Annotated in this window: 43 protein-coding genes and 2 pseudogenes (2 of these 45 running past the window's edge); 18 read left to right on the top strand and 27 right to left on the bottom strand. The window is 65.2% G+C overall.

The window, feature by feature from the left end:
* Window positions 1-904: the 3' portion of an SMP-30/gluconolactonase/LRE family protein gene (locus BRAGE_RS0137405; RefSeq protein WP_027563580.1), read on the top strand. 188 nt of this gene lie to the left of the window's left edge; the window shows 904 of its 1,092 coding nt (coding positions 189-1,092); the start codon falls outside the window, past its left edge; its stop codon occupies window positions 902-904.
* A 212-nt stretch (window positions 905-1,116) separates the two neighbouring features.
* On the opposite strand, the gene BRAGE_RS0137400 is transcribed toward BRAGE_RS0137405, so the two are convergent.
* Window positions 1,117-3,222: a S9 family peptidase gene (locus BRAGE_RS0137400; RefSeq protein ID WP_027563579.1), complete on the bottom strand. Its 2,106-nt coding sequence runs from the start codon at window positions 3,220-3,222 to the stop codon at window positions 1,117-1,119.
* Window positions 3,223-3,486: 264 nt separating this feature from the next.
* On the opposite strand from BRAGE_RS0137400, the gene BRAGE_RS0137395 reads away from it, so the two are divergent.
* Both BRAGE_RS0137395 and BRAGE_RS50895 read left to right on the top strand, forming a co-directional pair.
* The gene (locus BRAGE_RS0137395; RefSeq protein WP_027563578.1) at window positions 3,487-4,923 is read left to right on the top strand and encodes an MBOAT family O-acyltransferase; all 1,437 of its coding nucleotides are present in this window, start codon (window positions 3,487-3,489) and stop codon (window positions 4,921-4,923) included.
* Window positions 4,923-6,026 (top strand): annotated as a pseudogene (locus tag BRAGE_RS50895) (hypothetical protein). The gene BRAGE_RS0137395 and the pseudogene BRAGE_RS50895 overlap by 1 nt, the downstream one beginning before the upstream one ends.
* Window positions 6,027-6,194: 168 nt before the next feature.
* Here the strand turns inward: BRAGE_RS50895 and BRAGE_RS0137385 are convergent.
* From BRAGE_RS0137385 to BRAGE_RS0137375, 3 genes are all read right to left on the bottom strand, one after another.
* Window positions 6,195-7,382, bottom strand: coding sequence for a pyridoxal-phosphate-dependent aminotransferase family protein (locus BRAGE_RS0137385; RefSeq protein WP_027563577.1), 1,188 nt, complete (start codon window positions 7,380-7,382; stop codon window positions 6,195-6,197).
* A gap of 106 nt (window positions 7,383-7,488) precedes the next feature.
* Window positions 7,489-8,211: a thermonuclease family protein gene (locus tag BRAGE_RS0137380; RefSeq protein ID WP_027563576.1), complete on the bottom strand. Its 723-nt coding sequence runs from the start codon at window positions 8,209-8,211 to the stop codon at window positions 7,489-7,491.
* A gap of 236 nt (window positions 8,212-8,447) precedes the next feature.
* Window positions 8,448-10,175, bottom strand: a complete 1,728-nt coding sequence (locus BRAGE_RS0137375) for a hypothetical protein (RefSeq protein WP_027563575.1) — start codon at window positions 10,173-10,175, stop codon at window positions 8,448-8,450.
* A gap of 427 nt (window positions 10,176-10,602) precedes the next feature.
* Here BRAGE_RS0137375 and BRAGE_RS0137370 point away from each other — a divergent pair, with 427 nt between their 5' ends.
* Entirely contained in the window at window positions 10,603-11,451 is an 849-nt protein-coding gene (locus BRAGE_RS0137370; protein ID WP_027563574.1) for a caspase family protein, read from the top strand.
* A 130-nt stretch (window positions 11,452-11,581) separates the two neighbouring features.
* On the opposite strand, the gene BRAGE_RS0137365 is transcribed toward BRAGE_RS0137370, so the two are convergent.
* From BRAGE_RS0137365 to BRAGE_RS55355, 3 genes are all read right to left on the bottom strand, one after another.
* Window positions 11,582-12,469 (bottom strand): efflux RND transporter periplasmic adaptor subunit, encoded by an 888-nt coding sequence (locus BRAGE_RS0137365; RefSeq protein WP_027563573.1) that lies wholly within the window; start codon window positions 12,467-12,469, stop codon window positions 11,582-11,584.
* A 192-nt stretch (window positions 12,470-12,661) separates the two neighbouring features.
* Complete coding sequence (locus BRAGE_RS0137360; RefSeq protein WP_027563572.1) at window positions 12,662-13,777, bottom strand: lactonase family protein; 1,116 nt, start codon at window positions 13,775-13,777, stop codon at window positions 12,662-12,664.
* A gap of 126 nt (window positions 13,778-13,903) precedes the next feature.
* Window positions 13,904-14,041, bottom strand: coding sequence for a hypothetical protein (locus BRAGE_RS55355; protein ID WP_156950903.1), 138 nt, complete (start codon window positions 14,039-14,041; stop codon window positions 13,904-13,906).
* Window positions 14,042-14,173: 132 nt separating this feature from the next.
* Here BRAGE_RS55355 and BRAGE_RS55350 point away from each other — a divergent pair, with 132 nt between their 5' ends.
* Window positions 14,174-14,350: a hypothetical protein gene (locus tag BRAGE_RS55350; RefSeq protein ID WP_156950902.1), complete on the top strand. Its 177-nt coding sequence runs from the start codon at window positions 14,174-14,176 to the stop codon at window positions 14,348-14,350.
* A 96-nt stretch (window positions 14,351-14,446) separates the two neighbouring features.
* Window positions 14,447-14,569 carry a hypothetical protein gene (locus BRAGE_RS57680; RefSeq protein WP_283808074.1) on the top strand — a complete coding sequence of 41 codons (123 nt, stop codon included), beginning with the start codon at window positions 14,447-14,449 and terminating at the stop codon, window positions 14,567-14,569.
* A gap of 61 nt (window positions 14,570-14,630) precedes the next feature.
* On the opposite strand, the gene BRAGE_RS0137340 is transcribed toward BRAGE_RS57680, so the two are convergent.
* The 3 genes from BRAGE_RS0137340 to BRAGE_RS0137330 all read right to left on the bottom strand — a co-directional run bounded on the left by BRAGE_RS0137340 (window position 14,631) and on the right by BRAGE_RS0137330 (window position 18,758).
* A complete protein-coding gene (locus BRAGE_RS0137340; RefSeq protein ID WP_027563571.1) occupies window positions 14,631-14,990 on the bottom strand; it encodes a hypothetical protein in 360 nt (119 codons plus the stop codon).
* A 173-nt stretch (window positions 14,991-15,163) separates the two neighbouring features.
* Complete coding sequence (locus BRAGE_RS0137335) at window positions 15,164-17,827, bottom strand: bifunctional diguanylate cyclase/phosphodiesterase (RefSeq protein ID WP_027563570.1); 2,664 nt, start codon at window positions 17,825-17,827, stop codon at window positions 15,164-15,166.
* A 235-nt stretch (window positions 17,828-18,062) separates the two neighbouring features.
* Entirely contained in the window at window positions 18,063-18,758 is a 696-nt protein-coding gene (locus BRAGE_RS0137330) for a hypothetical protein (protein ID WP_027563569.1), read from the bottom strand.
* A gap of 170 nt (window positions 18,759-18,928) precedes the next feature.
* Between BRAGE_RS0137330 and BRAGE_RS0137325 the strand changes: the two genes are divergently transcribed.
* Both BRAGE_RS0137325 and BRAGE_RS0137320 read left to right on the top strand, forming a co-directional pair.
* Window positions 18,929-19,948 carry a LysM peptidoglycan-binding domain-containing protein gene (locus tag BRAGE_RS0137325; protein ID WP_027563568.1) on the top strand — a complete coding sequence of 340 codons (1,020 nt, stop codon included), beginning with the start codon at window positions 18,929-18,931 and terminating at the stop codon, window positions 19,946-19,948.
* A 151-nt stretch (window positions 19,949-20,099) separates the two neighbouring features.
* Window positions 20,100-21,356: a Spy/CpxP family protein refolding chaperone gene (locus BRAGE_RS0137320; protein ID WP_051378267.1), complete on the top strand. Its 1,257-nt coding sequence runs from the start codon at window positions 20,100-20,102 to the stop codon at window positions 21,354-21,356.
* A 286-nt stretch (window positions 21,357-21,642) separates the two neighbouring features.
* Here BRAGE_RS0137320 and BRAGE_RS51960 read toward each other — a convergent pair whose 3' ends face one another.
* The 4 genes from BRAGE_RS51960 to BRAGE_RS0137295 all read right to left on the bottom strand — a co-directional run bounded on the left by BRAGE_RS51960 (window position 21,643) and on the right by BRAGE_RS0137295 (window position 30,377).
* Window positions 21,643-24,393 (bottom strand): beta strand repeat-containing protein, encoded by a 2,751-nt coding sequence (locus BRAGE_RS51960; RefSeq protein ID WP_051378265.1) that lies wholly within the window; start codon window positions 24,391-24,393, stop codon window positions 21,643-21,645.
* A gap of 126 nt (window positions 24,394-24,519) precedes the next feature.
* Window positions 24,520-25,386, bottom strand: a complete 867-nt coding sequence (locus tag BRAGE_RS0137305) for a hypothetical protein (RefSeq protein WP_027563565.1) — start codon at window positions 25,384-25,386, stop codon at window positions 24,520-24,522.
* A gap of 226 nt (window positions 25,387-25,612) precedes the next feature.
* Window positions 25,613-28,060, bottom strand: coding sequence for an adenylate/guanylate cyclase domain-containing protein (locus BRAGE_RS0137300; protein WP_027563564.1), 2,448 nt, complete (start codon window positions 28,058-28,060; stop codon window positions 25,613-25,615).
* A 256-nt stretch (window positions 28,061-28,316) separates the two neighbouring features.
* Entirely contained in the window at window positions 28,317-30,377 is a 2,061-nt protein-coding gene (locus BRAGE_RS0137295) for an AsmA family protein (protein ID WP_027563563.1), read from the bottom strand.
* Window positions 30,378-30,612: 235 nt separating this feature from the next.
* On the opposite strand from BRAGE_RS0137295, the gene BRAGE_RS0137290 reads away from it, so the two are divergent.
* Window positions 30,613-31,287: a Crp/Fnr family transcriptional regulator gene (locus BRAGE_RS0137290; protein WP_027563562.1), complete on the top strand. Its 675-nt coding sequence runs from the start codon at window positions 30,613-30,615 to the stop codon at window positions 31,285-31,287.
* A gap of 31 nt (window positions 31,288-31,318) precedes the next feature.
* Here the strand turns inward: BRAGE_RS0137290 and BRAGE_RS0137285 are convergent, their stop codons facing one another.
* The 4 genes from BRAGE_RS0137285 to BRAGE_RS0137270 form a co-directional block, all read right to left on the bottom strand.
* Window positions 31,319-34,468, bottom strand: coding sequence for an efflux RND transporter permease subunit (locus BRAGE_RS0137285; protein WP_027563561.1), 3,150 nt, complete (start codon window positions 34,466-34,468; stop codon window positions 31,319-31,321).
* On the bottom strand, window positions 34,468-35,397 hold the full coding sequence (locus BRAGE_RS0137280; RefSeq protein WP_027563560.1) for an efflux RND transporter periplasmic adaptor subunit: 930 nt from the start codon (window positions 35,395-35,397) through the stop codon (window positions 34,468-34,470). The genes BRAGE_RS0137285 and BRAGE_RS0137280 overlap by 1 nt, the downstream gene beginning before the upstream one ends.
* A 158-nt stretch (window positions 35,398-35,555) precedes the next feature.
* Window positions 35,556-36,230, bottom strand: coding sequence for an OmpA family protein (locus tag BRAGE_RS0137275; protein ID WP_027563559.1), 675 nt, complete (start codon window positions 36,228-36,230; stop codon window positions 35,556-35,558).
* A gap of 146 nt (window positions 36,231-36,376) precedes the next feature.
* Complete coding sequence (locus BRAGE_RS0137270) at window positions 36,377-37,918, bottom strand: caspase family protein (RefSeq protein ID WP_027563558.1); 1,542 nt, start codon at window positions 37,916-37,918, stop codon at window positions 36,377-36,379.
* A gap of 382 nt (window positions 37,919-38,300) precedes the next feature.
* On the opposite strand from BRAGE_RS0137270, the gene BRAGE_RS0137260 reads away from it, so the two are divergent.
* Window positions 38,301-39,107, top strand: a complete 807-nt coding sequence (locus BRAGE_RS0137260; protein ID WP_027563557.1) for an N-acyl homoserine lactonase family protein — start codon at window positions 38,301-38,303, stop codon at window positions 39,105-39,107.
* Between the two features lie 108 nt (window positions 39,108-39,215).
* On the opposite strand, the pseudogene BRAGE_RS57810 reads toward BRAGE_RS0137260, so the two are convergent.
* The 3 genes and pseudogenes from BRAGE_RS57810 to BRAGE_RS0137250 form a co-directional block, all read right to left on the bottom strand.
* A pseudogene (locus tag BRAGE_RS57810) lies at window positions 39,216-39,293 on the bottom strand (MarR family winged helix-turn-helix transcriptional regulator); the annotation flags it as partial.
* Between the two features lie 84 nt (window positions 39,294-39,377).
* Complete coding sequence (locus tag BRAGE_RS50885; protein WP_035731952.1) at window positions 39,378-40,097, bottom strand: class I SAM-dependent methyltransferase; 720 nt, start codon at window positions 40,095-40,097, stop codon at window positions 39,378-39,380.
* 85 nt (window positions 40,098-40,182) lie between these two features.
* Window positions 40,183-40,725 carry a MarR family winged helix-turn-helix transcriptional regulator gene (locus tag BRAGE_RS0137250; protein WP_027563555.1) on the bottom strand — a complete coding sequence of 181 codons (543 nt, stop codon included), beginning with the start codon at window positions 40,723-40,725 and terminating at the stop codon, window positions 40,183-40,185.
* Between the two features lie 110 nt (window positions 40,726-40,835).
* On the opposite strand from BRAGE_RS0137250, the gene BRAGE_RS0137245 reads away from it, so the two are divergent.
* The 5 genes from BRAGE_RS0137245 to fahA all read left to right on the top strand — a co-directional run bounded on the left by BRAGE_RS0137245 (window position 40,836) and on the right by fahA (window position 46,443).
* Entirely contained in the window at window positions 40,836-42,455 is a 1,620-nt protein-coding gene (locus tag BRAGE_RS0137245; RefSeq protein WP_027563554.1) for an FAD-dependent oxidoreductase, read from the top strand.
* Window positions 42,456-42,463: 8 nt separating this feature from the next.
* The gene (locus BRAGE_RS0137240) at window positions 42,464-42,691 is read left to right on the top strand and encodes a DUF2783 domain-containing protein (protein WP_027563553.1); all 228 of its coding nucleotides are present in this window, start codon (window positions 42,464-42,466) and stop codon (window positions 42,689-42,691) included.
* A 35-nt stretch (window positions 42,692-42,726) separates the two neighbouring features.
* Window positions 42,727-43,683 (top strand): MBL fold metallo-hydrolase, encoded by a 957-nt coding sequence (locus BRAGE_RS0137235; RefSeq protein ID WP_027563552.1) that lies wholly within the window; start codon window positions 42,727-42,729, stop codon window positions 43,681-43,683.
* Window positions 43,684-43,685: 2 nt separating this feature from the next.
* Window positions 43,686-45,032 (top strand): homogentisate 1,2-dioxygenase, encoded by a 1,347-nt coding sequence (hmgA, locus tag BRAGE_RS0137230; RefSeq protein ID WP_027563551.1) that lies wholly within the window; start codon window positions 43,686-43,688, stop codon window positions 45,030-45,032.
* Window positions 45,033-45,171: 139 nt separating this feature from the next.
* Entirely contained in the window at window positions 45,172-46,443 is a 1,272-nt protein-coding gene (gene fahA, locus BRAGE_RS0137225) for a fumarylacetoacetase (RefSeq protein WP_027563550.1), read from the top strand.
* 121 nt (window positions 46,444-46,564) lie between these two features.
* Here the strand turns inward: fahA and BRAGE_RS0137220 are convergent, their stop codons facing one another.
* Both BRAGE_RS0137220 and BRAGE_RS0137215 read right to left on the bottom strand, forming a co-directional pair.
* The gene (locus tag BRAGE_RS0137220; RefSeq protein WP_027563549.1) at window positions 46,565-46,876 is read right to left on the bottom strand and encodes a DUF1272 domain-containing protein; all 312 of its coding nucleotides are present in this window, start codon (window positions 46,874-46,876) and stop codon (window positions 46,565-46,567) included.
* Between the two features lie 72 nt (window positions 46,877-46,948).
* Window positions 46,949-47,428, bottom strand: a complete 480-nt coding sequence (locus tag BRAGE_RS0137215; protein ID WP_027563548.1) for an Lrp/AsnC family transcriptional regulator — start codon at window positions 47,426-47,428, stop codon at window positions 46,949-46,951.
* Between the two features lie 122 nt (window positions 47,429-47,550).
* Between BRAGE_RS0137215 and hppD the strand changes: the two genes are divergently transcribed.
* Complete coding sequence (hppD, locus tag BRAGE_RS0137210) at window positions 47,551-48,669, top strand: 4-hydroxyphenylpyruvate dioxygenase (RefSeq protein ID WP_027563547.1); 1,119 nt, start codon at window positions 47,551-47,553, stop codon at window positions 48,667-48,669.
* A gap of 190 nt (window positions 48,670-48,859) precedes the next feature.
* Here hppD and BRAGE_RS0137205 read toward each other — a convergent pair whose 3' ends face one another.
* The 4 genes from BRAGE_RS0137205 to BRAGE_RS0137190 all read right to left on the bottom strand — a co-directional run bounded on the left by BRAGE_RS0137205 (window position 48,860) and on the right by BRAGE_RS0137190 (window position 53,900).
* A complete protein-coding gene (locus BRAGE_RS0137205) occupies window positions 48,860-49,966 on the bottom strand; it encodes a CaiB/BaiF CoA transferase family protein (RefSeq protein WP_027563546.1) in 1,107 nt (368 codons plus the stop codon).
* Between the two features lie 207 nt (window positions 49,967-50,173).
* The gene (locus BRAGE_RS0137200; protein WP_027563545.1) at window positions 50,174-50,974 is read right to left on the bottom strand and encodes an FAD binding domain-containing protein; all 801 of its coding nucleotides are present in this window, start codon (window positions 50,972-50,974) and stop codon (window positions 50,174-50,176) included.
* A gap of 13 nt (window positions 50,975-50,987) precedes the next feature.
* Entirely contained in the window at window positions 50,988-53,330 is a 2,343-nt protein-coding gene (locus BRAGE_RS0137195; RefSeq protein ID WP_027563544.1) for a xanthine dehydrogenase family protein molybdopterin-binding subunit, read from the bottom strand.
* An 84-nt stretch (window positions 53,331-53,414) separates the two neighbouring features.
* The gene (locus tag BRAGE_RS0137190) at window positions 53,415-53,900 is read right to left on the bottom strand and encodes a (2Fe-2S)-binding protein (RefSeq protein WP_027563543.1); all 486 of its coding nucleotides are present in this window, start codon (window positions 53,898-53,900) and stop codon (window positions 53,415-53,417) included.
* 341 nt (window positions 53,901-54,241) lie between these two features.
* Here BRAGE_RS0137190 and BRAGE_RS0137185 point away from each other — a divergent pair, with 341 nt between their 5' ends.
* Window positions 54,242-56,281, top strand: coding sequence for a methyl-accepting chemotaxis protein (locus BRAGE_RS0137185; protein ID WP_027563542.1), 2,040 nt, complete (start codon window positions 54,242-54,244; stop codon window positions 56,279-56,281).
* Window positions 56,282-56,487: 206 nt separating this feature from the next.
* Window positions 56,488-57,671, top strand: partial view of a methyl-accepting chemotaxis protein gene (locus BRAGE_RS0137180; protein ID WP_027563541.1) — the 5' portion only. Its footprint extends 850 nt past the window's final position; only the first 1,184 of its 2,034 coding nucleotides appear in the window; the start codon lies at window positions 56,488-56,490; its stop codon lies off the right edge, out of view.

Genomic DNA, 57,671 nt, shown 5'->3' with positions numbered 1-57,671 from the left:
CGCGACCGGCATGCGCTGGGCCGAAGGCCCCGCCTATTTCCCTGAGGGCGGCTATCTCCTGTTCTCGGACATTCCCAACAACCGGATCATGAAGTTCGACGAGAAGACCGGTCAGACCAGCGTGTTCCGCGCCAACGCCAATTACGCCAACGGCAATGCGCGCGACCGCCAGGGCCGCCTCGTCACCTGCGAGCACTCCGTCACCCGCCGCATCACCCGCACCGAGAAGGACGGCAAGATCACCGTGCTCGCGGACAAGTTCGAGGGCAAGCGGCTGAACGCGCCGAACGATATCGTGGTGAAGTCGGACGAGAGCATCTGGTTCACCGATCCCCTGTTCGGCATCAACGGCGAGTGGGAAGGCAAGAAGGAGAAGGCCGAGCAGGCCACCACCAACGTCTACCGCATCGCCAAGGACGGCAAGCTCAGCGCCGTCCTCACCGACCTCGTCAACCCGAACGGCCTTGCCTTCTCGCCGGACGAGAAGAAGCTCTACATCGTCGAGTGGAAGGGCACGCCCAACCGCAGCATCTGGAGCTACAATGTCGGCGACGATGGCTCGCTGAGCGGCAAGACCAAGCTGATCGACGCCGCCGACCAGGGCTCGCTCGACGGCTTCCGCGTCGATCGCGACGGCAATCTCTGGTGCGGCTGGGGCTCCAACGGCGCGCTGCAATCCGAGCCGACCGATGTCGGCGGCCGCAAGGTGTTTCAGCTCAAGGGCAAGCCGGAGGATCTCGACGGCGTGATGGTGTTCAGCCCCGAAGGCAAGCCGCTCGCCTTCATCAAGCTGCCCGAGCGCTGCGCCAATCTCTGCTTCGGCGGCCCGAAGAACAACCGGCTCTACATGGCGAGCAGCCATTCGGTCTATGCGCTGTATGTCGAGGCGCACGGGGCGGTGTGAGAGTGTTGGTGGGGCGGTAGCTCGCCCCACATCCCCACTGTCGTCCCTGCGAACGCAGGGACCCATAACCCCAGGGAGCAGTTTGGCGAAGATTAACAGTGAACACTTCTTCGCCGGTACTGCTCTCGCACCCTCCCGATACATCACGCGGTATGGGTCCCTGCGCCCGTGCGCAATTGCGCACTAGGCAGGGACGACGGCTGTGGGTGTCGCTACACCCCGGCCTCCGCCATCCCGGCCGCCCACAGCGCGAACGCATACACGATCGCCACCTCATCGAGCCGGTCGAACCGTCCCGATGCGCCGCCATGGCCGGCGCCCATGTTGGTGCGCAAGAGCACCGGGCCACCACCGCGCATGGTGGCGCGCAGGCGCGCGATCCATTTGGCGGGCTCCCAATAGGTCACGCGCGGATCGGTCAATCCGCCCATCGCCAAAATCGCCGGATACTCCTTCGCTGCGATATTGTCGTAAGGCGAGTACGACAGGATGGTGCGAAAATCCTTCTCGCTCTCGATCGGGTTGCCCCATTCCGGCCATTCCGGCGGCGTCAGCGGCAGCGTGTCGTCGAGCATGGTGTTGAGCACATCCACGAACGGCACCTCGGCGACGATGCCGGCGAACAATTCGCCTGCGCGGTTCGCGACCGCGCCCATCAGCATGCCGCCGGCCGAGCCGCCATGGCCGACGATGCGTTTTGCGCTGGTGTATTTCGCATCGATCAGCGCGCGGGCGCTTGCGGCGAAATCATCGAACGAGTTCGTTTTCTTCTCGCGCTTGCCGTCGAGATACCAGCCCCAGCCCTTGTCCGCACCGCCGCGGATATGGGCGATGGCGTAGACGAAGCCGCGGTCGACCAGCGACAGGCGGTTGGCGCTGAACGAGGCCGGCATCGCCATGCCGTAGGAGCCATAGCCGTAGAGCAGCAGCGGCGCCGAGCCGTCGAGCTGGAGCCCGCGGCGATAGAGGATCGAGACCGGCACCTCTGCACCATCCTGCGCCTTCGCCATGATGCGGGTGGTGACATAGTCGGCGACGTCGTGGCCCGACGGAATCTCCTGGCGCTTGCGCAAGGTCCGCGTGCGCTTGACCATGTCGTAGTCATAGACTTCCGACGGCGTCGTCATCGACGAATAGGAGAAGCGTAAGTTCGTCGTCTCGAATTCGTAGGAGCCCATCGTGTCGAGCGAGTAGGCGGCCTCGTCGAAGGCGATGGCGTGCTCTTCCCCGCCGGCGAGATCGCGGATCACGATCGACGGCAGTGCATTGGCGCGCTCCAGCCGCACCAGATGTCCGGCATAGAGATCGAGGTCGATGATGTAGATGCCGGGACGATACGGGATCAGGTCGCGCCAGTTCTTGCGCTCGGGCGAAGAAAGCGGCGCCGTGACGATCTTGAAGTCGATGGCGTCGTCGGCATTGGTGAGGATGAACAGCTCGTCGCCGCGATCGGCCAGCGAATATTGCACGCCGTCCTCGCGCGCCGCGACAAGGCGCGGCGGCGCCTCGGGGTTGGCGAGATCGATCAGCCGCTGTTCCGAGGTCTCGTGGTCGCCGCCGGCGATCACGCAGAAGCGGCCGCTGGTGCTCTCGTGCAGATGGGTGAACCAGCCGGCATCCTGCTCCTCATAGACCAGCGTGTCGTCGGCCTGTTTCGTGCCGAGCCTGTGCCGCCACACCTGCATCGGCCGGTGATTGTCGTCGAGCTTCACATAGAAGAAGCTCTTGGCATCCTTGCTCCAAACGACGCCGCCATCGGTCTCCTCGACGAGATCGTCGAGATCCTTCCCCGTCGCCCAGTTGCGCACGCGGATCGAAAAATATTCCGAGCCCTTGGTGTCCGCGCTCCAGGCCTGAAGCTTGTGATCGTTCGAGTGCCGGCTGCCGCCGAACTTGAAATATTTGTGGTCTTTTGCGAGCGCGTCGCCGTCGAGCACGATATGCTCGTTGCCGCCATCGCGCGGCATGCGGCCGAACAGCTCGTGCTGCCCGCCCTCGCGGAACCTGCGGAAATAGGCGAAAGGACCATCCGGCGACGGCACGCTGGAATCGTCCTCCTTGATCCGGGAGCGCATCTCGCGCACCAGCGTCTTCTGCAAGGACGAGGTATGCCCGAGCAGGCTCTCGGTGTAGCCGTTCTCCTCGTCCAGATATTTGCGGATATCAGCATCGAGCACCGCGGGATCGCGCAGCACCTCCTGCCACTTCTCATCCTTCAGCCAGGCATAGTCGTCGGTCACGGTGATCCCGTGCCGGGTGAAGGAATGCGCCCGGCGCGGGGCGACGGGGGGCTTTGAAGGTGTCTTGGCGTGGGTCACTCGATCCTCATTGCGTCTCATCGGAACCCATCTCGTCATGCGCGGGCTTGACCCGCGCATCCATCAAAGACGATTTCTTGAGCGATGGATTGCCGGGTCAAGCCCGGCAATGACGGCCGTAGAAAGCGGCGGGTCGCCCATAATATGGCGACAAGCCCGCGAATTGCCAGCATGGCCGTTCCAGCCACTGCGCCAAGTCGCCGGGTTGTTGATCAGCCCCTTCTATGCTTTTACGGGCCATATCCCCGCCGCCGGTCCAGCCTGATGCTGTTCAACTCCTATCCGTTCATCCTGCTGTTCCTCCCCGCTGTGCTCGCCGGCTATTTCTGGCTGGGGCGGCGCAGCAATCTGGCGCCCGTGATCTGGCTGGCGCTGGCCTCGCTGACTTTCTACGCCATCGGCAACTGGCAGTTCGTGGCCCTGCTGCTGCTCTCGATCGCCTTCAACTACGGCGTCGGCCATCTCCTCATCGTGGCGAAGCTCGCCCCCGGACAACGAAAGGCGGCGCTCGCGTTTGGCGTCGCCGGCGATCTCCTCGTGCTCGGCATCTTCAAATATGCCGGGTTTGCTACCGAAAACATCAACGCGCTGCTCGGCACGCACATCGCCGTCCACATCCTGCTGCCGGTCGGCATCTCCTTCTACACCTTCACGCAGATTGCGTTCCTCGTGGATGCCTGGCGCGGCCAGGTCGCGGCCTATGCACTGCCGCATTACGCGCTGTTCGTGACTTATTTCCCGCATCTGATCGCGGGGCCGATCCTCCACCACAAGGACATGATCCCGCAATTCGCGCGCAAGGAAACCAAGCATCCGGACGCGCATCTGATCCTGTGCGGAATCATCATCTTCGCGATCGGCCTGTTCAAGAAGACCTGCCTTGCCGACGGCATCCAGCCGCTGGTTGCGCTCGCCTTCGAGGCGCGCTCGCCGAGCTTCGACCAGGCCTGGCTTGGTGCGCTTGCCTACACGTTCCAGCTCTATTTCGATTTCTCCGGCTATTCCGACATGGCGATCGGCATATCGCTGATGTTCGGCATCTTCCTGCCCGTGAATTTCAACTCGCCCTACAAGGCCGCCAGCATCGTCGATTTCTGGCGCCGCTGGCATATGACGCTGTCGCAGTTCCTGCGCGACTATCTCTACATCCCGCTCGGCGGTAACAGGCGCGGCCGCGTGCTGCGCTATGTCAACCTGCTGATCACGATGCTGCTTGGCGGCCTCTGGCATGGCGCCGCCTGGACCTTTGTGGTGTGGGGCACGCTGCACGGCGCTTATCTTTGCGTCAATCACGCTTTCAACGCGCTGGTGCCTGATGTTCCGGCGTTGCTTGCGCGCCCCGTCCGCATCGCGGGCGCTGCGCTGACCTTTCTTGCCGTCGTCATCGCCTGGGTGTTCTTCCGCGCCGAGAGCGTCGCCTGGGCGCTGCGGATCCTGCACGCGATGGCCGATCCCTCGAACATCGTCCTCGGCCGCGAGGAGATCGCGGCGCTGGTGATGATTGCGATCTACGCGGCGCTGGTGTGGCTGGCGCCGAACACGCAAGAGGTCATGGGATACGATCACGGCAACCGCCGCGTCGGCGAGGCGTTGCGGGCCGGGCGCATGCGTCCGCTGGCCCTCTATGCGGCCTCCCTGGTGCTCGCGTTCGGCATTCTGGGCATTCAGAGCCACAGCGAATTCATCTATTTCCGGTTCTGATGCAGGGCACCCCCACACATCTGAGGCGTTTTCTGCTCGCGAGCATCGTGTGCATGCTGGGCGCGGCAGTGCTGACCTATGTCGTCGATCCCCTGCAGCTGTTCCGCGCCTCGCGTCTCGCCTTCTATTCCGACGACACGCGGGTGCAGAATGCCGGGCTGATCCGCAGCCAGTCGTTCGACACCGCCTTCATGGGCACCTCGCTGGCGATCCATTTCCGCCAGAGCGACATCGACCGCGCGCTCGGTGTCCATTCGATCAAGCTGGCGATGACCGGCTCCAACTCGCGCCAGCAGGCTTTCGTCCTGGAGCAGGCGATCGAGGCCGGCGCAAGGCGCGTGATCTGGGAGATGGACGACTTTATTTTCGTCGATGCCGCGGACATCGCGGCCGATCCTTATCTCTCCGTCGATCTCTATCGCAGGTCGGCCAAGGGCATTGCGTCCTATCTGTTCAGCGCGGCCATGGCGAAGGAATCCCTATTCGGGTTGCTGCGCTCGGTCCCGCCGCTGCGAGAGCCGCTCAGCCGGGCCGCGCCGTATCTCCCGGTCAAGTTCGCACTGGCGAATGTTGACGACATCTACGCCCTGCCGCGGGATTTCGACCTCGCGCGCGATTACAATGCGAACAAGACGCTCGCCTCCTTCGCTTATATCACCGCGCCTTCGCGCCGTCGCTTTCTCGGCGAAGGCTATGGCTAGGAGGCCATGGTGCGGCATTTCGAGCAGGACGCCGTCGGTCTGATCACGCGCCATCGCGACGTGACGTTCGACATCTATTTCCCGCCCTATTCGATCCTGCAATTCGTCGCGATGCGCGATGCTTCGCCGGAGACACTGAACATCGTCATGGATCTGACGGCAGTCATTGCGCGGCGCCTGACGCGGCTTCCCAATGTGCGCCTGCACGATTTCCGCGCGATCAAGGCGGTAACGCACGATTTCGCCAATTACGGCGATGTCATACACCATTCGCCTGTGGTGGACGCGATGGTGCTGAAATGGCTAGCGAGCGGGGAGTATCGCGTCGATCCGAAGAAGCCGACGGCATCGCTGGATGAGCTGAAGGCGCAGGTCGAGGCGTATCGCGTGGAGCAGCCCTAGCCAAACATTCCGCTGTCGTCCCGGACAAGCGAAGCGCAGATCCGGTACCCATAACCCAGGGAGAGGTTTGGCGAAGACTAGCGGTGAAAAGGCCTTCGGTACTGCGATCTCGCCCAATCGAGAGATCACGCGGTATGGGTCCCTGCCTTCGCAGGGACGACAGCGCCGTTACACCGCCACCTCTTCACCGAGATACGACACCGCCGCTTCCAGCCCGCCCTTGCCGTGCGGGATCTTCAGTGCGTTCAGGGCGACCTCGACCACTCCGAGCGTGCCGAGCAGCATCGGCGCATTCACATGGCCCATATGGGCGATGCGGAAGGCTTGTCCCGAGAGATCGCCGATGCCGGTGCCGAGCACGACGCCGCATTTGTCCTTGCAATAGCGCTGCAGCACTGCGGGATCATGGCCGTTGCTCATGGTCACCGTGGTCACGGTGTTGGAGCGCTCGTTCGCCTCCGCGACATTGAAGCCGAGCACCTGGCCTTCGGCCCAGACGGCGACGGCGCGGCGTGCGGCTTCGCCGAGCAGGCTGTGGCGGCGGAAGGCGTTCTCCAGTCCTTCCTCGTGCAGCATGTCGATCGCCTGGCGCAGCGCGAACAACAGATGCACCGGCGCGGTGCCGGCATATTTGCGATAATTCTCGGTGCCCTCGCGCTCGCTCCAGCTCCAATAGGGCGTCGACATGTTCGCCTTCTTGTGCACCTCGAGCGCGCGCGTATTGGCGGCGACGAAGCCGAGGCCGGGCGGCGTCATCAGGCCCTTCTGCGAGCCGGACATCGCGACGTCCACGCCCCATTTGTCCATCTCGAACGACATGCAGCCGAGCGAGGCGACAGTATCGACCATGTAGAGGGCGGGATGGCCGGACGCCTTGATGGCCTTGCCGATCGCCTCGATGTCGTTCTGCACGCCCGAGGCCGTATCGACCTGGACCACGACGACGGCCTTGATCGTGTGCTCCTTGTCGCGGCGCAGGCGCTCCTCGACCTCGTGCGGCCGCACCGCACGGCGCCAGTCGCCCTTGAGCACCTCGACCTCGGCGCCCATCAGCGCTGCCGCATTGCCCCAGCCGATCGCGAAGCGTCCGCTTTCCAGCACCAGCACTTTGTCGCCGCGCGACAGCACGTTGCTCAGCGCCGCTTCCCAGGCGCCGTGACCGTTGGCGATGTAGATGTAGGACTTGCCCTTGGTCGCAAACAGTTTCGAGATGTCACCGAGCAGGCTCTCGGTCAGATCCAGCATCTGTTTGGAGTAGATGTCGATCGCCGGACGGTGCATCGCCCGCAGCACCTCGTCGGGCATCGTGGTGGGCCCGGGGATGGCCAGAAATTCCCGGCCCGCGCGAACGGTCATTGCTATCTTCCTTGTGTCGTGAAGACTGTCTGGTGGGTCGCTGATCTGTTCTTTCTACGCGGCGGGACGGCCCGAGAAAAGCACGGAAAACGCAGGTCTGGGGCTCTTATCTCTTAGTCTCCCGGCAACCGGCGGCCTCCGCCTCCTCGACCGAACAGAACCAGCGGGTACCCTTGCTGATCTTCATCTTGATCTGCGCGTACCAGCGGCTGGTCGGCTGGTGATAGATGCACTCGCCTGATGAGTTGACGTTGCCCTTGATGGTGCAGTCCGGCGAGGGCGCGATGGGGCCCGAGGCGGACGCGAGCAGCACTGCATGCGCGCCCTCCGGCGGCTTGGTCGCGCCCAGGATCGGAGTCTTCTTGTTGCGCACGCGCCAGTCCCAGGGCGCGATGAAGGCGCCCTGCCACATCCCGGCTTTTGCCTCACGCGCGGCAGCCTCATCCGGCTCGTAGTCATGGGAGATGCGGGTGTAGGCCAGCGCCCAGCCGCTATGCACCAGCCATTTCTGGATGTCCTCGCCGCCGACCTCGCAGCGCGCCACAGTGCGGCCGCGCCGGTCGATCGATCGGGTATGGCAGACCCAGGTCTTGCCTTCGGCATATTTGGCCAGCTCGTCGCGGGCCGCGACGCCGCAGGTCCAGCGCTCGGCCTTGGTGTTGAGGCAGAGCTGGTCGACCGCGGGCGCGTCGATTCCGCCGAGCCGGATCCGCGTGTTGCCGATCACGACGGCGTCGCCGGCGCGGACTTTTGCCGTGCCGCTGATGTCGGCGGCTTCGGCCAGCGACGGGACGAGGAAACACAGCGCAATCAGGAATTTTCGCAACATGCCGGTCCGCGTGTGATGAAAATGGCGATAGAGGCGCGCAATTGTGGTCGGCTTTTGGCCGGTGGGCCAGCTTATGCCTGGCGATTGAGCTTTCAACTTCCTGTCATTTGAAAGGTCCCGTAGGGCGGGCAAAGCGAAGCGTGCCCACGATGTCTTGCGTGGCGAGAGATCGTGGGCACGGCGCTCCGCGCCTTTGCCCACCCTACGAGACCTGTGTCCGAGGCACGAGACCGGACTCACCCCCGCGCCATCGCCCGCTTCGCCACCGCCAGCCCCATCAACACGAACGCCGATGTCACCTCCGGCCCGCCGACCAAAATCCGCGTCGGCGTCTTCATCTTGTTCCACTCGTAGGCGCGGAACGGGCCGCGTCGGCCGCCTTCGCCAAGGCTTGCGACGATCACGTTCAGCGCCGGCACGAAGGCGCGCGGATCGGCGCCGAGATGGCCGAGCGCGATCAGCGCCAGCGCGGCGTCGAACGCGTTCATCTCGGCGGTCATCAGCTCGCCCTTGACGTAGGACAGCACGCGGTGGCGGATGAAATCGAAATCGCCGTCGGGATCGATCGCCGCCTGCGCCGCCAGCGGCAGCGCCAGGAACGCCGCATAGCAGCGGCCGAAATAGGCGCTGTAGAGCTCCGGCAGATAATAGATGTGCGAGCGCGGATTGGCGAAGGCGCCGCTCGCGGCAAGCCGCTTCTGGAAGCCGATGATCCGGTGCACGGTGGCGAGCCGCGCCGGCGTCTCCAAAATCTTCCAGCGCGCGAGGTTGCGAAAGCTCACCTCGAGAATGTCGAGATTGAGCGTCGGATCGAGATCGTTGCCGTAGGGGCGCTCGCCCCTGAGATTGTCGATCCAGGTCGCAACGCCGCCTTCATAGTCGATATTGTCATTGAGCGGCACGGTCACGCGTGGCTCGTTTACGCCCGCGCGCACTTGATAGCCGGCATAGAAATCCAGCAGCGGCTGGTCGATGATCGCATCAAGGCAGCCGGCCTGCGTCGCCGCCGAGATCGAGCACGCCGTGGTGTCGCAATCCGGTACATAGACGCCGAAGCCGAGGTCCTGCTTGATCTGCGCGAAGTAGCGCGAGAAGCGCGGATGCGGCGGAGGGGCCAGCGCGGTGATGACGTTGAACCGCGCGCCGTCGATGCCCTCGACCTCTTCGCGGCTGATGTTGACGCAGAAATCCACCATGTCGGCGATCGCGCGCTCGGCTGCGGTCTTGTCCGAGGGCGTGGCGAGCCCGGTCTCGACATAGCTCAGCAGCGCCTCGATGAAGAACGCATCGTAGTAGGCCGAGCGGTGACGGATCTGCACCGGCTCCCACATCGGCTCGGCGATGCCTTTCCAGGGCGGATTGACCACGGCGCGCGCGTGCGTGCGCGCGATGAAGACGCGGGCGAGATTGAACAGCAGCGAGGAGTTCTTGTAGCCGCGCGCATTCAGGCCCGTCAGCGCCATGATCAGCTCGCGCCCGCGGAAATCGGGATCGCCGATCAGGTTGAAGGCGGCATAGGTCGGCAGGAAACCGTTCTTGCGATACGAGCCGAGCAGATGTTGCGCGCAGTCGCGGATCACGCCGTCGATCTGCGCTGGCTGCGGCATCGTACCAGTGAACGCCGCCGGCGGCGGTTTGGGATGATCGAGCGCGATGCTGTCGACGAGATCGGCGACGGGCTGGCCGACCGCGGCCCAGTCCGGCTCGGCATCGTCGCGGGCGCGGGTCAGCGCCTCGCGCAGCCGGGTCAGCTTCGTCTCCTCACGCAGCTCGGGCAGGCCGGCGCGGCGAAGCAGAATGCGCAATGCGGGATTGCCGAGCGCGGTCTTGTAGAATTTGGCCAGATGCGGATCGCCACTGGTCGTCGCCGCCAACACGGGATCGCAGACGTCATAAAGAGAGGGGCCGTCCTTGCGCGCTGTCAGCGCCCGGCAGGCGGCACCGGCGAAATAATGAAAGCTCATGAAATACCTGGTCGCGGGGGCCTTGGTCAGGAGCGGCAGGCACGCTCCCATCCGCGCGCCACCCCCGTGCCAAGTCTTTGAAAAAGCTACCCGGATTCGCGGGAAATACAAATGTGATGATGATCACAGAAAAATCCGGCACGGAGGCTGCATGATGAGGCTCCGGAAGGCTACGGGGGACGCAAAAAATCCGCATATTGGGCCGGGAGAATTAGTTAGCATACTCAGTGCCTTAGCTCAAATTTAGGGCAATCTATTGCCCCGCAGGCGATATCCGGTTAAGGGTTTGTTTGGTGCGGCGCCGCAAATTGCGCGCAATTCGGGGGCACATCCCCGGCCACTCCCTCAAACCTAAAGCCGCTATCGCGCTACTCAAACTGTGTGCGCGCGCTTGGCTGGTCTTTGGCACTGACAGGAATGAAGCGAGATGAATTTAAGGCAGCTCGACATTTCCCGACGCACGATCGCAGTCGCCGCAGCCCTCATCGGCACGGTATCGCTGGTGATCGGCGCCCATGCTGCCCTCAACATGCGCGCGCTCGATGCCGCCAAGGCGGTTTCGACCGACCAGGTCACCGGCTCGATCGGCCAGACCTCGCGCCTCGCCCTCGTCATCGGCAATGGACATTACCCCGACGCCAGCGCGCCGCTGACGCAGTCGATCAACGACGCCCGCGCGCTGTCCTCGAGCCTGCGCAAGAGCGGCTTTGACGTCGACATGGTGGAAGACGCGACCAAGGACGACATGGTCCGCGCCGTCAACCGCCTGAAGTCGCGGATCAAGCGCGACACCGTCGTCATGCTGTTCTTCGGCGGCTTCGGCGTGCAGGCCGGCCGCGAGAGCTACATGCTGCCGGTCGACGCCGTGATCTGGAAGGAGAGCGACGTCCGCCGCCAGGGCGTGTCGATCGAGGGCGTGCTCGACATGATGAAGCAGCAGGGCGCCAAGGCCAAGCTCGTCGTCGTCGACGCCTCCCGCCGCAACCCCTATGAGCGCCGCTTCCGCTCCTACAGCCATGGTCTTGCGCCGATCAGCGCGCCCGACAATGCGCTGATCCTGTCCTCGGCTTCGCCCGGCAAGGTCGTCGACGACGGCAAGGGCGAGCACAGCGTGCTGGTCGGTGAGTTCCTCAACAACCTCAATGCGCAGGGCAGCGCCGAAAGCGTCTTCAACAAGACCCGCGTCGCCATCTCCCGCGCCTCCGAAGGCGACCAGGTCCCGACCGTGTCGTCCTCGCTGCTCGAGGACGTGCAGTTCAACGAAGCCGGCGGCTAGTTTCTGCTCTCTCGTCTTGTGAAGCGATCGTAGGGTGGGCAAAGGCGCAACGCGCCGTGCCCACCATCTTTCAAAGATCTCGATAGAAGACGTGGGCACGCTTCGCTTTGCCCACCCTACGAAGTCGTCCCTACTTCGCCGCTTCCGCGGCCATCACCGGCCGCACCGGGTCGCCTTCGCGCAGCAGCGCGCCGGCGCGGGCGACGACGATGTCGCCTTCGTTGAGGCCGTCGCGCACCTCGATATTGCCGCCCGACATCAAGCCGATCTCGACGCGCTTGGTCTCGACGCGGTTGCGGCGGATCACCTGCACCACAGTGCCGGCGGACGAATATTGCACGGCGGTGAGCGGCACCGCGACGTTGCAGCTCTGCCCGGTCTTGATCAGCGCGCGCCCGCTCGCGTTGAGCAGCAGCCGCTTCTGCGAGGAGATGCCGATATAGACCATGCCCTGCTGGATGTTCGGCTCGACGGTCGGCCCGATGCGGCGCACCTTGCCGTCGAGATCGCCAGCGCCGGCGATGCGCACCGTCGCCTGCTGGCCAACCGCGAGCTTGCGGATATCGGTGGTCGCGACCAGGCCAACCAGATCGTATTCGCTGCGCGCCACGATCGTGAACAGCGCCTCGCCCTTGGCCGAGGCCAAATTGCCAATCTGCGCCGTCGAGGTCGCGATCACGCCCGCCACGGGCGCGGCGACTTGAAGCGTGCCGCCTTCGGGCAGCGCGAGGCGCGCCAGCACCTGGCCGGCCGTAATGGTGTCGCCGGCTTCCGCCAGCACCTCCGTCACCTTCAGGCCGGGACGCTCGGGCCGCACCGAGGTTTCCTCGCGCGCGATGATGGTGCCGGTGGCCTCGACGATGTCGGAGAAGCAGGATTTTGCCGCCTTCAGCACCGTGACCGCCGGCCCCTTCGGCGCCTCGTCTTCGGCGGCGCGCGCGGCAGGAGCGGACAGCAGCAGCAGTCCGGTGAGCGCAACGAGATGTCTGGAAAAGAAACGCGCAGGCAATGGACGCATCGGTCATTCCGGTTGGGGCCTTGACGGCCTCATCGATAGCAGAAGCAACCGCGGCGGGCCATGGGCCGGCCGGATGAGAATGCCGCAGCGCAGGCGGCGCGATGCCGCCTGTAGGATTAGTCTTTGAAATGACGAAGAGGTTCGCCGTTGCCTCTTACCCTCCCCCTCCAAGGGAGGGTAAGCGAAGCGCCCTCACGGCAGGCTCAAGAACTCCACCCAGTTCGGCTTCTTGCCGGTCGGATAGGACTTCAGTTTCCCCAGCGCGCCGCTGCTTTGGTCGATCGCATAGACCGTCATGCTGTCGGAGAGCTCGCCGACCGCGGCGAGGTAGCGCCCCGTGGGATCGATGTGGAAGCCGCGCGGCTGCTTCTCGGTAGGCACGCTGCCGATCGTGGTCAGCTTGCCGCTGGTCGCATCGACCTTGTAGGCGGCGATCGTGTTGGTGGTGCGCTCGGAGGCGTAGAGGAAGCGGCCGTCGGGCGTGATGTGGATGTCGGCGGCCCACGGTTTGCCGGTGAACCCTTCCGGCAATGCGGTGGTGCGCTGGATCTCGTCCCACGCGCCGCTTTTGGCCTCATAGGTGAAGGCGGCGACGTCGCCGTTCAGCTCGTGGATCATGTAGACGAACTTGCCGTTGGGATGGAACACGAAGTGTCGCGGTCCCGATTTTTCCGGCACCTTGTGGGTCGGCGGATCGTTCGGCGTCAGCATGCCCGCGGTGGCATCGAACGCGAAGCTCAGCACCTGGTCCGAGCCGAGATTGGTCGCGAACACGAAACGGTTGTCGGGCGATGGCAGGAAGGCGTGCGCGTTGAGCCCGGTCGGAATCACCTGCTTCGGCTCGCCGACAACGCCGTTGGCCTGAAGTGGATTGAGCGCGACCTTGTTGCCGCCATAGGAGGCGCTGAACAGGAATTTGCCGCTATGGTCGACGGCGATGTTCGCCATGCTGTCGGCGAGCGGCCCGTTGCCGATGTGGCTGAGCTGGCCCGTCCTGGGGTCGATCGCAAAGCTCACCGCGAGGAACGGCTGCGAGCGTACGCCGGCGATCAGCACGCGGTGGTCGGGCGTGATCGCGAGCGGCGTCGAGGAGCCGGGCTTCTCGACGCCGGTGAAGGCCGCGGTCTGCACCGCCGTCATCTCGCCGTTGTCGGCCAGCTTGAACACGCTGATGTCGTTGCTGTCGGCGTTGCCGACATAGGCGAAGGTCTCGGCCATGCCGGGGCGGACTCCAGAGATGAGGGCGAGCAAAGCAAGTGTGGTGGCGATCGCAGCGCCTGATGCGCCGCGGCGTGTCGGTCTCAACATGGGGCTCCTCCATCAAGCCGGTGCGGCCCGGTCCTTTTGCCCTGGAGGATAGCGGGAGCCGCGCCGCCGCACCAAATCCCAATTAAGATCGATCAATGCCGAAATTGTATCAGTTGTGCGGGGCGGCTAGCGCACCGCCGCCGTCAGGCTGCGGGAGGGCAAATGCGGGCCGGTCGCATAGTCGGGTGCTCCGAGCACGCCCCACACCGCGACCGCAACCAGCGCGCAGGTCAAGATCGTCCAGACCACGAGTCGTTTCCGCATCAGGCCAGATCCATCATCCGTTCGATACCCCCATCGCCGCCAGCGATCGTGCACTGCAAACGGCGACGATCCTATGAACTCATTCACAAGTGAAAACAGCGAACCAATGCCGCGCCCGCGCATTGACCCGTCATGCCCCGCGAAAACGATCTTGAAGGCAAGCCCGACATGGGCGGCAAGCATGGCGGTCAGGCCGGCCAGCCGAAACCGCCGCCGCGCCCGCGCCAGGGCCCGCGCGATGAGGACGTCGTGGCAAAGCGCCACACCGGCCAAACCGATCGCAGCGCCCCGCCGACCAAATCAAAATAGCGCCTCGCCCGCGCCGTACTTTCATTGGGAACAGCGGCCTCGTCTTGCCGTTACCTTGATCCCGCGGGCGGAGGAGAGCGAAAGGGAGGCTGGCACGTGTTTTGGATCTATTGGGACGCCGCCTGGTCGCTGATCATCAGCGGCATCTGGGTCGCCACCATCGTCAGCCATCCCGACGCCGAGTTTGTCGAAATCCAGGCGGCCCGGCAGGTGAAGTGAGCCCGCGCACGTCGCGCAGCCGTTGGGCTGACTGATCCGCATTGCGATCTCAAGGTGAAGCTCAGATCATGCTGCCGGGCATGAAGCAGCGGATCAAGGCGCGGCCGTTGACGTAATAGGGCCAGACCATGGTGCGGCCGGCGCGGTTCGGCTCGGTGATCACGGCATCGTCGGGCACCTCGATCCAGGCGCCCTGGAGCCTCACGCGATAATGTCCGTCGCGCGTGTCCCAGTCGACATCGTCGAGCGCGGTGCCGTCGGCATCGGCGCAGCAGGGGCCGCCGGCCTTGCTGTGCAGGCTCTCGAACCAGCCCTTGAGCGGCGAGTTGGCGTAGCGGCCATCGTCGCGGGCCTGCGCAGGCAGGCCGATCATCGCGATGGCCGCCAGAAGAGGGATCATCCTGAAAGTCACGACCGCCATGTCGCCTCGCTCGATCCGCGCACGCGCGAGCGCGCAGACGCGAAGCCTGCTGCGAGGCGCGTGATGCATGTTGGCTGCCGCCCGCCGGCCAGAGTTCCAGCCGCCTCGGCAGGGCGATAACCGCAAGGCCTGAGGTTTGATCCTATTTTGGCGCGGTGAGCTCGCCGGGGCTACTACGCCGCCACCGCCTGCGCCGACAGCAGCTGTTTCAGCTTCGCGGCCGGTACGGCCGGGCTGAATAGCCAGCCCTGCATCTGGCTGCATCCGAGCTGGCGCAGCACCTCGCGCTGGGCCTCGGTCTCGACGCCTTCGGCCGTCGTCGCCATGTGGCGCGCGGCGGCCATGTGCACCACGGCCTGCACGATCGGCGAGGAATCCTCGGACTGACCGATGTCGCTGATGAAGCTGCGGTCGATCTTGATCTTGTCGAAGGGGAAGCGGTGCAGATAGCTCAACGATGAATAGCCGGTGCCGAAATCGTCGAGCGCGATCCGCACGCCGAGCTCGCGCAGCTGCTGCAGGATGGTGAGCGCCTCCTCGTCGTCGCGGATCAGCACGGTCTCGGTCACCTCGAGCTCGAGCCGGCCGGGTGAGAGGCCCGACTCCGCAAGCGCCGCGGCGACCTTCAGCGCCAGCGTGCTCGATCGGAATTGCACCGGCGAGACGTTGACGGCGACGTGGATATCGCCCGGCCAGCCCGCCGCCTCGGTGCAGGCCTGCCGCAGGACCCATTCGCCGATCTCGCCGATCAGACCGGTGTCTTCCGCGACCGGAATGAAATCCGCGGGCGAGACCATGCCGCGCTCGGGATGGCGCCAGCGCAGCAGCGCCTCGCAGCCGGTGACGACATTGGCCGCGAGGTCGACCAGCGGCTGGTAGTGCACCTCGAACTCGCCGCGGGCGAGCGCCTGGCGCAGATCGAGCTCGAGCTGGCGGCGCTGCCGCGCCTTGGCGTCGTATTCGGGGATGAAGATGCGGAAGGTGCCGCGGCCCTCGGTCTTGGCCGCATACATCGCAAGGTCGGCGCGCTTGAGCAGATCGTCGAGATTGTCGCCATGGTCGGGCGCGATCGCGATGCCGATGCTGGCGTCGGTCGGGATCTCCTGGCCCTTGCAATTCACCGGCGTGCGCAGTGCCGTCAGGATATTGTCCGCCAGCGCGGCCAGCTCCGGCTCATCGCAGGTGCCGGCCTTGATGATGGCGAACTCGTCGCCGCCTAACCGTGCGACGAGATCGTTGCCGCTGACGCAGGCGCGCAGACGGTTCGCCACCTGGCGCAGCAGCTCGTCGCCGACCTCATGTCCCAGCGAATCGTTGACGCCCTTGAACTCGTCGACGTCGATATAGAGGATCGCGAACGGCTTGCCCTGGGCGAGCTCGGCGACGCGGCGCTCCAGATGGCCGCGCATCAGCACGCGGTTGGGCAGGTCGGTCAGCGCGTCGTAATGCGCCATATGTGCGATGCGCTCGTCGGCGCGGATGCGCTCGGTGACGTCGTCATGGGTGGCAAGCCAGCCGCCGGCAGCACCAGGCTGGTTCTTGACCTCGATCAGGCGGCCGTCGGCGGTCTCGACGATGGCGCTCTGCGTGCGGCCGACATTGTCCAGGATGTCGTCGCAATAGGCATCGACGTCGCCGTGGAACGAGCCGGTGTCGTAGCGGTGCTGGATCACGTCGCGGAAATAGGCGCCGGGCTTCACCACGCCAGCGGAAAGGCCGTACATCTCGATGTAGCGGCGATTGCAGACGATCAGCCGCTGGTCCCGATCGAACATCAGGAGGCCCTGCGTCATCGTGTTCATCGCGGTGTCGAGCCGCTGCTTCTCCACCGAGAGGCGGTTGGTCATCTGGCGGAAGATCAGGAACAGCGTGAGCACGAGCAGGCCGATCGACAGCACGGCCACGAACACGAAGAACTTCGTCTGCGTGCGCCAGGTGGCGAGCGTCGCGTCCAGCGACTTGGTCGCGACCACGACCAGCGGCTCGCCGGTCAGGAGGCGCGAGGCGACGATGCGGTCCTTGCCGTCGATCGGGCTTGCGAGCTGCGTGGTGACGAAGGTGCGTTCGAACACCGACCGCTGCTCCGGCGTGCCGTTGCGGAAATTCTCTCCGATCATGGCATCGACATGCGGAATGCGCGCGAGCAGCTGGCCGTTCTGGTGATGCATCGCGATCGAGGATTCCTCGCCAAGCCCGCTCGAGGCGAAGAAGGATTCGAGCTGCTCCGGCGAGATCGCGCGCGAGACCATGCCGAGGAATTCGCCGTGCGGGCCGGAGACGCGCCGCGCGAACACGATGGCGGGACCGTTGCCGAACCGGCCGGGAACGACCTCGATCTCCTCCTGCGACGTCGGATCATTCTTCAGGCGGTCGAAATAGCCGCGGTCGGCGACCGAGATGTCGGCGACCGGCCAGCGCCGCGACGAGTTGATCAGAACGCCCTCGGCATCGAACACGTTGGCGCCGGCGACGTCGGACCAGCCGCTGGCTTTCGCGCGCAGCACCTCGTGCATGGCGAGCGTGCCCATCTCGCTGCGGAAGACGTTGGCGGATTCGATGCCGTGGCTTTCGAGCTCGGCGATGACGCTCTTCTGCAGCACCGCGAAATCGGCGAATTCGCGGTCGAAGTGCCGGGCCAGCAGCCGGACGGAGTTTTCCAGGCTGTCGCGGCCGCTTTCGATCGCATTCTGGCGGAAGCGGTCGACGGTGAGCGCGGTGCCGATGGCCATCGCGACCATCAGCACGAAGCCGCCGCCGATCAGCCACGTCAGCGGCGCTCCCTGCCAACGGCGCAGCAACGCGCGCATCCGCGCGGTCCATCGGATTGATGTGCCCATCCAGCCCTCCCGTGGGATGCAAGATGCAGCAAAACCGACAAGACCCCGTTACCAGTAAGGGTTAGGAAAATATGAATCGGAATGGAATCAGAGGCTTGGGTTCCCTATGCGGGCGCCTACGAGACCGTAGGCTGGGCAAAGGCGCCCTTGCGCCGTGCCCACCATCTCTTCGTGGCGGCAAAAAGCGCGTGGGCACGCTTCGCTTTGCCCACCCTACGAAGCTACCAAGCGGCTCTCACCGCTTGATCTCCCACTCCAGCGCCTCCGCATTGCCCTTGGCGAACATCGCCGGGACATCGAACTTGCCGGTCTTGAGGTCATAGCGGCATTTCCAATCCGCCAATCCCTTCACGGCGACGTTCTTCGGATGCTTGTCCATCGCCCCCGACAGCGAGATCACGAGGTAACGGTTGTTGGGCCAGTCGACGCCGAGCCAGCGATAGGCATCTTCGGTGCCTTTCATCAGATTGGCCGAGATGTGGTAGTCGAGCTTCATGTTCTTCGTATCGGGCCGGCTGTGGAAATAGGCCCAGGCAAGATCGCTGAGCGATTTCCGGGTCGCATTGACGAAGGCGCCGTTCTCGACATGGTAGAGGAACAGATCCTGCGAGCCCGAGCCCGTCTTCTGCATCCGCACCAGCCATTGCGAATCGGCGGTGAAGCGGAAGCCGGCGCCATAGCCCTGCTCCGGCTTCAGCTCCGTCATCTGCTCGCCGCGTCGGGCCCAGACCTGCCATTTGACCTCGAAAAGGTCTTCACTGTCCTTCATGTATTGCTCGAGCTTGGTCGCACCGTCGGGCGAGGTGAAGGCGAGATCGGCGTTGTCGGTGAGGACGAAGCCCGGCGGCGGGCCGGATGCGGCGAGCGCGGGGGAGGCGGCAAGGAACAGGGCAAGCGCCAGCCATGGCGCGGGACGGCAAAATCTGGTCACGGAAGAAATCCCTAAAATAAATGCCGCGCTGCGGCCTTGCGCATTGGACTCCGGCGGGGCGGTGCCGGTTCATCCGAAAGAGGGATCATCCCATCGGCCGACTTGCTGCCGCAGCGAAATCGGCGCAATTTGCTGCCATCGGCTGATTTGCGATCCAAGGTTCTGCATCGATGTTGACCGCTTCCAAGGCCTTCATTGCGTTCTGTCTGCTCGCATTGGTTGGCACCGCGCTGGTGATCGGGCCCACCGAGCTGCGCCGGCTGTTGCCGGGCGGGGAGAAGACCGAGGTCGCCGCCAAACCTGAGGTCAAGGCCGCGAAGCCTGAGGCCAAGGCTGAATCCAAAGCCGAAGCCAGGCCGGATGAGTCCAGGCTTGCCGCCGCGCAGCCTGCACCATCGGCGTCCCCCGAGCCGGTCGTCCCGCCAAAGGCGGCGGCTCCGCTCGCCGAGACGCAGAAGCAGATTGCGGCACTCGGCGAGCTCGCCCCGGCCAATCCGCCGGCGGCCGCGGCCGATGCCGGCCCCCGGTTCGACGTCGCGCGCGTCGACGATCACGGCGAGGCTGCGGTGATCGCGGGGCAGGCCACGCCGGGTGCCAAGGTCGAGCTGCTGCGCGACGGCAAGCCGCTCGACTCCGTGGTGGCCGATGCGGCGGGCCAGTTCGTGATGACCCCGTCCCAGCTCCCCGCCGGCTCCTATGAACTGACCCTGCGCGCGACAGCGTCCAACGGCACCGTCACCCAGTCCGCCCGCACCATGCCGGTGATCATCGCCGAAGCCGCGCCGCCGCCGGCGCGCCCGGCACCTGCCGCGCGGCAGGCCGAGAAGCCCGACGACAAGTCAGACGTCGTGGCCTCCCTGCCGTCAGCTGCGCCGCGCCTCGCCTCCGCGCCAGAGAGGTCGGCGGCCCGTCCGCGGCTGATGGGGACGCCGAAGCCGAAGGTCCTGGCGCGCGCGCCGGCCGCCAATGCGGTCGCATCGGCCTCGCCGGCAGAGGTCTTCAATACCGCGCCGGCCGATGCGGGCGGCAGCCGCGTGATCTCGCGCGGCGACAGCCTGTGGGCGCTCAGCCGCCTCGCTTACGGCGATGGCGCCCGCTATGCGGTGATCTTCAACGCCAACCGCGACAAGATCCACAACCCGAACCTGATCTATCCCGGCCAGACCTTTGTGCTGCCGAAGGCACACTGATGATTTCTGCGACGCTTTGACCGGCGCGGGGTCGGAACCTTTGGTTCCGCTCTGAGTCATCTCTGTACCGCGCACTGCGTGCCTGGCGCTGGAGGAGGGCCAAGAGGTGGTCAACTCAGTGGTCAATTCGGTCGTCATGCGGAGGCCTCGCATGGGACTGGTGCTGGCGGGCGCAGTCCTCGCGACTTTGGCGGTGCTGCTGCCGAGCAAGGCCGAGGCACAGTTCGGACTACGGGGCGGTCCGCTCGGCGTCGCCCGCTTCGCCGTCGGCCACATGATCGGCATGTCACGCCTGCGCCATTCCCGCATGGCGGTGCGGGGCGGCCGATACCGCTCCGCCGCGCTGAGATCGCAGGATCCGCGCGGTGCCGAGCGCGGTCAGCCGCCCAATCCCTACATCGTGCGTGCGGCGCTCACGGCGCAGGCCGCGCTGTCGGGCTGGCGTGGCGGCCGCCGCCCGCAGGGCTGGTGGCGCCATCCCGACGGCAGCTATGGCTGGGCCGGCCCGGTGTTCTGGCCGTTCGCGCAGGACGATCTCGCCAACGCCGTCATCCTCGGCGATATGACCAGCCTCTCGCTCTATGGTTATGGCGACATCTATGCCGCGATCTTCGCGCCCTATGCCGCGACCGAGCTCGCCGCCTATACCGCGCCGCAAGGCCGGCGCGCGCGCAAGGTTCCGTCGGCGCAGAATGTCTGTGATGCCAGCGATCCCGCTGGCTTCCCCATGGATCGCATCGTCACCGCCGTGCAGCCGAACGAAGTGCAGCGCGCAGCACTCGACGATTTCAGTGCCGCCTGGCTAGCCGCCCGCGACAGCATTCGCGCGGCCTGCCCGGCAGAGGTGCCCGCGACCGCGGCGGATCGCCTCGGCCTGATGCGCGAGCGCATCGAGGCGATGATCAAGGCGACCGACGCGGTCGCAGCGCCGCTGGCTAAATTCGAGGGCCTGCTCGACGACGGCCAGAAGAAAAAGCTCGATGCGCTCGGCCAGGAGCGTCGCGCCGCGCTCGCGGCCGGCCAGAAGAAGGATGCGCAGGCGGCAAGCGCCTGCGAGGCCGACAACGATCCGCGCTATGACGTGCAGGCGCAGCGCCAGTACGAGCAGCTCGTGCAGCAGCAATGGCCCGCCGCCGACATCGCCGCGACGCTCAAGCTCGACGACACCGGCCGCGCACGCCTCGACGTGCTTCAGGACACCACGCTGCGCACCATGGAGACGCTGAGCCCGTGCACAGCGAAGACCGCAGCGACCCCGCAAGCCCGCCTCGCCGCGGTGAAGGCGCGGCTCGGCGCCATGCTGGAGGCGGTCAAGACCGTCGGCGATGCGCTCGATGATTTCGAGGCGGATTTGACCGACGAGCAGAAGGCCGCCTTCGAGGCCATCGGCCCGAAGCGGGGCGCGTGAGCGCAGAGGAATCACATTGAGAGCCGTTCCTCCGGCCATCCTTCGAGACGCCCGCTTTAGGCGGGCTCCTCAGGATGAGGACCGAGTGCGCGGCAGCAGCTTCAACCGGCGCGGTGCTGTTTAGCTTCATCCTGAGGAGACCGCTGGAAGCGGTCGTCTCGAAGGACGAGGCGCGCGCTCAGGCCGTCCAGGACGCCATATGCGATCGCCCTCCCCCACAAGGGGGGAGGGACCGGAGAGAGCAATTCTTTTGGCTCGGCTCGTTCGACTTCAACGCATCCCGCTTCTAGCTGAAGAAATGGCCGCCAGAGGCCAGCGAGTAAGCCTGCCACTGATGATCGAGCACGATCGTCTCGTGGCTGCCGTTGCTCTGGCTGATGTCGATGACGAGGTCGTTGGCGCCGCCGCGATGGGCGGTGACGTCGGCCGAGTCCTTGACGAGATCGACCAGCGCCGCCATCGACTTCACCACCGCGCCGGAGCCGGCGCCTTCGCCGTTGTCGAGCACGGCCGCGGCATGCGCACCTGATGAGGCGAAAGTGCCGGCCTCGTAGTCGTAGAACACCAGCGCGTCACCCTTGTTGAAGTTGAGGTCGAATACGGTGTCGGTGGCGCGCTGGCCGGCCGCCTGGTCGGTGCCGTTGAAGCGGAACTGATCGGCGCCGGCGCCGGCGTAGAGCAAATCGTTGCCGCCGCCGCCGTTGAGCACGTCGGAATGCTGGCCACCGATCAGGATGTCGTTGCCGCCCTTGCCGTCGAGGAAGCTGCCGACCGGGCTGAACAGTTTTGCGATCAGCAGATTGTTGCCGTCGTTGCCTTCGACGAGATTGTCGGCGATCGCGGTGATCTTGGTGCCGCCATTGCCGTCGGACGACAGCTGGAAGTTCAGGCCCGAGGCATAGGCATGGGAGTCGAGCTGCAGCGTGATCGTGCCGGACTTGCTTCCGGTGATGGTGAGGACGTTGTCGGCCGACAGCGTCACCTGGCTGGCCTTGCCGATGCCGGCGAGGTCGATGGTGTCGCCGACGCCGAAGCCTTCGATGGTGTTGTCGAGATGGCCGTGGTCCAGCGCCGCCTTGTCGATCTTGAGCGTCTGCGCGCCGTCCTCGAAGGTGATCGCGCCTGTGCCGGCGGCATCGAGCGCCGCGAGCTCCAGCGTTCCGGCATGCAGCGTCGTGCCGCCGGTGTAGCCGTTGCTCTGGCTCAGCACCGTTGTGCCGGTGCCGGCCTGGTCGAAGGCGCCGTTGCCGGAGATCGTCGCATTGAACACGAAGACGTCGGAATGGGTGGACGCGAACACGCCATTGTCGGTGACGGCGCCCGTGAGCGAGCCGCCATCGGCGAGCGCGAGCCTGGCGCCCGCGTCGATGGTGATGCCGGAGGCGAAGCTCTCGGCATCGGTGACGCTCCAGCTGCCGGCCTTGACGTCGAGCAGCTCGAAATTCACCGTATGCGCCAGCGTGCCGGAGCCGTTGCCGAGCAGGTTGAACGTATCGATGCCGTCGCCGCCATCGACCGCCGCGGTGAAGGTCGCGCCGGTGTAGTCGTTCACGATGTCGTCGCCGCCACCGAGCGCGACGCTGCCGTCAATCGTGCCGTGGTTCGTGATGATGTCGGCGAAGGTGTCGGTGATGGAGATCGCCTCGCCATTGCCGCCGTGGATCAGGCCCCAATTCTCGACCGTCGTCGGCGCGAAGGCGTTGCCGAGGTTGGAATCGTCGACCGTAATCGCCCGCTCGACGCTCGAGATCGTGCCGTAATTGACGATGCTTCCGCCGCCGATCGTGATCGCCTCGGCCAGGATGCCATCGCTGTGGCCCGTCGTGGTGATCGAGCCGTAATTCGTCAGCGCGATCAGGCCGTCGACGTCGATGCCGTCGCCGTCGCTGACGCCGTCGGCATGGCCGGTGATGAGGCCGGAATTGAGGATGGTCGTGGTGGTCGTGCTCGCGGTGTCCATGTTGATGCCGGAGCCGGCATCGCCGATGATGCTGCCGCCCGCATCGTTGCTGATCGTGATCGGCTGGTCGCCGGTGATGCCGTGGCGCGTGCCCTCGATGGTGCCGCCGGCATGGTTGTTGACGACGCCGCCGGCATTGCCCTGGAAGTCGACGCCGTCATTGGTGTCGCCGGCCGTGCCGCCGCCGAAGATATTGCCGTAATTGTCGACGACCATGTTGACGCCGCCGCGGACCGCGTCGGCATCGGCCGCCTTGATCACACCGGTCGCCTCGTTGATGAGGTGAATGCTGCCGCTGGTCGAGACCAGATCGGTGAAATCGATCGCCTGGCCGTTGGCGGATCCGGTTCCGGTCGACTGGATGGTGCCGACATTGTCGACCGTGACCGAATAGGTCGCGGTCGTGGTCAGCGTCGAGGCCGTGATGCGCACCGCATCGCCCTGCGACTGGATCACGCCATGCTGCTCGTTATCAAGCGTGAACGAGGTGATGTTGGTGAGGTTCGACGTGTTCAGATTGATCGCGCGGCTCGCCGAGGCGGTCGCGTCGATCAGGCCGTCATTGGTGATGGTGATGATGCCGGCACCGGGGCGGATCGCATCATTGCCGGAGGCGCCGATCACCGCGCCGGTGTGATTGGTGATGTTGATGACTTCGGTGGCCGACACGATCGCGGCGAAGTCGAGCGCCTGCCCGCTCGAGGCCGCAATGATGTTGCCGCTGGCGTCCACCGCGCCGGAGACGATGCTGCCGGAATTGTCGACGGTGATGGTGCCGGTGGAGAGTGCGGTGTTGATGCGGAACGCATCGTCGCCCGTGATCAGCTTCGCGCCGGCCTCGTTGGTGAAGCTGAGATTGCCCGTCGTGAAGGAACCCTTGGTGTCGATGCCGCGGCTCGTCGCCAGGATGGTGCCGGCATTGTCGATCACCACGGTCTGCCCGGCCGCGCCGCCGGTCCAGGTGATGTCGGTGGTGTCGGACAGCGTGCCGCCGGCCTGGATGATGCCGGTGTCGGTATTGCCGACGGTCTTTGCGGACGTGACTGTGGAACCGCTTGCCACGGTGAAAGAAGCCATGATCCCTCCCTGACGTGCCCTGGAAATGCGGCGCCGGCCGGCGCTGCGAAAATGCTTGGGACGAGAGCGGTATCGGGGGGAGATGACGGCGGGATGACGCGGTGTGGATCGCGTCCTATGAAAGACTTAGCCGCACGCCCAATCGAACTTCATATCCCCGAAGTCGAGCTGCGCATTGCCGCCGCCGAAATTGTAGCCGCCGAAATATTCCTCGAACTCGATATAGAACGGGCTCATCTCCGGCACCGCCTGGCACGGCCGCATGGTGCCGCCGAGATGGTTGTGGGCGTGGTCCTTGCTCCAGTCATGCAGGCGGAAATTGTCGCGGCCAGGGACGCCGCCGACATAGTAGTAATAGGGCTGATAGCCGGTCGGCGGGTTTTCCCTGGTGTGCTCGTCCTGCGGCCCCTTGCCGGCATTGGGATCGTTCGCGCGCGGGCTCAAGGTGATCGCGCGGGTCTCGCTCAGATCGGCGCGCGGTGACGCTGAAAACATCTTCTTCGCGTAAGGCGCCGCGGCCTCGAAGAACGCGCAGGCGCCGCCGACATCGAGCCAGCGCGGCCGGTCGGCCGTCGCCAGCGCAAGCGGCGCCGGCGGCGTCGCGAACGCGCCGTCATATTCGGTTTTGGTCAGCAGCAGCGCGGCATATTCGTAATCGAGAATGTCGGTCATGCGCGAGAGCCGCGGATGCGCTGGCCGTGCCATCACCGCTTCGCGGATTTCAGGACCATCGGGCGCGCCGCCGTCATTGTGATCGGGCGCAGTGGCAAAGAACGACACCGCGACGATGTCCGCGCCATGCACGCGATAATCCTCCGGCAGCAGCAGCGTGAAGCCGTGCATCAGCGGATAGCCGGTGACGGGATCGAGCGGCCATTGCTCGGATGTGATGCCCGGCGGCAGCCCGTAAACCCAGCCCTGGTCGCGTGCCCGCTCAGTGGGACGGTCCAGCATCTGCAAATCATACGCGCGCGAAGGCAAGGCAAACGCCACAGGCCGTCTCCCATCGGAAATTGAGCCTCGACGCCGAGGCGATGGTTAGTCGCAGCGAGGGGAGATGTGGTTCGGGATGGGAAGAACGCGATGATGCCATTCTGCCAGTGTTTTGCGCGACGCGTCAAAGGCAATTTCGCAAAATCCGTAGCTCCGGCGAAAATTTGGCGTCGTGCCGGAGCCTCGGCTACTGTGCATGGGGTTGTTTTCGAATCTTAGTTGGCTTCTACCCGCGCCGCCGCGCGACCGACGCATCGACCACGTTCTCGACCCCCTCGCGCCAGCTCAAAATCTCCATCGCAAGCACGGGATGATTAAAACCCTTGAGCTGGAGATCGTCGAGCGCGCGCGCCTCGACCCAGGGCTCGACCATGCCGTAGACGCGGCGGCTGACCACGATCTGGTTCGGCTTGGCCTCGCTGCAGAGACGGGAGGCGAGATTGGTGACGCTGCCGATCGCGGCATATTCGAGCCGCTGCTCGAAGCCGACCTGGCCGAGCGTGGCATAGCCGAGCGCGACGCCGATGCCGAACCCGAGGCTATGGCCGCGGTTGCGCCAGCGCTCGGTCAGCGGGCCGATGGTGTCGCGCATCTCCACCGCCATCTTCACGGCGCGCTTGGTGTGGTCCTCGAACTGGATCGGCGCGTTGAACAGGATCATCACGCCGTCGCCGGCATATTTGTCGAGCGTGCCCTCATACTTGAAGATGAGCTGGCCGAGCGCGGCGTGGTATTCGCGCAGCACGTTCATCGCCTCTTCCGGCTCGGTGGCTTCCGTGAACGCGGTGAAGCCGCGCAGATCGCAGAACACCACCGTCACCTCGCGGCGCTGGCTGGTGAGCAGCCCCTCGGGGCTGTCGGAGGAGGCGATCAGCTGCGCCACCTGCGGCGCCAGGAAACGCTCGAGCTTGCGGATGCGCTCGATCTCGCCGAGCTGGGTCTCGACGCGCTCCTCCAGCGACTTGTTCCAGTCCTTGAGCTGCTCGGTCTGCACGCGCAGCTTGTCGGCCTGGGCGCGCACGGTCTCGTTCGCGGTCTCGAGCGCGTGGCTCTTGTGATCGACCTCGGTGAACAGCCGCGCATTGCGCATTGCCAGCACGGCCTGGTTGGCGAAGGTGCGCATCAGGCCGATGATGCTGGCGGCGAACGCGCCACTGGCGCGGCGCAGTACCACCAGCGAGCCAAGCGTGCCCTGCTGATCGACCAGCGGCACCACCAGCACCGAGTGGAAGCCGGCATCGATCGCGGCATCGCGCAGCGGCTGCTCGGCCGCGTGGTCGAGATCGGCAATCGCGATCGGCTCGCCGCTCTCCGCGGCATCGCTCAGGATGTTCTCGCCTTCGCCGATGGTGACGTGTGCGCCTTCGGCCGACTTGTCGATGCCGCCCGCCTCCACCAGGTTGAAGCTGTGTGCCTCTGCGTCATAGCCGTAGATCAGCACCGCGTCGGCGTGGGTGATCTCGATCGCGCGCGCGGCAATGGTCGGCAGCACGGCGTTGAGATCGAGCGAGGAGGCCACCGCGCGGCCGACCTCTTCCAGCACCTTGAGCTCGTGGTTCGACTGCGCGAGGTCACGGGTGCGCTCCTCGACCTTGGTCTCCAGGTTCGAATAGGTCTCCTGGAGCTGGGTCGCCATGCGATTGAACTGGCCGGCGAGGTCTTCGAGCTCGTCGGAGGTGTGCACGTCGATGCGGTGGCTGAAATCGCCCTCGCCGAGCTTGTGCGCGCCGTCGCGCAGCGCGGTGATCGGGATGATCATGCGGCGGGCGAGCAGCGTCCCGGCGAGGATCGCCACCATCAGGCCCATGCCGATCAGAAGCGCGATGCGCACCAGCTGGTCGCGGATCGGCGTCAGGGCTTGCGTGGTCGGCTGCTCGAACAGCACGCTCCAGCCAAGTTTCGGAACGGTGCTCGCAGCGCTCATCACCGAATGGCCGTTGAAGTCGGTACCCGATGTTTCGGATTCGCGCCCCGGCGCGATCGCAGCCGCCACCTGTGGCAGCTTCGACAGGTCCTTGCCGACGTCGGGCCCCTTCGACGACGTCGCCAGCACGCGGCCGCGCGGATCGACCACATAGGCGAAGGCGGCCTTGCCGACCTGCGCGTCGGACAGGAAGTCGGAGAGGAAGCTGAGATCGATCTCGGCGACTGTGACGCCGGCGTTGAAGCCGGAATGCGCGACCGAGATCGACATGATCGGCCGCTGGTCGACGAAATAGGCCGGCGAATAGCTGACACCGCGAGCCACCGTATCGGTGAAGCGCATGTCGCGGGAGAGGTCGGCATTGCCGCCGGTCGTGGTCGACTGGCGCGAGACGCGCAGCACCTCGCGGCCCTCGCCGTTGAGCTGGAACAGCTGGTTGACGACCGAGACCTGGTGCAGCAGCTGGGCGTAGTCGGCGCGGCGCTTCTCGAGCGTGTCCTGGCTCGCCCGCGTCACCCAGCTGATCTGGCGCTCGAGCTCGGAGATCGACTGTTCCATGCGCCGGGCGACGGCCTGCGCCCTGTCCTCGAGCCCGTCGGTCAGCGATGTCTTGGTGGCGCGGTAGGAGATCCAGGTCTCCATCGCGCCGTTGACGGCGAGCACGAACACGACGAGGCCGACGAGGGAGACGACATATTTGGCGAACAGGCCCTCGCGCAGAAACCGTGTCTTGTCGTTCGCCCCTGCCATCCCGATCCTCTTGCGCCGCCATCGACGCCGGCGCTACGGGCCGTACCAGCCCCGGCAGCCTTCTACCATAATTCGGGCCAAGGGATCGTTCCGTGACCGTCCCGGGACCGGCTGAACAGCAGGTCTGGTTACCCGTTGTGGACGGCGGGGCTGCTGGACGGGCGGTGAAATGTCGCAGCCTCATCCGTTCGGAGGAAGCTGCGGATGGCGGGCTCATGTAAGGGGGAACGTGGAGTCCCGTCCGTTGGTCCGCCAATCACCGATTGAAGAGCTGCCGCAGCACATCGTTCATGGGCTGGCTGTCCTGCTGCGCCGCCGGCGGGTCTTCCAGGGCCGGGGGTGCGGGCGAAGCCTGCGGTGCCGGCGTGGAGGGTACTGCCGGCAGGCTGCGGCTGCGGCCGGTGCCCGTCGCCGTACCTGTTCCGGCACCGCTGGAAAGCCCCTGCTGGATCAGGCTGCCGATCGCCTCGCCCAAGGGGCCGCCGAGCAGATTGTTCTGGCCCGGCTGCTGGGTTTGCGGATTGGCATTGCCGGGCACGTTGCCGCCACCCGGCGCGGTCGCGCCGCCGAGGCCGAGGCCGCCCAAAATATTGCCGAGCCCGGCGCCGTCGGGGCCGAACAGGCCTTTGCCCATCTCGCGCAGCTTGGCATAGGCAGCCTCGGGATTATCGAGCATGCCGGCCATGTCAGGATAGATCTTCGGCTGCGACCAGCTGCCCTGGATCATCACGGGGATGCCGAAGCCGACCGGCTCGTTGGTGCGGCCCTGGCCTTCGGTCGTCATCACCAGCTTCGGCTCGACGCGAAAACCCATCATCTTGGTGTCGAGTGCGATCGTGCCGGCGCCAGTCACCCGTACCAGCGGCCCGATCAGGTTGAGATCGGTCGTCACCGCCTGACCCTTGTCGATGCGGAAGGAGGCCGAGAGCTGCGACAGGTCCGTGCTCTGCTCCTGGCTGCTGTTCTGGCTGTCTTGCCAGCCGGACAGCGTGCCCGATGTCAGCGAACGGATCATCTGCGCGACATTGATGCCGCGGATCGCGCCGTCCTGGAAATTGACGAAAGCCGTGCCCTGCATGTTCGCCATCAGCGCGCGCTGGCTGGTGCCGGCGCTGCGCAGCGCGAGCTTGGCCTGCAGCTTGCCGTCGATGCGGTCGAATTCGGCAAGGCCCTGCAGCAGCGGCAGCGCGCGCACGCCGACGAGGTCGGAATGCATGGCAAAGCTCGGCGCGCCGGTGGTCGCATCCAGGATCACCTCGCCCGAGACCTGGCCGCCATAGGCGCCGAGATTGGCGGTTCCGGCCTTCAGCACGCCGCCGGCGAGCTTTGCATCGAGCGCCAGCGGTGCGAGGCGGGCATCGCCGATCACGGCCTCGTTCGCGGAGAACCTGATTTGCGCATCGACATAGTTCAGTCCGGAGACGTCGATCGGCGCATCGCTCCAGGGCCGCCCGGACGCGCCGTCAGGCGATTTCGCCAGCGGAATCGCCAGCCGCTGGAAGTCGAGATCGAGCTTGACCAGCGGCTTGCTCGCGATGTCGACGGACGCCCAGCCGTTGAATGCGCCGTCGCCGAGCGTGCCGTTGATGCCGTTGATCATCACGATGTCGCCGTTCAGCCGCATCTCGGCGTGGCCGGCGAGCTGGGACTTCAGCACATCGGGCATGTCGATGGCGAAATCCACGGGGATCGTGGGCCGGTCGGTCGGCGGCGCCGGCGTCGCTGCCTTGATGTCGAACCTGGTCGGATGCTCGCCGACGCGCGCGGTGCCGGTGATGTTGACCTTGCGGTCGCGGTCGACGACGGCATCGGCGTTGATGGCGCTGATACGACCTTCGACGCGATCGCGCAGCCGCGAGAATGCGACCTCGCCGTCGGTGATCTTGACGCGGTCGATGGTGGCGCCGTCCGTGTCGAGCGCGAGCGGCTTCGACGAAGTGCCGGCATTCGGCAGGCGCTCGCGCAGCAGCGGCTGATAGAGCACGGGACGGGTGACGACGAGTTCGCTGATCTTCGGACGGCCCGACCATACGCTGGCGAGCGACATGTCGGCCTGCACGCTGTCGACCGTCAGGCGCGTGATGCCGCTACGATCCTTGGGATCCTGGAGCGTGAGATCGTTCAGCGTGACGTTCAGCGTCGGCCAAACGCTGATCTTGGTGGTGCCGTCGATCGACAGGCGATAGCCGGTCGCGCTCTCGACCCGCGAGGCAATCGTCGAGGTCAGGAAGCCGGAGGGGACCCCGACCACCAGCAGGAGTGCGATCACGATGATGACGGCGGCCACCGCCGCGCCGGCGAATTTCACTGCTCTCATGTCGACTTTCCAGCGGCGGACCATCGGCGTCGAAACCGGCAAATACCGGTACTTTGCGCCGCGTCCTTTCCGCCTGAGTTTATCCCGGGACGGGAAGTGGTTCCAAGCGGTCAAAAATAGTCAGGGGGAGCTGCAAAGTTATGTGACTTATGACACACTTCCCCGGCGCGGTTTTACGCGATCCTGATGTTGATGGTTCCAAGCGATTTGCCAAGAAATTCACAAGGACATTGAAATGAGCAAGCAGGCCGAATTTGCGGTCATCCTGAAGATGAACGCGATGTTCGCCGACCTCGGCGCAGATGAGCTCCAGCGGCTGTCCAATCTCTGCCACACCCAGCATCTGGGCAATGGCGAGGTGCTGTTCCAGAAGGGCGACCCCGGCGACGCGCTGTTCGGCGTGCGCCGCGGCCAGGTCCGTATCGAGACCGGCGCTTCCGACGGCAGCCGACTGACGCTGAATTTCATGGGACCGGGCGATTTGTTCGGCGAGGTCGCGGTGCTGGACGGCCAGAGCCGCACGGCGGACGCGACCGCGGGCGAGGCCAGCGAATTGTTCGTGCTGCGGCGCGAGGATTTCCTCGGCTTCCTCGAGCGCGAGCCGAAAGTCGCGATCAAGATCATCGCGCTCTTATGCCAACGCATCCGCTGGCAGAGCGAGCGCATGGAGGAATCCATGTTGCAGCCGCTGCCGGTGCGGCTGGCACGGCGGCTCTGTGCCCTCGCTGCCGATTTCGGCTCCGAGGTGCACATCTCGCAGGAGCAGCTCGGCATCTTCGTCGGCGCTGCCCGCGAGAGCGTCAACCGCCAGCTCCAGGCCTGGCGCAAGGAAGCGATCCTCGATCTTCAGCGCGGCCGGATATTGCTGCGGAACATGGCCAAGCTGACGGCGATCGCACGGAACGAGTGAAGTCACTAGCTCCGCGCTTCTGGCATCGCGGCTACTCCGCCGCCGGGTGCACGATGTTCTTCGGCGCTGGCCCCGCTTCCGCCGATGCAGTCCCATGATGCCCGTCCGTCTCGGCATCCTCGCTGTGCACGATCAGCCGCTTGCCGAAGCGCCAGATCAGCGCGCCGAGATCGTCCATCACCATGAACATCGCGGGCACGAACACCAGCGACAGGATGGTCGAGAAGATCAGGCCGCCGATCACCGCGAGCGCCATTGGCGAGCGGAACTCGCCGCCGGCGCCGACCGCGAGCGCGCTCGGCATCATGCCGGCGGCCATCGCGATCGTGGTCATCACGATCGGACGGGCGCGTTTCATGCCGGCGTCGATCATCGCCTCGTCGCGCGGCTTGCCGCCGTTGATCGCCTCGATCGCGAACTCCACCAGCATGATGGCGTTCTTGGTGACGATGCCCATCAGCATCAGGATGCCGATCCAGACCGGCGTCGTCAGCTGCTTGCCGGTGACGAGCAGGGCCGCGATCGCGCCGCCGATCGACAGCGGCAGCGAGAACAGGATGGTGATCGGTTGCAGGAAAGTGCCGAACAGCAGCACCAGCACTGCATAGACCATCATCAGGCCGGCTGTGATCGCGGTGGCAAAGCCGTCGGATAGCTCGTTGAGGCTTTCGGCATCGCCGGACGGTGAGACCTTCACGCCCTTCGGCAGGCTCTTCATCACCGGCAGTTCGTAGATCTTCTTGGTGGCATCGCCGAGTGCCGCGGAGCCGACGAGGTCGGCGGCGACGGTGGCCTGCCGCTCACGATCGTAGCGGTTGATGCTGGTCGGGCCCTGGTCGAGCTTGACGTCGGCGATGACCGAGAGCGGCACGCCGCCCTTCTCGCCGTGCTCGCCGAGCGGCACGCGCAACTGCTCCAGCGTCTTGAGATTGCCGCGCGCGGCGTCCTCGAGCTGGACGCGGATCGGCACCAGGCGGTCGCCGACGTCGAACTTGGCGAGCGCGGGGCCGACGTCGCCGATGGTGGCCACGCGGATGGTCTGCGACAGGCTTTCGGTCGAGACGCCGAGGCGAGCGGCAAGGTCCGCACGCGGCTCGATGCGGAGCTCAGGGCGCTCCAGCGCGGTTTCCGAGATCACGTTGGAGATGGTCGGAATCCGCTTCATCTGCGTCGCAAGCTCGCTGGCGACGTTGTTGACGATGTTGGCGTCGACGCCGGTCACCACCAGCGAGATCGCGCGCAGGCCGTTCTCGTCCAGGAACCAGAAGCGGATATCGGGAACGTTCTCCAGCTCCTGGCTGATCGAGAATTCGAGCTCGCGCTGGGTGATGTCGCGGTCGCTCTTGGGCGTGTAGTTGATGATCAGGGCGGCGCGCCGGACTTCTTGGGTCCCGGGCGGAACGCGGCCGCCGTCGACGAAGATGCTCTTCACCTCGGGTCGCTTGCGCAGGCGCGCGACGATGTCCTCGGTGACCTTTTCGGTGTAGGCGAGCTGGGTGCCTGGCGGCAGCTCGAGGGCAAGCAGCGAGCGCGCGCTGTCCTGCGCCGGCAGGAAGCCCTGCGGCAGCAGCGTGATGCTCCAGATCGAGGCGGCGAAGATGCCGAAGCCGATCAGCACGGTGATGAAATAGTGCTTCACCGACCACGATACGATGCTGTGATAGGTCCGCAGGATACGGCCGGGCGGCGGCTCCTCGTGTGCGTGATGCTTGAGGAAGTAGGCCGCCAGCATCGGCGTCACGAAGCGTGCCGCGAGCAGCGAGAAGAACACCTGCACCGAGACGGTGATGCCGAACTGCTTGAAGAACTGTCCCGCGATGCCCGACATGAAGCTCGCGGGCGCGAAGATCGCGATGATGGTGAGCGAAATCGCGATCACGGCGAGGCCGATCTCGTCGGCGGCTTCCAGCGCGGCGCGGTAGGGCGATTTGCCCATGTTCATATGCCGCACGATGTTCTCGATCTCGACGATGGCGTCGTCGACCAGGATACCTGTCGACAGCGTGATGGCGAGGAAGCTGACGAGGTTCAGCGAGAAGCCGAGGATGTCCATCGCCCAGAACGCCGGGAAGATCGACAGCGGCAGCGAGATCGCGGCAATGATGGTCGCGCGCAAATCGCGCAGAAACAACAGCACGATGACAACCGCGAGGATGGCGCCTTCGAACAGGGTCGAGATCGCCGCCTCGTAGTTGCCCTTGGTGTATTCGACCGAGGTGTCGATCAGCTTGAGATCGACGTCGGGATAGGCGGCCTTGAGCGCGTCGATGCGCTTCTGCACGGCGGCGGCGACCACCACGTCGCTGGCGCCCTTGGAGCGCTTGATGCCCAGCGCGACCACCGGCTCGCCGTTGAAGCGGGCGAAGGTGCGGCGGTCGGCGATGGTGTCGGTGACGGTGCCGAGATCGTCGAGACGGACCTCGCCGCCGCCGAACAGCGGGATCATGGTGCCGGCGAGATCGCTCAGCGTCTTGGCGCCGGCCAGCGTGCGGATCGCCTGGTCGTTCTTGCCGATCTCGGCGCGGCCGCCGGCGACGTCGACATTGGTGCCGCGCAGGCTCTGGCTGACATTGACGGCGGTGAGCCCCATGGCCTGGAGACGGTCGGGATCGAGTGAAACCAGGATCTCGCGCTCGACACCGCCGATGCGCTCGACCTGGGCGACGCCGCGCACGCCTTGCAGCGCGCGCTTGACCACGTCGTCGACGAAATAAGAGAGCTGCTCGGGCGTCTTGCCGGGTGCGATCGCGGCATAGGTGACGATCGGCAGGCCGATCACGTCGACGCGCTGGATCAGCGGCTCGGTGACGTTCTGGGGCAGGTTCGACCGCACACGCGTCACCGCGTCCTTGACGTCGTTGAGCGCGCGATCGGTGTTGGTCTCCAGTGCGAACTGGATCGTGGTCACCGACAGGCCGTCGGTGATCGACGAGGTGATGTGCCGCACGCCCTCGACGCCGGAGACGGCGTCTTCAACCGTCTTGGTGACCTGGGATTCGAGCTCGGCGGGCGCCGCGCCGAACTGCGAGACCGCGACCGAGATCACGGGAATGTCGGCCGAAGGCAACCGCGTCACCGCGAGCTTGGTGAAGGAGACCCAGCCGAGAATCAGGAGGATGATCGAAAACACCACCGACGGCAGCGGATTGCGGATCGACCATGCCGAGATATTGAGAGCCATCAGCGTACCCGCGTGCGATCGAGTTCATCGGCGAACATGGTCTTGATCTGGTCGCCGTCATGCAGCGAAGAGCCGGCGTCGGCCACGACGATCTCGCCGACCTCGAGACCTTCCAGGATTTCCGTCGCGGTGTCGGACGTCAGCCCGACCCGCACCTTGCGCGTCTCGACGATGTTGCCTTTGACGACCTGCACGGTGAGATGGTCGATCGCGGTCTTGGGAACCGCGACGCCGCAGCTTCGCTTGGCATCGATGGAGGCGCGGGCGAATACGCCGACCTTCAGCGAGGGATTGTTGGTGACGCTGATGCGGACGCGGCCGAGCTGGGTGGCGCGGTCGATCTCGGGCGCAACCAGGCGGACCCGGCCGATCAGGTCGGGCGCGTCGTCGCGGCTGATGCGCACCGTCGCGCCGGGGCTGAGCTTGGGCATGTGCACGGCCGGGACCTGAGCATCCAGCTCGATCTCGTTGTTGACGGCGATGCGGAACATCGGGCCGGCCTGTGGGGAAGCGGGCGCTCCGACGACGGTGCGGACCTCGGTGACGAGGCCCGGCGCGGGCGCCTTCAGCGAGATCGGGCCTTGCTGGCCGGGCCGCTGCGGCTGACCCGGAATCTGCGGCGGCGGGGTCAGGCGCGCCAGCTCCTGGTTTTCGGTGACCATGGTGCCTTCGGTGACGAAGACGTCGGTGACCCTGGAGCCTTCCTGGTCGGCGACGACGACGGCCTCGCGGCGCGGCACGAAGAAGCCGGTCACGCGCACGAGGTCGGAGAAGCAGGCATTGGTCGACTTCGTCACGATGACGAGCGCCTCGCCCGGCGTTTCCTTCGCCTCGGGACGATGCCGATGCTCGAACAGATAATAGCCGACGCCGAGTACGACGACGAACAACACGGTTCCGGCGGGTTTGAGATATTCGGAGACGTTCATCGCCGGATTGTCCTGGCCTGGCTCACGGCCATCCGCACGAGGCCTATCAAGAGCGTTTCCCTGAAATAAAGCGGCGCCCCGCAAGGCTGCGGGACGCGCTCCGGAAGCAAGACTTTACACCACATCACGACGGGTCATTGCAAAGGATTGCGTCGCGCTCACTTCGATGCGGTGGTCTTGTTTTCCATGTTGACGACCTGCACGCGGCGGTTGACCTCCGCCATCGGCTGGCTCGGATCCTTCAGCTTGCTCTTGCCGTAGCCGACCGTGACGAGGTCGGTCGCGGAGATGCTGTATTTTTCGACCAGATAGCGCTTGATCGAGTCCGCGCGGCGCTCCGAGAGGTCCTGGTTGTAGGCCTCGCTGCCGGCAGCGTCGGTGTGGCCGGCGACCACGAAGGTCGAGCCCTTCAGGTCGGCGCTGGTCAGCGCGCGGCCGAGCGCCTGCACCGAGGGCAGCGACTTGGCGCTGATATTGGCGGAGTTGTAGTCGAACGTGATCTCGAGATCGATGTTCGGCTTGTCCTTGGCGACTGACGCGATTTCCTCGCGCTCGGTCGACGACAGCGAGCGGGTCGAGCGGCCGCGCACGGACTGGATCAGCTTGGTCTCCGCCGCGTTCGGCGCGGGATCTGCCTGCGGAGCGCCAGTCGAGAGGCCGCGGGTCAGCGGCTTCTTCGGCGGAGGGGCCAGCGCGCGGACGATCTCGTCTTCGGTGACGTTCTTGCTGTTGCCGTCGTCGCCGGCGACGGCGGGTGCGGCCTGCAGCGACAGCGCGGCGCCGATCGCCATGACCGACAGGATCGCGGTAAGTCCTTTTGCAGCAAATCTCATTGCCAGTCCCTCCTGCGCAGCCGACCTGCGCGGTTCCCAAAATTCCTTGCAATAAGCCCCCGGAAAGGCCGCTTGCGGCATCCGTTGTTTAGTCTTGCTTGGGCCGCCGAGGTTCGAGGCGTGTGCTGCCTCAACTCAAAAAAATACTAGCGTACTCCGTAGCTTGCGAATTCCTGAACGATGTTCGGATCCATCGCCTTGGCATTGGCGATGTCGAGCGCGCCTTCCTGGGCCGAGCCGTTGCGCTGCTTGGCGAGCCCCCGCCCGTAGAGCGAGGAGGTCAGGCGCGGGTTGATCCGCAAGGCCGCGTCGAAATCGGCGATGGCGTTCTTCACCGCGCCCGATTTGAGGTTGACGAGCCCCCGGCTGTCCAGCGCATCGACGAAATTCGGCCGCAGCCGCAGCGCCTCGTTGCAATCCTTCAGAGCGCCCTGGAGGTCGCCGACCACGGTGCGGGTCCAGCAGCGGTTGTTCAGTGCCTCGACGTCCTTCGAGTTGATCCGCAGCGTGTCGTCGAAATCCTTGATGGCGAGGTTGTAGGCACCCTTGCTGGCATAGACCTGGCCGCGCCGGTACAGCGCGTTCACGTCATCAGGATTGGCGGCGATCTTGGCGGTCAGGCCCTTGATGGTGGGGTCCTCAGCCAAAGCGGCCGCGCTCGGCCCGCTATCCACGCTCGGGGCGGGGGTTGTCTCGGCCGGCTTCGCCGGTGGTGGCGGCGGGGGCAGGGCGGCCTCGACCTGCGGCTTCGGCGAGGGCGCCGGTGCGGGCGTAGGGGGAGGCGCAGGAGCAGGCGCGGGCGCTGCAACCGTGTCGGCCGGCTTCGGCGGCGGAGGTGGTGAGGGCGGCGCCGATGGTGCCGGCGGCGGGTTGTTGGCGACGACGGGCGGAGCGGGAGGCGCGGGCGGTGGCGTCGTTGTCGGGCGCGATCCGCCGGCTCCCGGAATGAACGAAAAATCTTCGGCCAGGGAAGAGGATATCCACGGCACCTGCTCGCCGCGCGAGGCGCGGGTGACACCCATCTTGGTGCGGTTCAGCGTCTCCTCCGCCATCAGGTCGGGGACGCGGATCTCCTTGAGCAGTTCCTGCACGAACAGGCTGTGCTCGCCGCCGGCGTCCGACACCACCGAAGCCAGCGCCGCCGAATACATCACCAGCGTGCCGTTCGGCGCGATCACCGGGGTGAGGCCCGCCGAGAAACTGCGGAACCGGCGCTCGAACGGATTGCGCCTGGACGCATCGACCAGCGCGATCTTGACGCCGGCACCGCGGGTGTTGAGCTCGCCGAGCACGGTCTCGAGGCTGAAACCGTCGCGGCGCACGTCGGATTCGGTCCAGATCTGCGCATCGACCGGCAGCATGTAGCTTTGGCGCGCCGACTGGATGCCGAAGCCGCTGAAGAACACCAGCGCCACCGATCCGGGCTTGATCTTGCCATAGAGCTTCTCGAAGGCGCGGCGCATGCCGTCGCCGGTCAGGTTCTCGCCGATCTCCACGGAAAAGCCATCGCGCTTGAGCTCGTCGGCAACGTCGCGCGCGTCGTTGATCGGTTCCTTCAGCGGGGCATCCGCATCCGGATATTTGGCGTTGCCGATGATCAGCGCATAGCGGTCGCCGGCGGCCAAGGACGGCGCAGCCGGGACAAGCGAAATGAGGAGGGACAGAAGAACGAGAAAGCGAATTTTCATAATCAGCGCGGTCCAGCCAAAAAGGCGCCGTTCCCAGCTTGCGCCGCGGCGACCTTAACTTACGCTCCAGGCATTATCAAACCCGGGAAGGGGGGCGTCAACCGCTTGGAGATTCGGGATAATCGCGACGATTGATCGCAACGCATGGGCGCGCCGGGAGGAGAATGAACAGGCTGTCATGATTGCGGCTCGAGCGATCCGGTTCGATCTTTACGGCAGCAAGTTAGGGCAGCCGGGGCGAAGAGAATGTGATTGGTCTCACATCGCGGACTCACATGGCAGGCTCGCGGTCATCGCAGCCTCCGGCGTTTGACCTTTCTTGCGGACAATGGCTTGGTGCGCCCGATCGTCCCGCAAGATCCAACTCAAGAAAAGCAAGACCATGGGAAACGCCTACGAAATCTACGCGCTGCGCTATGCGACGATGTCGCCGCGCACCCCCAACATGAACTTCCTGGCCCCGGACCCGCATGACAGCGCGGCGCAGGACCTCGACTATTTCGTCTGGCTGATCCGAGGGAAGGGCCGCGACATCCTGGTCGATACCGGCTTCAATGCCGAGGAGGCGAGCGCGCGGGCGCGCAAGCTGACGCTGAATCCGGTCGATGCGCTGGAGCGCTTCGGTGTCGCTGCGTCAGCCATTGCCGACATCATCGTGACGCATCTGCATTACGACCATGCCGGCAATCTCGACCGTTTCTCGAACGCGCGCTTCCATCTCCAGGAGCGCGAGATGGCTTACGCGACCGGCCGCTGCATGTGCAATGGCCTGCTGCGACATCCGTTCACGGTCGAGCACGTCACGCAGATGGTGCGCCATGTCTATGGCGAGCGCGTCACGTTCTATTCCGGTGACGGCGAGGTCGCACCCGGCGTCACCGTGCATCGTGTCGGGGGCCATTCGGACGGCCTGCAGGTGGTCAAGGTCGAGACCGCGCGCGGGCCGGTGGTGCTCGCGTCCGACGCCGCGCACTACTACGCCAATCTCCAGCGCAGGAGCCCGTTCCCGATCGTCTACAATGTCGGCGACATGGCGGCGGGCTGGGAAACGATCGAGCGTCTCGCCGGGCATCCTGATCGATTCATTCCCGGTCATGATCCGATCGTGACGGAAATCTATCCGCGCGCCAGCGACAAGGTCGATGCCTGGGCGCTGCATCTGCCGCCGACAAGGTCGTTTGCGAAGTAGTGACCGTCATTCCGGTGCGCGCGAAGCGCGAACCCGGAATCCAGAAGTTGTAGCGCGAGATTCCGGGTTCGCCGCTTCGCGGCACCCCGGAATGACGGGCTGGGCTAAATACGCCTGCTTGGTGTCGGCCTCGTCGCTGGTCTGGATCAGATCGAGGCTCGCTTCGATCTTGCCGAGCAGCGCGGAGGGCGCCGGTTTGGGTCTCAACCGGCAATTCCAGTCCTTTTCTTCGGACGTGTGCAGTCTCCGAGACGGGCGGCAAATATGGTGTCAACGAGTGCCGGAAGGATCCCCGCAAGCAACGATATCGCGGGGAGATTTTCGAGCCGCTAGCTCCGGCGGAGAGAATATCGCCAAATATCCTCCGTCGCCTGCGAGCTTATATGTGGCGACCTCGCGATAGCCGACGGCACTCAATTCGCAGCGTAAGAGCTCGATTGGCGTGCCATGCTTCGACGTCGGAAGCTCGAGATCGACAATTCCGACCCGCGCACCCTGCTTCAAGGCAGGCGCGAGATTGTAGAGGAAGGCATAGGGTTGGGCTATCTCGTGATACATATGCACGAGGATTGCGGCATCCAGCGAGGAAGCGGGCAGCCGCGGGTCGTGTGGTTCGCCGAGCGCGAATTGCACGTTCGTCAACTTCAGAAGTTCTGTTCGCCTGGCGAGTTCCATGAGGTAATCCCGCGTGACGTCCTGGGCAACGACAGAGCCGGCGGGTCCGACGAGGCGCGAGAGCCTGACCGTGTGGTAGCCACCGCCGGCTCCAATGTCGCCGACTGTCATGCCTGGTTTCAGTTCGAGAATACGTGCGATTTGACCGGCCTCATTGAGGGCGTCGCGGCGCTCTTCGGCGGAGCGGCGTGGGCTGACGATCCGTGCAACAGGACGCTGTGGTGAGGGAAACTCGTTTGCAGCGACTCCAGGGGGAGCCAGATGACCTATGTCAGCGGCGTATGCGCGAGTCGCGGCAAGCGCCGCAAGGAGCATCGCTATATGAGCCAGTGCCGTCACGGGCCTACCAAGTTTCCTCAACCGGACCCCCAAACGCCGACGTCCGCGCCTCCATGAATCCCTAATACGCCTGCTTTGCGTCGGCCTCTTCGCTGGTCTGGATCAGATCGAGGCTCTCCTCGATCTTGCCGAGCAGCGCGGACAGTTGCTTGCGCTCCTGCGCGGAGAGGCAGGCGAGGATCTCGTCTTCCCGCCGCAGCAGCTGCGGGAACAGCTCTTCATAGAGCGCGCGGCCCTTCTTCGTCAGTTGCAGGCGAAATTCGCGCCGGTCGGCTTCGTTCTCGACGCGCTCGATCAATTGCGCATTCAGCAGCGTGGTCACCGCGCGGCTGATGGTGGATTTGTGCGTGCGGGTGCATTGCGAGATGTACTGCGCACTGCAGGCATCGTTGCGGAAGCCGAGCGTAGCGATCACGCGCCAGGCCGGAATGTCGAGGCCGTGACGCTCCTGATATTCGACCGACAGCGCGGCGCTGACTTCCGCCGCGAGCCGGTTGAGGCGGAACGGCACGAACTTGAACAGATCGAGGCGCGCCTTCGGTCGCGGTGCAGCCTCGTCGGCTTGCCGCGTCTTCAGCGCGATATCGCTGGATGTCCTCGCCAAGGAGAGCGCTCCGAATTCCAGTTGACGGCCGGCCGGCTCCGGTCCAAAATAGTTGCACGTGAGACTATCTAGCAGATCAGTCCTCTCCTGACCAGAGCCGAGGTTAGCGCATGGCGCAGGCCAATACGCAAAAGGCCAAAACCCAGTTCGGCTATCGCCGCCACCCCGACCAGGATCGCCCCGGCCCAAATCCGGCCGAGCATCCGGTGGTGGTCGTCGGCGCCGGCCCGGTGGGGCTGTCGCTGGCGATCGATCTCGCCCAGCGCGGCCAGCGCGTCGTCCTTCTGGATGATGCCGACCGCATCGGCGAGGGCTCGCGCGCGATCTGCTTCTCGAAGCGTTCGCTCGAATATTGGGACCGGCTCGGTGTCGCCGACCGCATGGTCGAGAAGGGCGTGGTCTGGAGCGTCGGCCGCATCTTTCATGGCGAGTCCCAGCTCTATCAGTTCAACCTGCTGCCCGAGGACGGTCATAAGCGGCCGGCCTTCATCAACCTCCAGCAATATTACGCCGAGGCCTATCTGGTCGACCGCATCTGCGATCTGCCCGCGATCGACCTGCGCTGGCGCAACAAGGTGACGGCGCTGGAGAGCCGCAACGATTCCGTGGCGCTGACGATCGACACGCCGGAGGGTGCCTATCGCCTGCACGCGCAATATGTCGTCGCCTGCGACGGGGCGCGCTCCTCGTTGCGGCAGATGGTCGGCGCCGAGTTTGCCGGACAGGTGTTCGAGGATCAGTTCCTGATCGCCGACGTCAAGATGACGGCGGAATTCCCGACCGAGCGCTGGTTCTGGTTCGATCCGCCGTTCCATGCGGGACGCTCGGCGCTGCTGCACCGGCAGCCCGACGATGTCTGGCGCATCGACCTCCAGCTCAATCGCTACGCCGATCCCGTGGTCGAGAAGAAGCCGGAAAACGTGCGGCCGCGGATCGCGCGCATGCTCGGCCACGACAAGTTCGAGTTCGAGTGGATCTCGCTCTACAAATTCCAGTGCCGGCGGATGGACCGCTTCATCCATGGCCGCGTGATCTTTGCCGGCGATTCCGCGCATCAGGTCTCGCCGTTCGGCGCACGCGGCGCGAACTCGGGGCTCGAGGACGCCGAGAATCTCTCCTGGAAGCTCGACCGCGTACTCCGTGGCACTTCGCCGGCGAGCCTGCTCGAGAGCTACCATGTCGAACGGAGCTTCGCGGCGGACGAAAACATCCGCGAATCCACCCGCTCGACCGATTTCATGGCGCCGAACTCGCATCAGGAGGCGCGGCTGCGCAAGGCGGTGCTGTCGCTCGCCAAGGAGACCGAGTTCGGCAAGCGCATGGTCAATGGCGGCCGGCTCTCGGTGCCGTGCAGCTATGACTCGCCGCTGTCATCGCCTGATGCAGATGCCTGGCGCGGCGGGCCATCGCCCGGCTGTTCCATGCTCGACGCCCCCGTTGCCGGCGAGCAGGCCTATCTGACCGATGCGTTCCGCAAAGGTGGAACGGATTTCACCTTGCTGTCGTTCAGGAACGGAGCGGCGATCGATGCGCCGGGAGGCCTGAAGGATATTCGCGTCGGTGGCGAGGGCGGACTTGCCGATCCCCAGGGCCTGGTCGTAAAGCGCTACGACGCCGCGCCGGGCGCAGCCTACCTGCTCAGGCCCGATGGCTATGTCGCGGCGCGCTTCCGCCATGCGACGCGCGAGGCGATTGCGGCCGCGCTGTCGCGCGCCACAGGCGTCAATTGAGGTTTCGCATGCCGCTTTCGACCAGCTCGAACTTCGCACGCCCCGACGACGCCTTCCGCGCCATCGTCGAGGCGCATCGCGGTCTCACCGAGGAACAGAGCGCCGATTTCGACGCGGCGCTGGTGCTGATCCTCGCCAACCATATCGGCGATATCGACGTGCTGCGCGAGGCGATTGGGCTCGCCACGCGCCGCATGATCGACGGCCAGCAGCAGCAACAACAGCAACAACAATAACCCAGAACCTGAAGCAAAGACTTAAGGATGACCTGATGGCGAAGAACTTCGCATCCACCGGCGATCTCTCCGAAAAGAAGATCACCTTCTCGGAGATCGGCACCGATCTCTACGCCTTCACCGCCGAAGGCGATCCGAACACCGCAATCATCGTCGGCGACGACGGCTGCCTCGTGTTCGACGCGCAATCGACGCCGGCGATGGCGAACAAGGTGATCGAGCGCGTCAAAGCCGTCACCGACAAGCCGATCAAATATGTCGTGCTGTCGCATTATCATGCCGTGCGCGTGCTTGGCGCCTCCGCCTACAAGGCGCAAGGGATCGTGGCCTCGCAGGAGACCCATCGGCTGATCGCCGAACGCGGCCAGCAGGATTGGGATTCCGAATACGGCCGCTTCCCGCGCCTGTTCCAGGATGCTGCCAGCATTCCCGGCCTGACCTGGCCGACGCTGACCTTCGAAGGCGAGATGTCGATCTATCTGGGAAAACGCGAGGTGCGGCTGATGCAGCTCGGCGCGGGTCACACCTCGGGCGACATCGTCGCCTGGGTGCCGGATGCCGAGGTGATGTTCTCCGGCGATCTCATCGAATATCACTCGGCCTGCTATTGCGGCGATGCGCATTTGCGCGAATGGCCGCTGACGCTGAACGAGATCCGCAACTTCAATCCCAAGGCGATCGCGCCGGGCCGCGGCGATGCCCTGAAGGGCGTTGGCACGGTGCGCGAAGCCATCGCGATGACGCGAGACTTCGTCACCTCGCTTTATGGCGCGGCCGAGATCTCGGTCGCCAAGGGCCGTACGCTGAAAGAATCGATGGCCGCGACGCGCGAGGTGATGGATCCGAAATTCCACAGCTTCGCCATCTACGAGCACTGCCTGCCGTTCAACGTGTCGCGTGCCTATGATGAGGCATCGGGGATCGACGATCCCGTGATCTGGACCGACAAGCGCGACCAGGAAATGTGGGCCGCCCTGCAAGGAGGAGGATAGTCATGAACATCAATACCTCGCCTGATCAGATCGTCCGCAGCTCGGCGCAGGTGACGCCGGGCTACATGTCCGGCTTCGGCAACAGTTTTGAGACCGAGGCGCTGCCGGGCGCGCTGCCTCTGGGGCGCAACTCGCCGCAGCGCTGCGCCTATGGCCTCTATGCCGAGCAGCTCTCCGGCTCGCCCTTCACCGCACCGCGCGGCACCAATGAGCGCTCCTGGCTCTATCGCATCCGTCCCTCGGTGAAGCATTCCGGGCGCTTCGAGAAGGTCGATGCCGGCCTGTGGCGCTCGGCGCCGTGCCATGAACACGACCTGCCGATCGCGCAGCTGCGCTGGGACCCGACGCCGCTGCCGAAGGAGGAGGTGACGTTCCTCCAGGGCGTGCAGACCATGACCACGGCGGGGGATGTGAACACGCAGGCAGGCATGGCCGCGCATGTCTATCTCATCACCAAGTCGATGGTGGACCAGCACTTCTACAATGCCGACGGCGAACTGCTGTTCGTGCTCCAGCAGGGCAATTTGCGCCTCGTCACCGAGTTCGGCCGCATCGATGCCGAGCCCGGCGAGATCATCGTGATCCCGCGCGGCGTGAAGTTCCGCGTCGAGATTCCGAACGGCCCCGCGCGCGGCTACCTCTGCGAGAACTACGGCGGCGCCTTCACGCTGCCGGAGCGCGGGCCGATCGGCGCCAATTGCCTCGCCAATGCGCGCGACTTCCTGACGCCGGTCGCGAACTACGAGGACAAGGACACGCCGACCGAGCTGTTCGTGAAATGGGGCGGCTCGCTGTTCAAGACGACCCTGCCGCATTCGCCGATCGATGTCGTCGCATGGCACGGCAATTACGCGCCCTGCAAATACGATCTGCGCGCATTCTCGCCGGTCGGCGCGATCAGCTTCGACCATCCCGATCCGTCGATCTTCACGGTGCTGACCTCGCCGTCCGAGACTGCGGGCACGGCGAATATCGATTTCGTGATCTTCCCCGAGCGCTGGATGGTCGCCGACAACACCTTCCGGCCGCCGTGGTATCACATGAACATCATGAGCGAGTTCATGGGCCTGATCTACGGCGTCTACGATGCCAAGCCGCAAGGCTTCGTGCCCGGCGGCATCTCACTGCACAATTGCATGCTGCCGCACGGCCCCGATCGCGACGCGTTCGAGCACGCCAGCAACGGCGAGCTGAAGCCGGTGAAGCTGACCGGCACCATGGCCTTCATGTTCGAAACCCGCTATCCGCAGCGCGTCACGGAGCATGCCGCGAAGTCCTCGACACTCCAGGATGATTACGCGGATTGCTGGAAGGGCCTGGAGAAACGGTTCGATCCGAACAAGCCGTAATTGTTTCGTCATTCCGGGATGCGCCGAAGGCGCAGGCCCGGAATCCATAACCACGAGCGTGAGTATGGATTCCGGGCTCGCGCTCCGCGCGCCCCGGAATGACGGCGGAGAGAGTTTCAAAAAATCCGGCAGGAAACCAATGCCCCACCCCAACGACCCCAGCCTCCGCTCCTTCATCGAGGTCGATCCCGCCTCCGATTTCCCGATCCAGAACCTGCCCTATGGCGTGTTCTCGACCGCGGCCAATCCGACGCCGCGGGTTGGCGTCGCCATCGGCAATTACGTGCTCGATCTCTGGGAGCTCGAGCAGGATTCGCGACTCGACGTCGGGCTGCTCGGCGTGTTCTCCGGGCCCTCGCTCAATTCCTTCATGGCGCTCGGACCGAAAGTCTGGACCAGGACGCGCGCGCGCATCAGCGAGCTGTTGCGTGCGGATTATCCCGAGCTGCGCGACAACGAGGAGCTGCGGAAGCAGGCGCTGGTGCCGATGCGAGATGCAAGATTGCATCTGCCGTTCGCAGTGTCCGGCTACACCGACTTCTATTCCTCGAAGGAGCACGCCACCAATGTCGGCGTGATGTTCCGCGGCAAGGACAATGCGTTGCAGCCGAACTGGCTGCACATGCCGATCGCCTATAACGGCCGCGCCTCCACCGTCGTGGTCTCCGGCACCAAGGTGAAGCGCCCGCGCGGGCAGCTGAAGCCGCCGAATGTGGACGTGCCGAGCTTCGGTCCGTGCAAGCGGCTCGATTTCGAGCTGGAGATGGGCGTCGTGGTCGGTCAGCCTTCGCCGATGGGCGGCATGCTCACGGAGAGCCAGGCCGAAGAGATGATCTTCGGCTTCGTGCTGCTCAACGACTGGAGCGCGCGCGACATCCAGCAATGGGAGTATGTCCCGCTCGGGCCGTTCCTCGCGAAAGCGTTCGCGACCTCGATCAGTCCGTGGGTGGTGACACGCGAGGCGCTGGAGCCGTTCCGCCTGAACGGGCCGGAGCAGGAGCCCGTGCCGCTGGATTATCTCAAGCAGGCGGGGCCACAGAACTACGATGTCGAGCTCGACGTCTCCTTGCGCGCCGCCGGTGCCAACGCGCCTGCCAGCATCAGCCGCACCAATTTCAAATACATGTACTGGTCCTCGGTGCAGCAGTTGATGCACCACGCCTCCTCCGGCTGCGCCATGAATGTCGGCGATCTCCTCGGCAGCGGCACCATCTCCGGCCCGCAGAAGAACCAGCGCGGCAGCCTGCTCGAGATCAGCTGGAACGGCACCGAGCCGGCCGAGCTGCCCGGTGGCGCCAAGCGTTCGTTCCTCGAAGACGGCGACAGCCTCGTGATGCGCGGCTGGTGCCAGGGCAACGGCTACCGCGTCGGGTTCGGCGAGGTCGAGGGGACGATTCTGGCGGCGGAGTAATGGCTGCGCGTGCAGTCTCGTAGCGCGCTCCGGTGTCGTAGGGTGGGCAAAGGCGCGAGAGCGCCGTGCCCACCATCTGCTTGTGTGGTGGGCACGCTTCGCTTTGCCCACCCTACGAGACCTATCGTTTCTCCGGCGCCACGTCCTTTACCCGCGCACAATGCGCCGCGACATCCTCCACGCTGTATTTCAAATGCACCCGCTTGTCGGACGGCGCCTGCTTGCTCGTGCACACGCCCGGCCGCCATTCCTGCGTCGGCCTGATCGGGCGCGGAGCAAAACCGCCGCCGCAATTCGGGCAGACGTTGGAGAGCTTGGTCTCAACGCAGTCCGCGCAGAACGTGCATTCATAGGAGCAGATCCGCGCGTCCGTTGCATCAGGCGGCAGGTCGCGGTCGCAATATTCGCAGTTCGGTCGAAGCTGGAGGGCCATGACTAAATCTCCGCAAGCTGGCCGATCATCGCAGATCGCGCGCGTAGCGCGAATGCCGTAGTTCCCTCGATTTCAGCCGGGCTTGATCTCCTTGAGCGGCAGCTTTGAGCTCTCCTTGAGACGATCGAGCACGATCGAGGAGCGCACATGCGCGACGCTCTGGTGCGGCATCAGCACGTCGTTCACGAGGTTGGAAAGGCCCTTGAGATCACGCAGCACGGCCTTGAGCACGTAGTCGGCATCGCCCGTGAGCGAATAGGCCTCCTGGATCTCGTCGATGCGATTCACCAGCGCACGGAAGCGCTTTGAATTGTCCGGCGAATGGGTCGCAAGCCCCACCTGGATGAAGGCGATCACGCCGAAGCCGAGCGCCTCGCTGGAGAGGTCCGCGTGATAGCCTGCGATCACCTTCTCCTCCTCCAGCCGCATCCGCCGCCGCGAGCATTGCGAGGCCGACAGGCCTGCGAGCTCGGCGAGCTCCTGGTTGGTGAGGCGGCCGTCGTCCTGGAGCGCGGTCAGGATCTTGAGGTCGAAGGCGTCCACGGAAATCATGCGTCGTTTGTCCATTTTATGCACGGATCGTGCATAAGATAGCCAAATCCTGTCTCGTTTGCACGCTCCTTGCGCGTCCGATGAAGGATAGTTCCTCTCTAGCCGCCATTTGGGAGAACACCATGGGTCCGTTTCCGCACGATGCACCGCCGGCCACTATCACCGCCGACAATCCGATGGGCACCGACGGGTTCGAGTTCGTCGAATACGCCCATCCCAATCCGGAAGAGCTGCACGCGCTGTTCAAGCTGATGGGCTATGCGCCCGTGGCGCGCCACAAGACCAAGAAGATCACGGTCTATCGCCAGGGCGACATCAACTATCTCGTCAATGAGGAGCCCGGCACCCATGGCTACGAGTTCGTGGCTGCCCACGGCCCCTGTGCGCCGTCGATGGCGTTCCGCGTTGTCGATGCCAAGGCGGCCTATGACCGCGCGATTGCGCTCGGAGCCGAGCCCGCCGGTGTGTCATCGGCGCAGAAGACGCTCGATGTGCCCGCGATCAAGGGCATCGGCGGCAGCCTGCTTTATCTCGTCGATCGCTACGGCGCCAAGGGCTCGGCCTATGATGCCGAGTTCGAATGGCTCGGCGCGCGCGATCCGCAGCCCCATGGCGCCGGCCTGTTCTATCTCGACCACCTCACCCACAACGTCCATCGCGGCCGCATGGATGTCTGGGCCGGCTTCTACGAAAAGCTGTTCAACTTCCGCCAGATCCGCTTCTTCGACATCGAGGGCCGCGCCTCCGGCCTGTTCTCGCGGGCGCTGACCAGCCCGGACGGCAAGATCCGGATTCCGATCAACGAGGACGCCGGCGATTCCGGGCAGATCGAGGAATATCTGAAAACCTACCGCGGCGAAGGCATACAGCACATCGCCTGCGGCTGCCGCGAGATCCACGGCACGATCGAAGGCCTGCGCGCCGCCGGCCTGCCCTTCATGCCGTCGCCGCCAGAGACCTATTTCGAGAAGATCGACGCACGCCTGCCCAAGCACGGCGAAGACGTCGTACGGTTGCAGCGGAACGGCATCCTGATCGACGGCGAAGGCGTGGTCGATGGCGGCCAGACCAAGGTGCTGCTGCAGATCTTCTCGGCGAACGCGATCGGCCCGATCTTCTTCGAATTCATCCAGCGCAAGGGCGACGACGGCTTTGGCGAGGGCAATTTCAAGGCCCTGTTCGAGTCGATCGAGGAGGACCAGATCCGGCGCGGGGTGTTGAAGGTGGGTAACGCGGCGTAGGGCGCCGCGTTAGGCGCGAGCTGCGCCTACATCACCGGTGTCGTCCCCGCGAAGGCGGGGACCCATAACCCCAGTGTCGTAGGGTGGGCAAAGCGGAGCGTGCCCACCACCTTTATCGAATTGCGGAAAGAACGTGGGCACGGCGCTTCGCGCCTTTGCCCACCCTACGCGATCTTTGCCGGGGCTAGACCTATCGCTTCCACGCGGCCGTCACCGCACTGATCTCCGCACCCTCCGGCTCACGCACCGCCGACGGCGTGCGTGAGAATCTCGGCGCGGGCGCAGGCTGCTTCACGCCGTGGCGCTCGAGAAAGACCTCGCGCGCCACCATGTGCGGATGCTGCGTCGCTTCCGACATGGTCAGCACTGGCGCAAAGCAGATGTCGGTGCCTTCCATGATCCTGCACCAGTCCTCGCGCGTCTTGCTCTTGAACACGGCCTTCAGCTTCTCCTTCAGCGCCGGCCAGGCCTTGGGATTCATCTGCGCGTCGAAATCTGCGTCAGTCAGGCCCGCGTGCTCGCGCAGCAGCGCGTAGAACTGCGGCTCGATCGAGCCGATCGAGACGAAGTGGCCGCAGGCGCATTCGTAGACGCCATAGAAATGTGCGCCGCCATCGAGGAAGTTCTGGTTACGCCCTTCGGTCCAGCGGCCGAGCGTCGTCATGTCGAAGAAGAACGACATCAGCGATGCTGCGCCATCGCACATCGCGGCGTCCACCACCTGTCCCTTGCCGGATTTCTGCGCTTCCAGCAGCGCGGCGAGCACGCCGACGACGAGATAGAGCGCGCCGCCGCCGAAATCGCCGACGAGGTTGAGCGGCGGCACCGGCGCTTCCTTGGTGCCGATCGCGGCGAGCGCGCCGGTGATGGAGATGTAGTTGATGTCATGGCCGGCCGCGTTGGCGAGCGGGCCTTCCTGGCCCCAGCCGGTCATGCGGCCGTAGACGAGTTTTGGATTGCGTGCGAGCACCACATCGGGGCCGAGCCCGAGCCGCTCCATCACGCCAGGACGAAAGCCCTCGACCAGCGCATCGGCGCTGGCGAGCAGGTCGAGCACTTGCGCGATCGCCGCCTTGTCCTTGAGGTCGAGCTCGATCACCTTGCGGCCGCGGCCGGCCACCGACTTCATGCTCTTCCTGGCGCCGACGCGGTCGAGCGTCACGACATCGGCGCCCATGTCGGCCAGCATCATGCAGGCGAACGGGCCGGGCCCGATGCCGGCGAATTCGACGACGCGGAAGCCCGACAGCGGGCCGGAGGTGCGGACGGATGTGTTCTGGGCTGGCTTATCGAGCACGTTTTTGTTTCCTCGGGTCGCGGGCAAATGCCGGTGGTCCGGCAAGCGCCTCCGACGTTGCTCTTGGGGGCGAGTTAATTGGCTGATTAACTTTTCTCGCCTTCACGCCAGCGAGGCAAGCGCTTTTCACGCATGGGCGCATAATAAAAGCGGCGCGCATTTCTGCGCGCCGCGGAAAATTTGTGTCGAGGCGCTAGAGCGCGAGTGTCACCCGGCCGCAGCTACCGCGCGCTGCGCCATCACCTTGACGAGGTTGGCGCGGTACTCCGCCGTGCCGTGGATGTCGGCCAATAGTCCGCTCGCGGGGATGCTGACGCTGTCGAGTGCGGACGGCGACCAGTTCGCCTTCAGCGCGGCTTCGATGGCGCCAACCCGCATCACGCCGCTCTGCGAGGCGCCGGTGGCGGCGACGCGGATCTCGCCAGATTTCGTCTGCGCGACGAACACGGCGGTCAGCGCGAAGCGTGAGGCAGGGTGCCGCATCTTGGCATAGCCCGCTTTCGCCGGAACCGGGAACGACACGGCGGTGATGATCTCGCCGTCTTCAAGTGCCGTGGTGAACAGGCCCTTGAAGAAATCCTCCGCCGCAATCGACCGCTTGTTGGTCTTCACGGTGGCGCCGAGCGCGAGCAATGCGGCCGGGTAATCCGCGGCGGGATCGTTGTTGGCGATCGAGCCGCCGATCGTGCCGCGATACCGCACGGCGGGATCGCCGATCAGCGACGCCAGATAGGCGAGCGCGGGGATCGCCTTCTTCGCGACATCGCTGGTCGCCACATCGTAATGCGGCGTGGCGGCCTTGATGGTCAGCGTGTCGCCGGCGGCCTCGACACCGATCAGCTCCTTGATCTTGCCGAGGTCGATCAGGTCGGAGGGCCCCGCGAGGCGCTGCTTCATCACCGGCAGCAGCGTCTGGCCGCCGGCGAGGAATTTTGCCTCGCTGCCCTTGCCGAACAGACTGGCGGCTTCGTCGACCGAGGAGGCGCGATGATAGGTGGTCTGGTACATGTTCGTTCCTCCCTTAAGCCGCGTGGATCGTGCGCCACACCCGGTCAGGGGTTGCGGGCATTTCCAGATTGTTCTTGCCGATCGCATCCGTAATCGCGTTGATCACGGCCGCGGAGGCGCCGATCGCGCCGGCCTCACCGCAACCCTTGATGCCCAAGGGATTGCCCGGGCACAGCGTCGTGGTGTGGGAGAGGTTGAACGAGGGCAGATCGTCGGCGCGCGGCATGGAGTAATCCATGAACGAGGCCGTGACCGGCTGGCCGTTGGCATCGTAGATGGCGTGCTCGAGCAGCGCCTGCCCGATGCCTTGCGCGAGGCCGCCATGGACCTGGCCTTCGACAATCATCGGGTTGATCAGCCGGCCGAAATCGTCGGCCGCGACGAAGTTGACGAAGGAGGTCTTGCCCGTGCCGGGATCGACCTCGAGCTCGCAGATATAGGCGCCGGCCGGGAAGGTGAAGTTGGTCGGGTCGTAGAAGGCGCTTTCCTTCAGGCCCGGCTCCATCCCGTCAGGCAGGTTGTGCGCGGTGTAGGCCGCAAGCGCGACCATCGGGAAGGCGATCGCCTTGTCGGTGCCGGTCACCTTGAACTCGCCATTCTCGATGACGATGTCGGCTTCCGACGCTTCCAGCGCATGCGCGGCGATCTTCTTGGCCTTGGATTCCATCTTCTCCATGGCCTTCAGGATCGCGGTGAGGCCGACGGCTGCGGAGCGCGAGCCGTAGGTGCCCATGCCGAACTGCACCTTGTCGGTGTCGCCATGCACGATCGAGACCTGGCTGATCGGAACGCCGAGGCGATCGGCGACGAGCTGGCAGAACGTCGTCTCGTGGCCCTGGCCGTGGCTGTGCGAGCCCGTGAGGATCTCGATGGTGCCGACCGGGTTGACGCGCACTTCTGCGGATTCCCACAGGCCGACGCCGGCGCCCAGGCTGCCGACCGCCTTGGACGGCGCGATGCCGCAGGCCTCGATGTAGCAGGACACGCCGATGCCGCGCAGCTTGCCCTGCGACTTTGCTTGCGCCTTGCGCGCGGCAAAGCCGGCATAGTCGATCGCCTTCATCGCCGCATCGAGCGAGGCGTTAAAGTCGCCGGTGTCATAGGCCATGATCACAGGCGTCTGGTGCGGGAACTGGGTGATGAAGTTGGTCCGGCGCAACTGGGCCGGATCGACGTTCAGCTGCCGAGCGGCCGTCTCCATCAGACGCTCGATCAGATAGCTCGCCTCGGGGCGGCCAGCGCCGCGATAGGCATCGACCGGCGTGGTGTTGGTGTAGACCCCGATCACCTCGGCGTGGATCGCCGGGATGTTGTACTGGCCCGACAGCAGCGTCGCGTAGAGATAGGTCGGCACTGACGAGGAGAACAGCGACATGTAGGCGCCGAAATTGGCGTAGGTCTTCACCTTCAACCCGATGATCTTGTTATTGGCATCGAACGCCATCTCGGCATGGGTCACATGGTCACGGCCATGCGCGTCGGTGAGGAAGGCCTCGGTGCGGTCACCCGTCCATTTGACGGGACGGCCGACCTTCTTCGAGGCCCACAGCGCCACCATCTCTTCGGGATAGATGAAGATCTTCGAGCCGAAGCCGCCGCCGACGTCGGGGGCGATCACGCGCAGCTTGTGCTCGGGGGCGATGTTGTAGAATGCCGACAGCACGAGGCGGGCGACGTGCGGGTTCTGCGAGGTCGTATAAAGAGTGAAGTGCTCTTCCGCCGCGTCATAGTCGGCGATCGCCGCGCGCGGCTCCATCGCGTTCGGCGCGAGGCGGTTGTTGGTGACGTCGAGCTTGACCACGTTGGCAGCCTTCGAGAAGGCGGCGCTGACCGCGCCCTCGTCGCCGATCACCCAGTCATAGACCTGGTTGCCGGGTGCCTCGGGGTGGAGCTGCGGTGCGCCAGCCTTGATGGCCGACTGCATGTCGGCGACGGCCGGCAGCTCTTCGTAGTCCACGACCACGGATTCGGCCGCGTCGCGTGCGAGATTCTTGCTGTCGGCGATCACGACCGCGACGGCCTGGCCGACGAAGCGTACCGTCTCCGGCGCCATCGCCGGCCATGCGCCCATCTTCATCGGGCTGCCGTCCTTGGAGGTGATGGCCCAGCCGCAGATCAGGTTGCCGACCTTGTCATCGACCAGCTGTTGCCCGGTGAGCACCGCGACCACGCCCGGCATCTTCAGCGCGGCGGACGAGTCGATCTTCCGCACCTTGGCGTGCGCATGCGGACTGCGGATGAAATGGGCATGGGTCATGCCCGTCAGCTTGATATCGTCCACGTACCGGCCCTTGCCGGTAATGAAACGCTTGTCTTCCTTGCGCACGACGCGCGCGCCGATGCCTTCAACACCCATGTCTGGTCCTCCCGACCGGAATTGTTTTGACTGCGCTTTCCCTCGAAAGCAGCAGCGGTGGTTCTTTATTCGAGGCGGGCCGCTTTACTCGGCCGCCTGCGAGACCTTCATGCGTCCGGCTGCATCCAGCACGGCCTTGACGATGTTGTGGTAGCCGGTGCAGCGGCAGATATTGCCTTCGAGCTCTTGGCGGACTGTGGCCTCGTCGAGCTGACCGCCATGGCGGTGCACGATGTCGATCGCCGACATGATCATGCCCGGCGTGCAATAGCCGCACTGCAGGCCGTGATTGTCGCGGAAGGCGGCCTGCATCGGGTGCAGCTCGTCGCCCTTGGCGATGCCTTCGATGGTGGTGACGTTGGCGCCGTCGGCCTGACCCGCCAGCATGGTGCAGGACTTCACCGCACGGCCGTCCATGTGGACGACGCAGGCGCCGCACTGGCTGGTGTCGCAGCCGACATGGGTTCCCGTGAGATTGAGGTGATCGCGCAGCAGATGGACCAGCAGCGTGCGATCCTCGACGTCGACAGCGACGGCCTTGCCGTTCACCGTCAGTTTGACTGTAGACACGGTTGTAGTCCTCCCGGGATGATTTTGATTGTTTCTAATTAGAGACAGCGGCGTCCGGACTTTGCAACTGGGATTTTGGTCGCCCCGGTCATGGAAAGGTCATCGATCCCGCCGTGGCCGCAACGACTTGTGCGGGCGGGTCGGGGATTCTGTGGCCGGACCGGCTGGCCGCGTGGGATGCCAGCCGTCATCCCACCGGTCGGCCTCTGGCCGATCAAGTCCGCCTTGCGCAGGCGTGCCGAATTTACCGCCCCTTATCGATTCTGCCTTAGTTTTGCGCATCCAGGTCGGGGGGCGGGGCGCCTCCGGATCGCGGCTGAATAGAATAAATGGGGGTTGGAATGTCCGGGCGTATCGCGTCGCCGTCTAAGCGCACAATCTTTCCGACCCTCCGGTTCCGCGCCAAGATCATCCTCGGCTTCGCCGCCGTCCTGGTGATCTCCGCCGGCAGCATGGCCTTCTCCTATTTCGGCTTCGAGCGGGTGTCGGCCGGGGTCGGGTCCTACCGCACCAGCGTTTCGGAGGCGGACCTTGCCCGCAACATCGACCGCGAGCTGCTCGGCTACCGTTCGGCGGTCAAATATTTCGTCGTCACCGGCAAGGAAGACGACGCCAAGGCGACGCTGGACGCTGAAGCCAGCCTGAAGAGCGCCATCGATCAGGCCGTCAAGGGCGCCAAGACGCCGGCGCGGCAGGAGAGCCTCTCCAAGCTGGCCAAGGAGTTTTCGAATTTCTCCGCGACCTTCGCCAAGGTGCTCCAGGCCAAGCGCGACAGTGCGCTGCTGGTGCAGAACCAACTGACGCGCCAAGCGAATCTCCTGAAGTACAAGCTCGACGATATCGGCAACAATGCCTCCGATTCCGAGGCGCAGTCGATCGAGTTCGGCACCAAGCAGGTCAACGCCCAGTTTCAGACCGCGAGCGCCGCGGCCACCAATTTCGTGCTGACGTCCGACCAGGCGATCGCGACCAGCGCGCTGGCGCGGCTGAAATTCGTCGAGAACTCGCTCGGCGCGGTCTATTCCATGGACGACAAGATCGTCGCCGGCCTGAAGGACGCCAAGACCATCCTGGTCGCCTATCGCGAAGCGTTGGAGAAGCTGATCGCCAACGCCAAGTTAGTCGACGAGCTCGTCACCGAGATGAGCGGTTCAGCCGGCGCGATCCTGCAAGGCGCCACCGCCATGAAGGCGGATCTCGTCGCCGAGCAGCAGCGGCTGGATTCGGAATCGGAAGCAACCATCGGGAAGACCGAGCAACTGGTGCTGATGCTGGCCGTCGGCGGCACACTGCTGGGTGCGGTCCTCGCCTTCCTGCTCGGCACCGGCATCTCGCGTCCGATGATCGCGATGTGCAAGGCGATGCGCGAGCTTGCCTCGGGCAATTTCGACGTCGTCCTGCCCGGGCTGGGGCGCAAGGACGAGATCGGTGAGATGGCGGGCGCCGTGGAAGAATTCAAGGTTCAGGCGGTGGCCAAGGCCGAGCGCGACGCCGCCGCGAGCGACGCCCAGAACCGGGAGCAAGCCGCCGCACGTCGCTCCGAGCTGATCCGCTTTGCCGACGACTTTGAGAGCGCGGTCGGCGCGATCGTCTCCAACGTGTCCTCCTCGGCCGTGCAATTGGAATCGGCGGCGTCCACGCTGACCCGGACCGCCGAGACCACGCAGACCCTGTCGAGCCAGGTCGCCGGCGTCTCCGAGCAGGCCTCTTCGAACATGCAGTCAGTCGCAACCGCGACGGAAGAGCTCTCGGCTTCGGTCGAAGAGATCGGCCGCCAGGTCCGCGACTCCAGCCGCATCGCCGAAGCTGCCGTGGTTCAGGCCAAGGAAACCGACGGCCGCATCGGCAAGCTCTCCCATGCCGCCCAGCAGATCGGCGAAGTCGTCAAGCTGATCACCGCGATTGCCGAGCAGACCAATCTTCTGGCTTTGAATGCGACGATCGAGGCAGCGCGGGCCGGTGAAGCCGGCCGCGGCTTTGCCGTCGTTGCCAGCGAAGTGAAGTCGCTGGCGAGCCAGACTGCGAAGGCGACCGACGAGATCTCCTCGCACATTGCGGGCATGCAGGGCGCCACCGCCGAATCGGTCGCGGCGATCAAGGAGATCGGCGCCACCATCGGTCAGATCTCCTCGATCTCGACCTCGATCGCGAGCGCCGTCGAGCAGCAGGGCGCCGCGACGCAGGAGATCGCCCGCAGCGTCCAGACCGTGGCGCAAGGTACCCAGACCGCGGCCACCGACATCGGCCAGGTCAACCGCGGCGCCGCCGAGACCGGCTCGGCTTCGGAAGAGGTGCTGAACTCGGCCAGGTCGCTCTCATCCGAAAGCACCCGCCTTCGCGCCGAGCTCGACCGCTTCATGGCGAATATCCGCGCGGCGTAAGGCTCTCTATAGCGCCCACCCTTCGCTGTCGTCCCCGCGTTCGAGGGGACGACAGCGGAGTGCGCATCCCTGCGACACCTAACCGCCAGTTGCGGTGGCACAAATTTACCACAGCTTATCCTTTGCCCCGTAACGTGCCGATGAGTCAGGAAGCGGGCTGCTTCCGGACTGCGCCTGGTTTTCCGCGAATGGAATGGGGTGGGGGAATGTCTGCCAAGTCGAAGCCGAGCTCATCGAAGCTGTTCACCTTGCGCTTTCGCGCAAAAATCATCCTCGGCTTCGTGGCGGTGCTGGCCATCCTCGCCGTCAGCATGGCTTTCGCATATTTCGGCTTCGAGCGGATCCAGGGCGCCGTAGCTTCCTACCGGGCTAGCGTATCGGAAGCCGATCTCGCCCGGACCGTGGATCGCGACCTGATCGCCTATCAGGGGCTGGCGCGGGCCTATACGCTGACCGGCGCGGCGGACGACGAGACCGCGGCCAAGGCGGCGGAAGAGAATCTGAGGGGCGCGATCGCCAAGTCGATGGCGGCCACGACCGGAGCCGCGCGCCGCGAGCAGGTCGGCAAGCTCGAGGCCGAGTTCCAGCGCTTCGCCAAGATCTTCAGCGAGATCATCACGCTGACGCGCGAGAACAACAAGATCGCGGCCGACGAGCTCAACAGCGTCGGCAACAAGATTCGCTTCAAGTTCGACGATCTCGCCGACACGGCTGCACTGGCAGGCCTTGCGTCGGTCCAGACCACGGCCAAGGACGTCACCTCGCAATATTTGGCGGTCTCCACCTCGGTGAGCGCCTTCGTCGCCAAGCCGGAGCCGAAGAACGCCGACGGCGTCGTCGCCCGCATCAAGTTCCTGGAGACTCTGCTGGTCTCCATCTATGCCAACGACCAGAAGATCACCGATCGCGTCACCGAGATCGGCAATCTGCTCAAGCAGTATCGCACCTCGTTCTCCAAGCTGACCGACAATGTGAAGATCATCGTCAAGTCGAACGGCGAGATGACCAAGTCGGCGGCGTCGATCCTCAAGCTTTCGGCCGATTTGCGGTCGGACCTGACCGCCGATCAGCAGCGGATCGAGGCGAGCGCCAATGCGACCATCGGCGAGACCGAGCAGTTGATGCTGATGATGGCGCTGGGCGGCCTCGCGGTCGGCGCGGTGCTCGCCCTGATGCTCGGTAATGGCATCTCGCGTCCGATGATCGCGATGTGCAAGGCGATGCGCGAGCTTGCCTCGGGCAATTTCGATGTCGTGCTGCCGGGCCTGGGGCGTAAGGACGAGATCGGCGAGATGGCTAGCGCTGTCGAGGAGTTCAAGGTCCAGGCCGTGGCCAAGGCCGAGCGCGACGCCGCCGCCAGCGAAGCCCAGAACAAGGAGCAGGCAGCGAA

The sequence above is a fragment of the Bradyrhizobium genosp. SA-4 str. CB756 genome (genome assembly GCF_000473125.1).
GTDB classification, from domain to species: domain Bacteria; phylum Pseudomonadota; class Alphaproteobacteria; order Rhizobiales; family Xanthobacteraceae; genus Bradyrhizobium; species Bradyrhizobium arachidis.
The sequence above is the reverse complement of the archived record's forward strand: the minus strand, read 5'-3'. Positions and strand labels throughout refer to the sequence as shown.

What these genes read in the sequence shown, in the direction of transcription:
- BRAGE_RS0137395 (WP_027563578.1), top strand. Translation starts at nt 3,487, where the DNA reads ATGCTGTTCAACTCCTATCCGTTCATCCTGCTGTTCCTCCCCGCTGTG.
- BRAGE_RS0137385 (WP_027563577.1), bottom strand. Translation starts at nt 7,382, where the DNA reads ATGACCGTTCGCGCGGGCCGGGAATTTCTGGCCATCCCCGGGCCCACC.
- BRAGE_RS0137380 (WP_027563576.1), bottom strand. Translation starts at nt 8,211, where the DNA reads ATGTTGCGAAAATTCCTGATTGCGCTGTGTTTCCTCGTCCCGTCGCTG.
- BRAGE_RS0137375 (WP_027563575.1), bottom strand. Translation starts at nt 10,175, where the DNA reads ATGAGCTTTCATTATTTCGCCGGTGCCGCCTGCCGGGCGCTGACAGCG.
- BRAGE_RS0137370 (WP_027563574.1), top strand. Translation starts at nt 10,603, where the DNA reads ATGAATTTAAGGCAGCTCGACATTTCCCGACGCACGATCGCAGTCGCC.
- BRAGE_RS0137365 (WP_027563573.1), bottom strand. Translation starts at nt 12,469, where the DNA reads ATGCGTCCATTGCCTGCGCGTTTCTTTTCCAGACATCTCGTTGCGCTC.
- BRAGE_RS0137360 (WP_027563572.1), bottom strand. Translation starts at nt 13,777, where the DNA reads ATGTTGAGACCGACACGCCGCGGCGCATCAGGCGCTGCGATCGCCACC.
- BRAGE_RS55355 (WP_156950903.1), bottom strand. Translation starts at nt 14,041, where the DNA reads ATGCGGAAACGACTCGTGGTCTGGACGATCTTGACCTGCGCGCTGGTT.
- BRAGE_RS55350 (WP_156950902.1), top strand. Translation starts at nt 14,174, where the DNA reads ATGCCCCGCGAAAACGATCTTGAAGGCAAGCCCGACATGGGCGGCAAG.
- BRAGE_RS0137340 (WP_027563571.1), bottom strand. Translation starts at nt 14,990, where the DNA reads ATGGCGGTCGTGACTTTCAGGATGATCCCTCTTCTGGCGGCCATCGCG.
- BRAGE_RS0137335 (WP_027563570.1), bottom strand. Translation starts at nt 17,827, where the DNA reads ATGGGCACATCAATCCGATGGACCGCGCGGATGCGCGCGTTGCTGCGC.
- BRAGE_RS0137325 (WP_027563568.1), top strand. Translation starts at nt 18,929, where the DNA reads ATGTTGACCGCTTCCAAGGCCTTCATTGCGTTCTGTCTGCTCGCATTG.
- BRAGE_RS0137320 (WP_051378267.1), top strand. Translation starts at nt 20,100, where the DNA reads ATGGGACTGGTGCTGGCGGGCGCAGTCCTCGCGACTTTGGCGGTGCTG.
- BRAGE_RS51960 (WP_051378265.1), bottom strand. Translation starts at nt 24,393, where the DNA reads ATGGCTTCTTTCACCGTGGCAAGCGGTTCCACAGTCACGTCCGCAAAG.
- BRAGE_RS0137300 (WP_027563564.1), bottom strand. Translation starts at nt 28,060, where the DNA reads ATGGCAGGGGCGAACGACAAGACACGGTTTCTGCGCGAGGGCCTGTTC.
- BRAGE_RS0137295 (WP_027563563.1), bottom strand. Translation starts at nt 30,377, where the DNA reads ATGAGAGCAGTGAAATTCGCCGGCGCGGCGGTGGCCGCCGTCATCATC.
- BRAGE_RS0137290 (WP_027563562.1), top strand. Translation starts at nt 30,613, where the DNA reads ATGAGCAAGCAGGCCGAATTTGCGGTCATCCTGAAGATGAACGCGATG.
- BRAGE_RS0137285 (WP_027563561.1), bottom strand. Translation starts at nt 34,468, where the DNA reads ATGGCTCTCAATATCTCGGCATGGTCGATCCGCAATCCGCTGCCGTCG.
- BRAGE_RS0137280 (WP_027563560.1), bottom strand. Translation starts at nt 35,397, where the DNA reads ATGAACGTCTCCGAATATCTCAAACCCGCCGGAACCGTGTTGTTCGTC.
- BRAGE_RS0137275 (WP_027563559.1), bottom strand. Translation starts at nt 36,230, where the DNA reads ATGAGATTTGCTGCAAAAGGACTTACCGCGATCCTGTCGGTCATGGCG.
- BRAGE_RS0137270 (WP_027563558.1), bottom strand. Translation starts at nt 37,918, where the DNA reads ATGAAAATTCGCTTTCTCGTTCTTCTGTCCCTCCTCATTTCGCTTGTC.
- BRAGE_RS0137260 (WP_027563557.1), top strand. Translation starts at nt 38,301, where the DNA reads ATGGGAAACGCCTACGAAATCTACGCGCTGCGCTATGCGACGATGTCG.
- BRAGE_RS50885 (WP_035731952.1), bottom strand. Translation starts at nt 40,097, where the DNA reads ATGCTCCTTGCGGCGCTTGCCGCGACTCGCGCATACGCCGCTGACATA.
- BRAGE_RS0137245 (WP_027563554.1), top strand. Translation starts at nt 40,836, where the DNA reads ATGGCGCAGGCCAATACGCAAAAGGCCAAAACCCAGTTCGGCTATCGC.
- BRAGE_RS0137240 (WP_027563553.1), top strand. Translation starts at nt 42,464, where the DNA reads ATGCCGCTTTCGACCAGCTCGAACTTCGCACGCCCCGACGACGCCTTC.
- BRAGE_RS0137235 (WP_027563552.1), top strand. Translation starts at nt 42,727, where the DNA reads ATGGCGAAGAACTTCGCATCCACCGGCGATCTCTCCGAAAAGAAGATC.
- hmgA (WP_027563551.1), top strand. Translation starts at nt 43,686, where the DNA reads ATGAACATCAATACCTCGCCTGATCAGATCGTCCGCAGCTCGGCGCAG.
- fahA (WP_027563550.1), top strand. Translation starts at nt 45,172, where the DNA reads ATGCCCCACCCCAACGACCCCAGCCTCCGCTCCTTCATCGAGGTCGAT.
- BRAGE_RS0137220 (WP_027563549.1), bottom strand. Translation starts at nt 46,876, where the DNA reads ATGGCCCTCCAGCTTCGACCGAACTGCGAATATTGCGACCGCGACCTG.
- BRAGE_RS0137215 (WP_027563548.1), bottom strand. Translation starts at nt 47,428, where the DNA reads ATGATTTCCGTGGACGCCTTCGACCTCAAGATCCTGACCGCGCTCCAG.
- hppD (WP_027563547.1), top strand. Translation starts at nt 47,551, where the DNA reads ATGGGTCCGTTTCCGCACGATGCACCGCCGGCCACTATCACCGCCGAC.
- BRAGE_RS0137200 (WP_027563545.1), bottom strand. Translation starts at nt 50,974, where the DNA reads ATGTACCAGACCACCTATCATCGCGCCTCCTCGGTCGACGAAGCCGCC.
- BRAGE_RS0137195 (WP_027563544.1), bottom strand. Translation starts at nt 53,330, where the DNA reads ATGGGTGTTGAAGGCATCGGCGCGCGCGTCGTGCGCAAGGAAGACAAG.
- BRAGE_RS0137185 (WP_027563542.1), top strand. Translation starts at nt 54,242, where the DNA reads ATGTCCGGGCGTATCGCGTCGCCGTCTAAGCGCACAATCTTTCCGACC.